The sequence below is a fragment of the Bacillus sp. FSL K6-0073 genome (assembly GCF_038006085.1).
In the GTDB taxonomy this organism is placed as follows: Bacteria; Bacillota; Bacilli; order Bacillales; family Bacillaceae_G; genus Bacillus_A; species Bacillus_A cereus.
Genome location: NZ_JBBOUN010000001.1, coordinates 1,088,529 through 1,146,199, shown reverse-complemented (window position 1 = coordinate 1,146,199; position 57,671 = coordinate 1,088,529). Strand labels below are relative to the sequence as shown.

The window sequence follows — 57,671 nt, the reverse complement described above, 5'->3', positions numbered from 1 at the left end:
CTCCTTTTATGTCAAAAGCTAAATCCTTTATTACAGGTGTTATTTGCGGCGGAGCAGTTGCTGGACTAGCTGTTCTTTTCTCAACTCCTTCTTCTGGTAAAGACATGCGCGGCAAGTTAAAAGAAAAAGGAAATGATATTAAAAAGACTTTAGCTGATATTACAGCTGATACGAAATTATTAAAGCGTCAAATTGTTGAAACTGCTTCAGAAGGTAAAGAAGTGTTTCAAGAATTAAAAGATGACATGCAAGACACGCTTTCTAACTGGAAGCAAGATATTTCTCAAAACAAGCGCCATATTGAGAAAGAAATTTTGGACATCCAAAAGTCAATTGAGAAACTACAAGAAGCTGTTCCAGAAAAAGCGTAAACAAATTCCTGCTTAGTTTTTTGCATATAACAAATATTTTTTATATAAATTGACCTTGACACGGCATATCGTATAGATATGCCGTGTTTTTATGCATTTACAATATATGTTATCACTTAACATGTAAGGACAACGTATGTATTCACGACTCATAAAACGCTTCCATAGTTATGCATGATTTGTATAGAATGTCATTTTTCCGAAAAATTTTCACAATTCTCACAAAAAGACTTTATTAATTTTTATTTTACTGGCATAATAGATAGTAATGAAAAAAGAATGTTAAAGTGGGTGAGTAAATGAAAAGTGGAGAAAAAGATTACTCGGTAAAAGAAGCGATGATTTTCAGCCAACGCATTGCTCAATTATCGAAAGCGTTATGGAAATGTGTAGAGAAAGATTGGCAGCAGTGGATTAAACCTTACGATTTAAATATTAATGAACATCATATTTTAACAATCGCTTATCATTTAAAAGGGGCTTCTATTTCTGAGATTGCTAAGTTTGGAGTTATGCACGTATCAACAGCGTTTAACTTCTCGAAAAAGCTGGAAGAACGCGGCTATCTTGTATTCTCGAAAAAGGAAGATGATAAACGAAATACGTACATTGAAATTACAGACAAAGGGGAAGAATTACTACTTCGCTTAATGGAAGAGTATGACCCTGAAAATAATTCAGTGTTTAATGGGGCTCTTGCACTTCGTAATTTTTATGGGAAGTTCCCAGAAAATATCGAACTGATTGCAATCCTGCGTAATATTTACGGACAAGACTTTATCGATATTTTTGAGAAATCATTAGAAGATATTGAAGAGAACTTTACAGAATCCGATCAAAAGTTAGTTAAGAAATAATCTATTTATTTTTTCGCAATCATGCTTAAGAATTCATTCATAAGCGGCTTAAATAAACCTTGTTTTGCTAGCGCTTCCGCAGTTTCGTGTACTTCGAGCTGATGTGGAAGCGCTTTTTCAAATTGATCTAACAGCGCATCGAACAAAAGAAGCCCTTCTGCTTTCTCCACTACATATTGCTCGTTCAGTTTTTCACAAAGATTTAGTATACGTTCAATATCTTTTTTACGAGCTTTTTTCTTTATGATCAAAGAATAAAATGGACACTTCTCTTCATCAATCATTTTAAATAATAGGTCTACATAGTATTCAGCTTGTTCTAATCTTCTAACAACGTCCATTTTCTCCCTCACTTTCTAACACAAAGTCTTCTATTTCTGAATTTTGTAACACGAACAAAATATCGTGTGATACAATATATGTATATGTATTTTAGCCAAAAGGAGGTCTCGCCTCATGACACTTATAACAGTTGTTTTTGTCGCATTCGCACTTCTTGTTATATTTTACACGAATTTCATGACACATACACTGTGTGAACGAAAACAAATAGCTGCGAGCCGCCAGCCCGGTGTCTTTCGGGTTATTAATGTATGTATAACAATTTTATTAATTTCTAGTTATATAGAAATTATATTTCATGGAAAGTGAGGAAGGAAAGCCCCTTCCTCACTTTTTTCCTCTATAAGCAAATTATACCTACAATAACCAATAAAATAAACAGTACAAGTAATAAAATAAGTTGAGAATTCATCCCCATCCCCTCCTCTATTCTGTATATGCGGCATGCGCCCAATATGGCACACTTTCAAAATCTGACACGTGCTGGTTAATTTTTCTTTATCAATATGAAAACGGTTCGAAATATGATATATTAAATTTTGTACATATTGCTTATACTATAGAACAAAACATTCATCAAAACTTTATCCTCAGCCACGGTAAGCCCTGTTAAGCGCGCTTTACCAATATAAAAAAGCAAAAGTATCAGTGAGACTTAATCGGGCTCTTATGAACTAAAATTCATCGGTGTAGGATAAATTAAAAATACATAATAGTAGGAGTGTTTATTGAATGAAGAAAGCTATGCTTGCCTTAGCCGCAACAAGTGTAATCGCATTATCAGCATGTGGAACATCATCATCAGACAAAATCGTTACATCTAAAGCTGGTGACATTACAAAAGAAGAATTCTACGAACAAATGAAAAATTCACAAACTGGTAAACAAACACTAAATAACATGGTTATGGAAAAAGTACTTATTAAAAACTACAAAGTAGACGACAAAGAAGTAGATAAAAAGTACGATGAGATGAAAAAGCAACTCGGTGATCAATTCGATACATTATTAAAACAACAAGGTCTTAAAGAAGAAACAGTCAAAAATGGCGTTCGCGCTTCATTAGCTCAAGAAAAAGCTATCGAGAAAACAATCACTGATAAAGAACTAAAAGAAAACTACAAGCCTGAAATTAAAGCAAGCCACATTCTTGTAAAAGATGAAGCTACTGCGAAAAAGGTAAAAGAAGAACTTGGACAAGGTAAATCTTTCGAAGAGTTAGCGAAACAATACTCTGAAGATACTGGTTCAAAAGAAAAAGGCGGAGACCTTGGCTACTTTACTGCTGGTAAAATGGTTAAAGAATTTGAAGATGCTGCTTATAAACTGAAAAAAGATGAAGTAAGCGAGCCTGTGAAATCACAATTCGGTTACCACATCATTAAAGTAACAGACATTAAAGAACCAGAAAAATCATTCGAACAATCTAAAGCTGACATCAAAAAAGAAATCGTTCAAAAGAAAATGCAAGATGGCCAATTTATGAACGATCTTATGATGAAAGAAATCAAAAAAGCTGACGTAAAAGTTGACGATAAAGATTTAAAAGATCTTTTCGAAGAGAAGAAAACTGACGCTAAAAAAGACGAAAAGAAATAATGCAGTAAAAAGCTTGGGCTTAGGCCCGAGCTTTTTTTATCCCCTCTTCTCCCGGTAGTTATATCTAGATTCGGTAAATGAAATTATATCGGCGATTTTCAAAATATATCAGCGCAACTCCAATTATATCAGCGATTTTCGAAATATATCGACTTACCGACAAAAAACGACAACAAGCGTGACTCCCTCTTCAAACACAAAAAAACCTTGATCCACGCCACGTAGAACCAAGGTTTATCTTATTATCATTGATTAAATTCAAAAACTATGTTAAATTAGTACAGAAACACGTTTTACAAAATACAAAGAACGTATTTATCCGTATCTTAATTGTACACCAAAACACATCTTCAGTCAACCTCTATTTTTCACTTTTAAAGGAGTGCTTACCGTATGAACAAAAACCTTGATTTAGAGCAAAAACGATTAGATACCGTAATTGAAACAATTACGGAGCAAATTGATAAACTGGAAAACGAAACTGGTAGACGCCGGGCAGAAGTAATCAATATTCGTAAACACTTTTGGGATGACGTGAAAGTTAATACTGATACTTTCGATGATTATCTTGAAACAGTTATCAACTTGAGACAACAAGCTCAGTCACTAGCTGTCACACAAATTACCCATAAGCACACCTTTAATCGACTTGCCGCATTAAGACGTATGCATAAAGCACCTTATTTCGGACGAATTGATTTCAAAGAAGAAGGAGAATCTGCCGCGGATCAAATTTATATCGGCGTCGCTACACTTACTGATGCAAGCGGAGAAAACTTCCTTATATATGACTGGCGCGCACCTATTTCGAGTGTGTACTATGATTATCCACCAGGACCTGCTGAATACAGTACACCAGGCGGCGTAATCCACGGTAATGTGGAGAAAAAATTACAATACATTATTCAAAATGGCGAGATTGATTCTATGTTCGATACGAGCCTTACAATTGGTGATGAAATCTTGCAACAAGCGCTCGGAAAAGGTACGAACAAACATATGCAGAGCATCGTTGCTACGATTCAGCGCGAGCAAAATGAAATTATCCGCCACGATGAAGGCCGACTCCTTATCGTTCAAGGAGCTGCTGGTAGCGGTAAAACATCAGCTGCTCTGCAGCGAATCGCCTACTTACTATATAAATATCGCGAATGGCTAAAAGCAGATCAAATTATTCTCTTCTCTCCTAACTCTATGTTCAATAGCTACGTTTCTAACGTACTACCTGAACTTGGTGAAGAAAATATGCAGCAAGTTACATTCCAAGAATATTTGAATCATAGACTAAGTAAGTCATTTGAAGTTGAAGATCCTTATGAGCAATTAGAATATATGTTAACTGAAACGAATAGCCCTACCTATAAAACGAGAAATGCGAGCATCCGATTTAAAGCATCCACTCAATTTTTCGAGATGATTAGAGCGTACAGACAATCTCTTGAATCTTCAGGCATGCTATTTAGAGGAATGAAATTTAGAGGAAAACTGATTGTTTCTGCGAAAGAAATTACAGAACAATTTTACAATACCGACTCCTCCCTCCGCTTCCATAGTCGAATTGAGAAGTTAACGGATTGGCTAAATAAGCAAATAGATGCACTTGAAAAAGCAGAACTGAAAAAGCCTTGGGTAGAAGAAGAAATTGAATTACTTAGTAAAGATGAATACCAAAAAGCTTATAAATATTTACAGAAAAAAGGCGAGTTTGACGACAACTCCTTTAATGATTTTGAAAAAGAAACGAGAGTACTTGGACGTATGATTGTCCGTAAAAAATTGAAGCCACTGCGTAAAGGCGTTCAAACATTACGCTTTATCAATTTCACAGGCATATATAAACAACTTTTCACAGATGCATCATGGGTTACTGAGAAAAAACCGAAAGAGTGGGATGACATTTGCTCCTTAACAGTAAACATGCTTGATGAAGGAAAACTATATTACGAGGATGCGACTCCATTCTTACTTTTAAAAGAATTAATTGAAGGCTTCCAAACGAACAGATCGATTAAACACGTACTCGTAGACGAAGCGCAAGATTATTCGCCGTTTCAGTTCGAGTTTTTAAAACGTCTCTTCCCTGCCGCGAGAATGACAGTACTCGGCGACTTTAACCAAGCGATATTTGCTCATGCGAGTGAAACGGTTAATTTCGATACACTTACAAATTTATACGGTCCAGACGAAACAAACGGCATTAACTTAACTCGTAGCTATCGCTCAACAAAACCGATCATTGAATTTACACGTGCTCTCGTACCGGAAGGCAAGAACATTCACGCCTTTGAACGTGACGGCGAGAAACCTACAGTGACGAAAGTATCCAGTGACAGCGAACTGCACGAACATATTACTGCAAAAGTTGCTGAACTACAAAAAGAGCAGCACAATACGATCGCAATTATATGTAAATCTGCAGCTGAAAGCGCCGCTGCCTATGAGGCACTTAGTCCTATCGAGAATATTAAACTTGTGAAAAGTAACTCAGCCGAGTATGAGCAAGGCATTGTCGTGATCCCTGCTTACTTAGCAAAAGGTATCGAATTTGATGCTGTTATTATTTACGATGCTTCTAAAGATGTGTACAGCGACGAGAGCGTTCGTAGATTGTTCTACACTGCTTGTACGCGCGCAATGCATGAACTGCAACTTTATAGCGTTGGCGAAGTTAGTCCTTTTATACTTGGGGCTGATTCGGAGAGTTTTGAGCTTATAATGAAAACACCTTAATGATGGAAGTGACCCCCGAAAACGGGACACATATTAAAACACCTCCCGAATTCGCATACTAAGTATGCAAATTCAATGGAGGTGTTCTTTTTATCATTTAGACTTGTAAAATGCTTCGTATTTCTTCTAAACGTAAATTTGTAAACTTTGCAATATCTTCGATTGGCATTCCATTTTTATGCATTCCACGAATTAATTGAATCTTACCTTCTTCAATTCCCTCTTTCTTTCCTTCATTACGAGCATGAGCGAACTTTGCGGCTTCATCCATCAAAGCTTTCTCTCTTGCCTCATATGCTTGTCGGAAAGAAGAATCTTGACTCATACGCTCCCATTTATTCATCGCTTTTTGTAAAATCGGATCTTGGTTCATCGCAATGTCCTCCAATGTTTGGGTTAGTTGTTCATCCTCGTTTGCCGGAAGTAATAATAACCAACGAACAAACAAATCTTCCCAAGGATTTACTTGTTCATTCCGCCACTGTTGCATAAGTTTCGAAATCTCTACGATGTGAACTTCGATATCACTACTCAATATTTTATGTTGTTGTCGATTCCATAAAACTCCTGTTGTATGGAATGCCTCGTATTCAGGAAACATAACGAAATTTAACAAATTGATTGTAATTGTTTTATGAAGAGAGCTGTATGGCATTCCCTTTTGAAGTTGAGCTGTGTATAGCCTTCCCCAATAATATAAACTGCATTTAATCATATCATGATTATTATTGAGTTGTATTTCTACATTGACTTTTGTTCCTGTGTCTAATGTAGCTGAAATATCTAAGATAGATAACTTATCTTCTTCATGTTCCCTGTGTAAATGTGGATCTGCAAATTGTAACGAAACAATGGGTGATTCTAAAGAATCCTGTAACATCGCATTTAAAAAAGCAATTAAAATATCTTCATTTCCACTTGTGCCAAATAATTGTTTAAAAGCAAAATCAATGCGTAAATTCACTAATTGTTGGCTGGACATGAAATTTTCTCTCCCCATCTCATAAGAGGCTTTTCTTTTATTGTACATAAAATAGTGATACGCATGCAAACACGCACTTACTTAAATTTCATAAAACGCCCTGTATTTGCAGGTTATCACATCACTTCTCACGATGCAGACATTCTTACGATTGACGTACTTCTATCCTCACCTTCATTAGATCCTGACACTTCCAAAAAAGATGCGGAAGAATACTCCTATTTACAACAACTAACTGAATCGATATCTCGTTCTGAATTATGTATTTCTGTTAAAGAGAGTGCACTTATTTAAACACAAAAAGAGGGTTATTTATGATAACCCTCTTCTACTATCTATTTACGTTTGTACTTGATCATAATAATGCATTCTTTTATATACAACTTATATAAGTATCAAGGTGTTTTTCTAATTCTGAATGAAATGCCCTTACGTCTATATACACTCAGCACAATCCCCATTATAAGCGCATGAAATACAGTCGGCGTTAATCCGTAACTAATAAAAGGTAAGGATATAGCAGCAAGCGGCAATAATCCTAGTATCATTCCAACATTATAAATGAACTGGAATACAAAAAGAGTCAATCCACCAACGAGTAGCAATTTACCGTACCGATCATTTATTTTATAAGAGATGACTATTAATCTTGCTACAAAAAGAGAAAGAACGAAGACAAGAATTAATGCAAGCCAATACCCATAATAGTAAGTCAAACTTGCAAATACAAAATCAGTATCCGGAGCAGGGATGAATTTCATATCTCCATATGTACCAAACCAACCTGCTGATGACATTACCTCTTTTAATCGTATATACATAAATCCTGCGCCACCTGCATCACTCTCAGGATTTAAATACCCTAAAAGTCTATCTAAGTGGTATCCTGAAGACCATGATACGGATACCTTAATAATAAATAAACAAATAGGTACAACCGTAATAATCAACGACGTTTTCTTTCCTAGCTTACTCCACCAAAGCATAACGAATACCATCGTAATATAGATGAAAATTGACGAAAGGGTGGATACAATTAAAAATAAATACAAAGAAAATAAATATAAAACCACAAGATGTATAACTTTTAACCTATTATTATTGAAAAAAGAAGCCCAAGCTAGAAAAAAGAAAGGAACTGCCATTAAACAGTCAACTGCAATTGGACCAATTTTTATTAACGGTTCTCCAATCATTGAAGCGTTTGGAAAACAGTATAGAATTAACAAGACAACTACTCCGATTGTGTAAAACAACCATCCCATTCTCTCTAATTTCCGATAATCAAGTAACATCATCCCAATCGCTGTTATAACACCCAGAATAACAAATATCACCTTATTCATTATTACATCATTCGTATATCCAAAAACTAAAACTGGTAAAAACCCTAACCCCATCGCAGCCACCAATAAAATAAGTAAGAACCAATCAACCTTTGGCTTATGAAGTTTATTAAATTCCCGCCCTAATTTACTCGGACTTCCCATTTGTTCCACAGCTTTATTTTCAGCAATTTCCTCACTTAAACCTTTTTCTATCCATGTGTTCTTTGCCTGTTTTAAATGAAAATCTAGTTCGGTTGCTACAAAGCTCTTTGCTTCTTTTGATTTAATATGATTCGTAACTTCGCTTACAAAACGCTCCCCTTTTTTGTTCAATTCCGCCTCACTCCTGTACTAATCCTTTTAATATAAATCGTGCCTTCGTAGCATTCTTCTCTGCCTTTCGCAGCATCTTGTTTCCTTTATCATTTAATTGATAATATTTAGCTCCCGCATGATCCCAGCTAGATTGGATAAAGCGATTCTGTTCTAGACGATGCAATAAAGTGTATAGAGATCCTTCATCACCTTCGAATTTTTGAATTCCTCTCCCCCGCAGTAACTGCATCAATTCATAACCTGTTTTTTCATTCATAAGAAGTTGCAACACTGCTAAAAGGATGTCTTCTTCCTTTTCGGACGATTGATTGATTTTTTCGTGCACCCGCTTTTGGTGCCGATCAGAAAAACTCAAATGTTTAAACGTTGTGTTCTCCATTGATTTTCGCAAGCCTTTTAATCGACCTTCCATTCGATTATTCCTCCAATCCTTCCTTCAAAAGCTCCTTCGCTTTTTTCAGTCTCGTTTTTATCGTGTTTTCCTTTACTTCTATTACTGTAGCAATCTCTTTAATTGATAATTCCTCATAATAAAATAGATAAATGACTTCTCGATATTTTATCGGTAAATTCATTACCGCAGAAGCCAACCTACTATCCTCAGCATTTTGAATAACTGTTTGTTCGACACTTTCTTTTTGACTCTCCATATACGTAAAGTCATCCTCTGTAACGATAACTTTTTTGTTATACCAACTTTTTATATAGTCCTTACATTGATTGATTGCAATTCTCCATAACCATGTTTTCACATTCGAATTCCCTTTATATGTATGAAGAGATTTATAGCATTTCACGAATATATCTTGCGTTACATCCTCCGCAACCTCTTTATTATTCACATACGAATACACAAGCTGCAGGACTTCTTGTCCATACTTGTTCATTATTTCGTCGATAAGGTCCTCCTTATCTTCTATTTCAAACGCTTCTATCGTTAATTCATCCACATCATTTCCTCCTTCCCATATATTAGACGACGCACTGTATGGAAAAGTTTTATAAATGTATAAAAAAATACGATCGGCAATCACATTTTTTATAAAGCACTTCCTCAGTAAATTACATATAATAAACCGAATAGTCGTTACAATGCATTCACCTAAAGAGCGTCTTTCTCCCAAGGCGCTCTTTAAGTTTACAATAAGGATTTTGTCTTAGTTTTATATCATCAAGATTCCCCTCATCGCTAAATTAAAAAGAGAACCGATTTAATCGAGTCCCCCTTCTTTCTAACGCTCACTTAAAGAATCTAATATATCATGGCCATACAAAGATGAATCGATAATATCAAAACTAATACATTCTTCATACAAGTGTAGTATTTAAACTTCTATACATAACGCAATTGCATGAAAACCTTAACTTGTAGGAAATTCATAAACAGGTTATACATGATAAACTACAATTTACACAACCACCATTTAAAACTAGGAATTTTCATCCATATATCTTGTTCCCTATTTTAAAACATAATACAATGAATACGTAACTTAATAAGCTATAACTAGTAGGTGTGGCAATCATCTCTTCCATTTTGAAAAAAGGGGGAGGTGATAATATAATCGCGATGTTTGTAATTAAATTAGTGTATGGTATCCTAACCGGAGCTGACGTTTTTCCTTTGTCACGCTCAGGGCCAATTGGTGTTCTCCCGTTTCCAGCATCTTTTGCAACAGTTGCCGCTAAAGCATAAGTTTTTGACCAAACATTGTTATTCTTTTTATCACTTGATTTCATTCTTGAAACTGCAGTTGCTTTAGAAATTGGTCCGCCAATATATAAATCACCTTTTGTTAAAACAGCAGCATAGTGATCATATTTTTTCTTTCGTAATTCTGCTGCAACTTTCCCCACTACCGTATATGTAGCACCTGCAATAATTACAGCAGCACCAATCGCGATTAAATGCGAAACAAGCCCTTGACCAATTACACCTGCCAGCGGTAATAAGAACACTACAGAAGCATGCGCTTCCATAGAATCTACTTCAAAAGATTCGTTTGTTTTTATATCGGTAAATGTCGCTTTAAACACTTCGTCAGTAGCCTCTTCAACGTCAACTCTATATTCTTTTTCAACTTCATTTCCGTTTGCATCTTTTTCCATTGATTTCACTGTAAATGTGTTATCTGTTTTATCCCAAGCCGCTGAAACTGTTGCATCACCTTCTACCGTTTCAACTTCTGTTTGTACTTCTACTTTCTCACTATTATTCTCAAGTACTTCAATATTCTCGTCTTGAACCCAACCTTCAGCTAAAACTTTACCATTTGGAATGATTCCAATGCTTAAAACAAAGATTAACATTAATGATACTATCTTTTTAATCATAATTCTCCACCCTACTATAATTTTATAAAACCATTGCCAATTTGATTACTGCCACCAATGTCCACTGTATTTTTTTCTAAAATTTTATACACTTCTTGAGGGAACTTTACTTTGCTAGATGGCAGTTTAAATGTTTCCTTATTCGCAAGAATTAAAGATACAATTCCTGTTACGTGAGCCGTTGCTAGAGATGTTCCATTTTCAATCGAATAACCATTAGAAGTTGTAGTGGTTATTACGTTCACACCTGGGGCTGCAAAATCAATTTTCCCATTCCTTGCAGCAAAACTTGCAGCTTTATAAGCGTGATTTACTGCTGTTACTGAAATAACATCTTTATAATTAGCTGGATATTCAACTTTTCCGCCATAATTATTACCTGCAGCTGCAATAACAATTATCCCTTTTTGAATCGCCTTCTCAATCACCCTTTCAAGTTCAGGATGGTTAGAAGACATACCAAAGCTAATGTTTAACACATCAACATTTTTTTCAACGGACCAATTAATACCTTGAACTAAATTATCAATCTTCCCTTTTCCATCATCATTAAGAACTTTAACATCATAGAGTTCCACTAGCGATGCTGCAACGCCAGTGATTCCAATTTTGTTATTATTTGCTGCGATAATACCTGCCACATTCGTTCCATGGCCTAAAACATCAATTACTGGATGTTGCGGCTCAATTACGTTGTATTCTTTAATTACAAGATTTTTTAAATCATCATGTTGTTTTTCTATTCCACTGTCTAATATCGCAACCTTAATCTTACTTTTAGATTCGAATTCCCAATATTCCGAATTTAAATTCAAAAGTGCCCATGATCTTCCTTGCTCCTTTTTGCTTTTTTCTAGTAAAGCAAGGTTGTCTGATTGATTTATTTTAACCAAACTCGTAGGTTGAAAGAAAAAGAAATAGACAGCGCAAATTGCAAAAACAAAAACTAAAAAAATCAAAGAATACAAAATTTTCTTCTTAATCACTATCCCCTCCTAACATCAAATAAATTCTAATATACATATATAACCAAAATAATACTGTTTTTACTATTTTTTCTTGTTATACTGATACTGAGTTTAGATAAACATTTCATTTAGTAACCTATTCACCAAATGAATTTAATTGAAATAAATGTAAAATAATAAAATTATTACCGGAAAATCCATCTCTTGGTTCATCAGCAAGGGATAGTCACAAGCGAAATATCCCCCAATATATTCTCGTAAAGTAGAAAACTGAAACAGATTAAATTTCTTTAGGGATGGCTTCGCCATCTCTTTTCTGTTTCAGCTTCAAAGATTGGTTCAATGACTAATTTTGTTGCTATTTGTACAACTCTATCTTTGATCGTAGGAATTCCAAGTAGTCTTTGTTTTCCATCCCCCTTTGGAATATAGGTTCTTCTCACAGCTTGTGGATGATATGGCTTACTTTTGAGTTCCTTGTACAACTCATTTAGAAAGTTACGTTCTCCATATTGGTGAACAATTCCCTCAATTCTTTGTCCATCCACTCCTTCCCTTCCTCTATTCCGTTTTACTCTTCGCCATGCTTCAGCTAGTATATCGGGGCGATAAATCTTATCATACAACGCATGAAATCTTCGGCTTGAATTTTCTTTGGCACAAAGATATAAAGTCTTCCAAAGTTCTTGAGCTTTTACATCAGTGTAGTTAGCAAGTTTTCCAGTATTCACTCACTCGTACCTCCTTCCAACTTATGAACAAAGTAGAGGTCCTTCCCTACATAACGTTGTGTTGTGGTTATGATATTCAGTACTATGATCTCCTCCGACTCCCTCTTTACAGTCCACCATTTCGCATATGCTTATAGGCTTTCTCTCTCCTTTCTGAAAGAAAGGGCAAAGGAAGGTCTCCCTAGTTCCAGACACTACTTTCTCAACATACCATCCTCCGTACCCCGAAGGATTCTTCGATGCTGTATTTCCAAGTTCTTCACGTCTTCCATGGTTTTCTCCTATATTCACCAGGCTCAACTTCCCTTTGTCCTATTGCTAGGTTTCTTTTAACGAGGCGGCAAGGTTCACTTTATGTTACGGTTTGTTGATTCGCTCGCACTTCTAAATAGAAGTCACTTTGTCACAGAGCTTCAACCTTAGGATTTCTCCACCAGTTGCCTGTTAGCTACTAGACGACTTGGCTCTTACCTAGGCTGGACTTTCACCAGCAAGCAGTGCCCAGCTTAGCTGGGCACGCAAAATAAAAAGACTCTCTCCATTAATGATAAGAGTCTTTTTAACACCAAATACTCATAATTTATCCCCTACAATAAAGAAAGAATTGTGTATTTTTATACCTACACAATTCTTTCTTCCAAAAACATATCTATTTTACGCTAACGCAGCTGCCTGTTCTTGTTGATCTACAGGAATAACAGCGTCTGTTAGTGCTTTTTCTAGTTCTGCTGTATATTTCATTTGTTCTTCTTTGCTCCAGCCTAGTTTCGCAGCCATGTAGTTGATTACTGCTTCTTTCCACTCGTATACCCAGTGGATGTTGAAGAATACAGCGCCTCTGCGGCGTACGAAGAAGTCAACTGGTTTTGCTGTCATTTCGTAATCCATTGCATATACAAGCGGGATTAGAACGTCAAGCGGCATGTTGTATTCTTTCGCTTCGTCTTTATGTTTTTTCGCTAAGTCAAATAGTACGTCAACGTTAGAACCATAGAATTTCGCGAATTCTTCTGCTTGTGCTGTTGTTAAACCATATTTCGTACCTTCGCCAGCTTTTTTCGCAACGAATGCTGGGAATCCGTGTGAACCATCTACATGTCCACCAGAGATTGGCATATGTTTCGTGTCGCTCTTCGGATATGCGCTATGACCTTCTTTTTGTAGTAAGTTCGTTACGTAGTCTACTACCATTTCAGCCATTTTGCGGTATCCTGTTAATTTACCACCTGCGATTGTAATTAAACCAGATTCAGAAGTCCAAATTTCGTCTTTACGAGAAATTTCAGATGCACTCTTACCTTCTTCATAAATTAACGGACGTACACCAGCCCAGCTTGATTCAATGTCTTTCTCTGTAATTTTCACGCTTGGGAACATGTAGTTAATCGCATTAATGATGTATGTGCGATCTTCTGTTGTCATTTGTGGTACAGCTGCGTCTTTATCATAGAACGTATCTGTTGTACCTACGTATGTTTTTCCGCCGCGAGGAATCGCGAACACCATACGTTTATCTGGTGTATCGAAGTAAATCGCTTGACCTAATGGGAAACGTTTTTGGTCAATTACTAAGTGAACACCTTTTGATAACTGAAGTACTTTTCCTTTTTTCGAATTATCTTTTTCACGAAGTGTATCTACCCAAGGGCCAGCTGCGTTTACAATTTTCTTACCGTAAACTTCGTATACTTCTCCGTCTAGTAAATCGATTACACGTACACCGCATACTTTTCCATCTTTATATAAGAAACTGTCTACTTTTGCATAGTTAACAGCTTTTGCGCCGTGCTCAATTGCTTCTTTCATTACTTCAATTGTAAGACGCGCATCATCTGTACGATATTCTACGTAGTAACCGCCGCCTTTTAATCCTTCTTTTTTTACAAGAGGCTCTTTGTTTAATGTTTCTTCACGGTTAAACATCTTTCTGCGCTCGCTTCGTTTTACACCTGCTAAGAAGTCGTATACACGAAGACCAATTGATGTACTAAATGATCCGAATGTACCGCCTGTATGGAACGGAAGTAACATCCACTCTGGTGTTGTTACATGGGGACCGTTCTCATATACGATCGCACGCTCTTTACCCACCTCTGCTACCATTTTCACTTCAAGTTGTTTTAAATAACGTAGACCACCGTGTACAAGCTTCGTTGAACGACTTGATGTACCTGCTGCAAAGTCCTGCATTTCAAACACAATTGTTGATAACCCGCGTGTTGCTCCATCTAATGCAATACCAGAACCAGTAATACCTCCACCAATTACGATCACATCTAACTCTTGTTTATTTACTCCGTTTAATACGTCTTTACGTTGTTTACTTGAAAATTTCATGGTAATTCCTCCCTTTGATAACGAAAAAAGAGACCACAAACTCCGCTATAGATTTCGCCTCTATAGCGCGTTGTGGTCTCTCCAAATCTCCTACCGAATTATTAACTTGTCACCATTATAACACTGTTTATGATTATTTGAAAGCTTTTGTTGCTTCAATTGCTTTTTTCCATCCAGCATATAGCTCTTCGCTTGTTTTCGCTTCCATCGTTGGTTCAAAGCGTTTGTCCATATGCCACTGTTCTTTAATTTCATCTTGGTTTTTCCAATATCCAACCGCAAGACCAGCTAAGTATGCTGCACCTAGAGCCGTTGTTTCGTTGATCACTGGACGCTCTACAGGAACATCTAAAATATCACTTTGGAACTTCATTAAGAAGTTATTTTTAACTGCTCCGCCATCAACGCGTAATGTTTTCAGTTCAATACCTGAATCTGCTTCCATTGCGCATAATACATCTTTCGTTTGGTAAGCTAAAGATTCTAGCGTTGCACGAATGAAGTGCTCTTTCGTCGTACCGCGTGTTACACCAAACATAGCGCCGCGTACTTCACTATCCCAATAAGGTGTTCCTAGTCCAACGAATGCTGGTACAACGTATACACCATCAGTTGATTCAACGCGACTCGCATACACTTCACTCTCACTTGCATCTTTAAACATACGCATTCCGTCACGTAACCACTGAATTGCAGAACCTGCTACGAAAATACTTCCTTCTAATGCGTAGTTTACTTTACCATCTATTCCCCATGCAATTGTTGTTAATAGACCGTGCTCAGAAGCTACTGCTTTTTCACCTGTGTTCATTAACATGAAGCAACCAGTTCCGTAAGTATTTTTCGCCATACCTTCACCGAAACAAGCTTGTCCAAATAATGCTGCTTGTTGGTCACCAGCTACACCTGCAATCGGTACATTTTGACCGAAGAAGTGGTAATCAATTGTTTCTCCATATATTTCAGATGATGGACGTACTTCTGGAAGCATACTCTTTGGTACTGTTAACATGTCTAGAAGCTCATCATCCCACTGTAAGTCGTGAATGTTAAACATTAACGTACGTGATGCGTTTGAGTAATCTGTTACGTGTGCTTTACCACCAGATAGTTTCCATACAAGCCATGAATCAATTGTTCCGAATAATAGATCCCCGTTTTCTGCTTTCTCTCTTGCACCTTCAACGTTATCTAAAATCCACTTTACTTTCGTTCCAGAGAAGTATGCATCAATTAAAAGACCTGTTTTTTCGCGAACCATTTCGCTATAACCTTTTTCTTTTAACTCATCACAAATTTCAGCTGTTTGGCGAGATTGCCATACGATTGCGTTGTAAATTGGTTTACTAGTTGTTTTATCCCATACAACCGTTGTTTCACGTTGGTTCGTAATACCGATACCAGCGATTTGTTCTGGTTTTACATCTGCTTCGCTTAAGCAAGTTGCGATAACTGCTAAAATAGATCCCCAAATTTCTTGCGCATTATGCTCTACCCAGCCCGGCTTTGGAAAATGTTGTGTAAACTCTTTTTGAGCTGAATGAACAATTTCACCTTTTTTATTGAATAAAATTGCACGTGAGCTTGTTGTTCCTTGGTCTAATGAAAGAATATATTTTTTCATATCGGTTTCCCCCTTATGCTACTTTTCTACTATTTGTATTGCTTCCGCTTTTTTTACTTGTCATATAAGAGATTGCTAGTACAATCACAGTTGCGATAATCACATAAATAAGTGCTGAATTTTGTTTTCCTTCAAATACAACTTGATGGAATAAACCTGCAAGTGATCCACCTAAAATTGGACCAACTACTGGAATCCATGCATACTTCCAATTTGAACCGCCTTTTCCTGCAATCGGAAGGAAGAAGTGTGCGATACGCGGACCTAAATCACGTGCTGGGTTAATTGCGTATCCTGTTGTCCCACCTAATGATAAACCAATACTTACAATTAAGAAACCTACGATAAATGGATTTAATCCATCTGCAAATTTATTTGCACCAATTGCTAATATACCAAATACTAAAACGAATGTTCCAATCATTTCACTTAAAAGGTTTGCAAATGTGTTCGGAATTGCTGGACCTGTTGCAAATACACCTAACTTTGTTCCTGGATCTTCTGTTTCTTTCCAGTGTGGTAAGTAATGTAAATATACGATAACTGCCCCGATAATTGCCCCAATCATTTGTGCTGCGATATAACCTGGTACGTCACTCCATGGGAACGCTCCCTTAAATGCTAATCCTATTGTTAAAGCTGGATTCAAATGTGCCCCACTAATTGATCCAACCGCATACGCTGCAACCGCTACTGCTAAGCCCCAGCCCATTGTAATAACAATCCAACCTGAATCTTTCGCAAACGATTTCTTTAAACTTACACCAGCACAAACGCCGCCACCAAGTACGATTAACAACGCAGTCCCTATTAACTCTCCTAAAAATGCTGACATAGTATCCCTCCACAATCAATTTAAACGCTTCCAAATGTGATAGAGGTAAAATGAATGGCCATTCGTTTTTGTCAAAAGAAAAAGACCCACAGCTTGCACGCTTCTATATAAATTTATATAGAAACAATGAAATGTGGATCTCTACTTTTCTCCGTCACGTTTATTAACTTGTCTATAATGTTAACTGTAAATGAAAGCGGTGTCAACGAAAAAATTCACATTTTCGTCACTTTTTTTGGTAATGTTTCCATAGTTCGCGTTTTGATGTCGTAATTGCTGTCGCACCAGCGTTTAAAGCTCTTTCCACATCTTCTACAGTACGAATAAAACCACCCGCTAAAATCGGTACACCAGTACGCTCTTTCACTTCAGCAATAACATCCGTTAATGCTCCAGGAAGTACCTCAATATAATCCGGTTTCGTCTTATCTAAAAGATTGCAGCTCTTCTCCATCGCACTCGAATCGATTAAAAAGATGCGTTGTATTGCCACAACACCTTTTTGCTTCGCCTTCATAATAACGCTCGCCTTTGTTGAAAGTAACCCGTACGGTCTAAACTCCTGACATAAATATTCCGTCGCATGCCCATCACTCTGCAAACCATGAATTAAATCCACATGTAAAAACACCTTTTTACAATATTGCTTCGCAAGCGATATAACACTCTTCAATTGACCGACATGAATATCTAAAATAACAATATATTCATACGAACTATGTAATAGCTTTTCCAAATCTTTAATTTGCCTCACTGCCGGCAAAATCTTCTGTTCATGAAATTCCATTCTCTATATCCCCTTCTTTATGTCATCCTATCCTTTATAGTACACAATTTAAGTGAAAAGAACAGCTAGTGTAGGGGATTTCTTTCAAATCTTTCCTCTATCTATATATTTTCTTCAACTTATCCGATCCCATACCACCTATAATCATGAATGCAAGGGGTAAAAGATTCATTACATATGGCGCATCTGCTACAATTGTAATACTTGCTCCTGCAAACTTATTTAGCATCCATACAACGATTTTTGCAATAAACAAAAATACCCCTATCATAAATAGACTATCAAAAAATACCTTCCATTTTGGATACGCCAATTGCTTACTATCTTCAATTACTTTCTGCGTCAATTCTTCATCCCCCCTTAGCAATTCATCAATTGTAATACCGAACAGATCACTTAAATGAATAATAATTTCAATGCTCGGATAGTTCTTTCCCGTCTCCCATTTCGAAACCGACTGCCTACTTACATGAATTTTTTCAGCCAAATCATGTTGCGACCAATTTCTTTTTTCCCTTTCTTCTTTTAAACGTTCGCTAAAAATCATACTGTGTTTATCACCTCTCTACGTCTAGTATGGACAAATACATAATGAAGAGTAAAGCGAGTTGTCGTTGCGTTAGCTGTGCAACTTGTGCGTTACACCTGAAAATAAAGCTATGTAGTATGTCGATTTCATATATTTTTCTTCTATAATAATTTCCCGAACAATAATACAACGAACAGATACTAGTTAAGACTAGATTAGGCATAAAAAATACGCCATCCCTTCTTATCAGTCTCCAGAAAGAATAACGCAAATTTTCATTTTTACTCATCATTTTTCGGACTATATGAAAACCCCGGATATTTCACAACAGGCCTCTTCTCCTTACGCAGGGAATCCATTACTTGCGGGCCAACATGTATATTACTCTCCACTATTTCTCTAGGAGTCAGTGCCATCCATTGATTTAACGATACATCTTCAAAACGATTACTTCTGAACATCTCTAAAAACCATAATGTTTCGGTACCTGTATTTTGAATATAATGCCCCGTCGCAAACGGTACATATCCGACATCGCCAGCTCTATAATCAAATGTACGAGCGGTACCATTTCCAAGAAACACAGTCATTCTCGCTTCCCCTGTCAAATAATATTGCCATTCATCATTATTCGGGTGCCAATGAAGTTCTCTCATTCCACCAGGCTCAACCTCAACGAGCGCTGCTGCGATTGTTTTGGAAATAGGAAAATTTGTAGAATCTACAATTCGAACGCTACCACCAGGCGTCTTAATCGGCTTTTGTTTTAACAATTCATGTTTAAATGTTAAAGGAACTTCTCCTTTCGGTGATTGAATTTCCTGACTTTCAAGCGAACCTGGCACCTCTCCTTGATAAATATAAACTTGATCTGAAGGGATAGAACGAAAAGCACTCTCAGGTACTCCGAAATTAGCCGACAACACTTCTTTTGGCGTATGCGCAAACCAATCAGAAATAGCTAAAGTAGATAAATCAGAAAAATGCCCATCATCGAAAACGAGTAGAAATTCACAATGTTCCAATCCTTGAATGGAATGCGGAATACCAGGCGGAAAATACCAAAGATCACCTGGTCCAACATCAGCAATAAAATTACGCCCATTTTGATCAACAGCCGTTATGCGCGCCCGTCCTAAAAGCATATACGCCCATTCCGCTTCTTTATGCCAATGTAGTTCTCGTACTCCACCGGCCGTTAAACTCATATTTACTCCCGCAATCGTCGTCGAAACCGGTAGTTCCCGAGCAGTAATCTCCCGAGACCACCCGCCTTGTTTCAAAATCATAGAAGTGTCCGAGAATGAAAACTTCAAGTTAGGAACTAACCCTGCATCCGTTATAGGCGGAACAAGCATATTCGGATTTTGAATATCCCGTATAACATTACGAGGTCCAGAATCAATCGCACCTGCTCCGTCGCTGCGGATTGGTTGTGGCACATTCCCTCCCGCTTCATTAACAGTACGTTTCTTCATGATTACACTCCTTTTTCATCCGATTAGTAAGTAAAAAGCCTCCATCATAGTGTATGAATTGGGCTTTGGATGGTTACAGTTACTATGGTTTAAACCGTGAAAAAACGCGTCTACTATTGTTATTTTTTATCGGAAATTCAATATTCCCCATCAAATCTTCTTGTTCATTTCTCAACTTATACTAGTATGTTTAGCGCTTAGGAAGACCAAAAAAATAAACTAGAACTAACAAAAAACCCTGTAAAATTTATTACAGAGTTTTTCACCAATTATTTATTGTTTTACATATCGAATACGAACATTATCGTCCATTTGATAAATTTGTAATGTGTTTCCATAACTAATTCCTAACTCTTCACTTGCACCAACTGCACCCACAAGTACCCCTTAAAATAATTTATTCTTAGTTGGTTTTACTACCGATACTCTTCGCTGCCTCTTCAAACAGTTTCGAACCTTCTTGTGCTTTACTTAATGATTGATGCATTTTACTTTCGTCTTCTTGGTCCAATGCATCAAAGAGAAGTTGAAAACAATCCGCATATAGTTCCATCGACTGCTTTATCTTCGCCTGTTCTCCCTGTAACTCAGGAGGCGCTTGTAGATTCTTCAGTTTCGTTGCAGTTGCCTTTGCTCCACCTAAACTCAGTTGTACTTCACTTTTCTTTTGTTTATATGATTTTACGTCTGAATCTGCTATTCCTTCAATTAATTTCATTGTATCTTCAATTTGAGTAGCACTATTTATGATATCTGCCTTGTACCTTTCAACATCTGAACCAGTTACCTTACCAGTTGAAGAACTAGAAGAAGTTGAATTATTTGAAGAAGAACTTGGTTGACTACTTGATGAACTACTGTTTGTACCTTCACCTTTCGCTACAGATAAGCTATCCTCTTTCTTGCTATCAGTTGACTTACTCTCTTTTTCAGAAGTCTTATTCTCTTTCTCTACCTTTTGCGTTTCTTCTTTCTTTGGCTCAGCTTTCTTACCATCAGTTTCAATTGTAATACAACCACTCAATAACATAACTGGTAACGCTAAACTTACTAATTTCTTTGCTTTCATGATTACTAATACCCCTTTATTTGTAAAATGTAGTGCAAACAAGTTAATATACTTAACTAATAAATTTCCCCCGAATAATTTATTAAAATCTACTATCCATAGATTTCCTGTATATTCATAATCTTTCCATATATATCATTTTACAAAGAATTACATATTTGGTCAAAGGGATTTATGTAGTCCTTAAAAGAAAATTTTAATCACAAAGAAAAGAAGCTAACAATAAATTGTTAACTTCTCAATCGAAAGTAAAATACTATCTTTCCTTATCTTCTAATATCTAGGTTGTGATTGGATATTTGTAAGATGAACATCATACATATCAATGATTTCAAGAAATCTATCAGCTTCACGGAAAACATGGTCTGCTAATAACGGATGAATGATACTCTTTATTTTACATTGCTCAATTAAATCACGTGCTGTTTTCTTAAAATCCCGAAGAGATGCAACCGACACACGATTTTGATCTAAAAATTGATCTAAAAGAGGGGCTGTTTGGGATTGTGGTTTCATAGATTCTAAGTCAATTGCTTGATACATCAATTCATCAAAATCATTGCTAAAATTCCGCGCTGTATCTACAAGCTTTCTTTCCGATGGATCAAGAAGATGGCCAATAAATTTAGCATGGTCTGCCATAATCCGTAAAAAGAAAACATTTTCTTTAATAATAGCATCAGGAAGCGCATCTAATTTACCTTCATTTAATTGTATTAAACGTTTTCTAAAATAATCAGCTTCCCTACTTGTATGGTCAACTAAAAGTGGAAAGTTATTTTGTCCTGGCAATTTACATGTGAGAATTAATCCTAAAATTTTTCGTTTAAATCCCCAAATATTAGTTGCGGCTTGTTGTACTTCTGCATTAAATCTTTTTATTTGCTCAGGATCTGTTTCATTTGTATAGGAATGCGCTATTTGTTCAATATGTTCAAACAATCGATAAAATTGATTCGCCTCTTCGATTAGTTGAGTATCCTCGCACCTAAATCCTAAACGAAGAAAAAAAGAATGCTCCTTCATGATTCTAGACCAAAAACGAATTTCATTTAATGAACGCTCAACAAACATTACAGATGTAACACCTGTATCCGGATGTAATGAAGTTTCATCCCTATGCATTGTTAATCCCCCCCCAGTAAAATCCCCACTAGTTCCATTCTTATGAGTAAAAAAATATATAAATACCATCAATAAAAGTTTATGATGACTCTCTTATACATGTAAAATTAAACTAATATAACCTTAGCTTGATGAACATATACTGCTCCCGCAGAAGAAAAAAAGCTACCACCGAGATGTAAAATCCTACTAGGTGGTAACCTTTCAAAATTTCTATTAAAGCAATACCGAATCTTTATCACTTTCCTGATTACGTTTCTCACGCTCTTCTTCTAAACGCTTCATATATACTTCGCCTTCTTTTTCAATAAACTCATTATCCATATCTTGCTCTTTTTTCGAAGTATATAAAACCATGTAGCCACTTAGTACAATCCCGACAATCACAAGATACACCCACCATGGTAAAGTTTCCAAATCACTTCATTCCTTTCCTTAGACAAGCCTTATTAGTTTCACTTTATGAGGAAAGAAGTGGATTTATGCTTAAAATTTTTATTGTGGATGCTTCGCGAAAAATGCTTGTACATATTCCATAAACTCAATTGGTTCTTGACGAAACGGTGCGTGGTATCCTTTTTCAATAATATGAAACGTACTATTTGCAAATAGCCCATGATACAGTTCACCATTTTTCCAAGAAACGCTCTTATCGTGTCGTCCCCATATAATTAAAGTCGGCACCTTAATCTTATCGGCTTCCATCGCGATGCGGCGCTCTCTCATTTTCGTAAGCTGATCATAATGCTCTTTATCATCACGACTATTTTTTACTTCATTTTTATTATACTTCGTAATCTCGGTTACAGTTTGTAAGTCCGTCGATAGCGGTGGTACTTCATAACTTTCTTTTTGCTGGAAAGACTCTATCCCTGTAGCATCCGCCAAGATGAGATGCGTCACTGCATCCGGATATAAATACGCTAAATTGAGAGACATCTCTCCGCCCATCGAATGACCAAGTACTGCGAATTGATCATACCCGAGCTTCTTCATTAACTTATAATATAAATTCACTTGCGCAGGAAACGAATACTGAAAATCAACCGGCTTAGAAGAACGCCCAAATCCTAAAATATCAACCGCAATAATCGTATGATCTCGCACTAGTTCCGGATAAATATCACTAAACCCATCAGAAGAACCACCAAACCCATGCAACATGAGTAACGGAGGTTTCCCCTCACCAATTTGCTTAAAATAAATCGTCTGCCCATCAATTTGCGCCATACTCTCTTTCGTATTCAGCTTCATCATAACAGTATCTTTCACTTCTTCAACCTTCGCAATCGGCTTATCAACGAAGTTACATACGATAAGCAAAACAAGCACAATACCGCTAATCAAATAAAACTTAAACCGTTTCAAAGTTCCCGTCTCCTTTCTCAATTTGCTATTTAAAGTTTTTACATTTTTTGGTTGTTTTATGTTTTCTTTTTAATTGTAACTAAAACAGTTACAATTATACTAAAAAAATATAACTCATTTCTATTACTAATGGTTATTCTGTAACTATTATAGTTACAGATTTAAAGTAAGTCAATTCTTTTCTCTACATGACCTGAAAATAGAAAAAGGGACTTCATGTTGAAGTCCCTTTCTTTGTTATTATAGTTGGCTTACTCCGCCGCCGTCGCCTTTATTATCTGCTGGTGCTCCTCCTGTGTCGCCAATGTTAACGTAGTCTGGTCTTGCTGGTGCTCCGCCACCATCACCTCTATTTAAAGCATGTTGTTCAGACTCTGTAAAAGCAGTAAGCCCTAATGAAAGTAGTATTACTAAACCTGCTATCAATACATTAATTTTTTTCATTTATTTTAGCGCTCCTTCTTTTAAAAGTTTTTTTCGAGCTTGGCTACTAATATAAAAGTATTTACTAGCCTTTTCATGTTTTTCTTCTTGATAAAATTTATAAGCTAATATTTCTGCGTATTCCTTAACACAATCTAAAAGGGAGTGTTCTTCAAAATACGAAATACTTTCCACAGTTACTTTCTCTAACTCATTAGCACTCGAATTAATATTTAATTCCTTCAATATCATAAAGCGATGTTGAAATTCTTTATTTTGCAACTCATTACAAATTTTCAGCCCTAGTTCTATTAAGTTATTAGCAATTTCTATTTTGCCCAGTTTATAATTTTCCTCTGCTTCAGTAAAAATCGCTTTAAAATGCTTAGGCATTTTCTTAGTCACTTCACTTAAATGTCTAATTGCCAAATCTGATAAATTCTGACTACTATATAACCACCCTAAGTTACTTCTAACCATTAAAATATGTTTTTCTTCTTTATCATGTTGTTGAAGTAAATGGATTGCGGTATTAAAACTTTCCTCCGCTAACTCAAACTGTTTAAAATCAATACAACATAATCCTATGAAGTTATGACACAACGCCACGTTTCCTTCGTAACCTTTATGTTCACAAAATATTTCTTTCGCCTTTTTGATATAATCTAAAGCTAACATTTGCTGATATACTTGATAGTAAAAATATCCCATCCGATAATTAAACTCCGCATGTTCTATCGGATCTGCAATATATTTCAATAACTTCTCAGCTTGCTCATACTGTTCTTTCGCTTCGTTATAATTTGAAATTAATGTGCAATGAAACCCTTTAAAAAAGTGATAATAATAAGCTAAAAAGCCCTCTGTTGGAATTTCGAAAGATTCCACTTTATCAAAACTATCTTCTCTAACTGAAATCCAATCAACTAATGCATCATATCTAAAATTCAACAACGCATGATAAAGTAATACATCCTGATCCACATCCAACCCACTAATCTTACTTTCAATCTCCTCTTTCATTTCCGTAGCCTTCTCTATATTTTGCTGCAACATTACACGATACCAATCATCTAAAGAATGTTTCATTTGCTCCCTCGTTACTACATCTGCTCCCATACACTCGCATCTCCTTTTCTCCAAAATTACAAAATTAGGGTTTTTATACAATTATCAAAATTGTATATTACCACTCCTTTTCTATGTATTGAAAAATAATTATCAGAAAATTAAATGTTTTAATTAATTATACCAAACTTTTCCTTTTTAATAACTTGAGAAATAATTGTCAGAAAACTTAACAGGACAAATAAAAAGCAAGCAGTTCCAGCACTCCGCTAAAACTACCTGCTCTCCTACTTACTATCTCTATTTTTACTCTTTAATAAATTCCTTCGTACTTCTCACTGTATCAATTGGACGAACTAATTTTTCAATTTCTTCACGTTTTGGCTCTAGGAATGGAGGTAAAGATAATTTTTCGCCAAGTGTTTCGTATGGCTCATCTCCCATAAACCCTGGGCCGTCTGTTGCAAATTCAAATAAGATTTGTGGTGCAACTCTTGCGTATAATGATTCAAAGAAATGACGGTCTACATAACCAGATGAAGGAAGTCCAACGCTACTGATTCTCTCAATCCATTCTTCTAATACAGCGCGATCTTCTACGCGGAATGCAGCATGGTGCACTGTACCAAATCCTTGTTGTGCTTCAGGAAGAACCGTATTATGTTCTACAATAACAGAGGCACCGTTTCCGCCTTCGTTTACTTCAAATAAATAGAATTCTCCTTCTTGCGCAACCTCTTTAAATAATAGAACTTTCTCTAACACTTCTTTAAAGAAACTAAAGTTTGCGATACGAATAAATACAGGTCCTAAGCCAGTAATTGCGTATTCTAATGGAACTGGCCCGTTTTGCCACGGTGTACCTGATTCTATCCCATTATCTAATTCATCAGAGATTAGTTGATAGTGTTGGTCATCAAAATCAACGAAAGAAAGAGTTTTCTTACCGAATTGCTCTTTAATTCCTGTATGTTCTACTTCAAGACGGTCAAAACGTTTCACCCAATACGCTAACGCCGCATCAGTCGGCACTCGGAATGAAGTTTTTGAAATTTCATTTGTACCGTGTACTCCTTTTGGAACACCCGGGAAGTCAAAGAATGTCATATCTGTTCCTGCACTACCTTTATCATCTGCAAAGAATAAATGGTACGTTTGAATATCATCTTGGTTTACTGTTTTTTTAACTAAACGCATTCCTAAAACGTGAGTGAAAAACTCATAGTTTTTTTCTGCACTACTTGTAATCGCTGTAACGTGGTGAATTCCTTTTAATTGGTTCATTTTATATTCCTCCAATGGTTTTAAATTTTATATTTTCTCTTCAATAGGTGCTAAATTTGCTTCAATCTCTGCACGCTGATCTTCTAAGAACGGTGGTAAATCAAGTTTTTCTCCTAAATGTTCTACATCTCCATCAACTGTAAACCCTGGTCCATCTGTCGCAATTTCAAAAAGGATTCCGTTTGATTCACGGAAATATAAGCTTTTAAAGTAGAAACGGTCAATGATTCCTGAAGAATGGAAGCCTCTTTGTTTCACTTGTTCTTCCCAATAGGCAAGCTCTGCATCGTTTTTCACACGAATTGCTAAATGGTGGATGCTACCGCGGCCCGGTTTTTCAGTAGGACCATCTAAATATTTCACAACGATTTCTCCAAAAGCCTCTCCTTTAATGGACTGAAAAATTGCTTCCTCTTCGCTGTGGCTAACCTCTGTATAACCAAACATCTCTGTAAGTGTACTCGCCATTTTATCAAGTCTACGAACTGTCATTTCTACAGAACCCATTCCTTGAATTTGATGCTTTGCAGGAACTTCTGATTTCTCCCAAGTTTCCCAGTGCTCTACTTTTTCTCCGTTTGAAACGAGTAGTACTAAGCGAAGACCTTCAGCATCCTCAAATTGTAAAGCAGGACGATTTGCATATGTTGTCATTTCACTATGTTTCACATCAAATTTCTCAAATCGTTCTTTCCAGTAATGTAAGCTTTCCTCTGAAGGAACGAGTAATCCAATTCGAGTAATCGCATTTGTGCCGCGATATGTTCTTCCTACTAAAGGAATTTCAAAAAATGATAACTCTGTACCCGGACTTCCTGTTTTATCTCCGTAAAATAAGTGATACATGGATGGATCATCTTGGTTTACTGTCATTTTCACACGACGTAAACCAAGTACATTTTTATAAAAGTGATTATTCTCACTTCCGTTTTTTGTAACCATTGAAATGTGATGGTGCCCTTTAATTTCATACATTGATAATTCCTCCATTTCATTTTACTAGTCAAGTGATAACTAAAAAATAATATGCTTCTTAGCTTTTCAATTTATTCTCATTATGTTTTTGTAAATTCATCTTAGTTTTTACTAAATAAGTTACTTCGTTTTTTAATCGAAAGCAACTGAGTGTATGTTTTTCATATGGCTCAATTACTTTCGTTACTATCACTTTACAACTCAAGTGATTAAAAAGCAAGTGATTTATCTCAAATTCGAGATATTTTTTTATTAAATAACATTTTGGACTAAAAACACGAGAAATTCTTGGTTTGAGGACATTATAAAATTCATAAGTTGATGGATGTGAGATATCGCCAGCATTTTTGAAAAAAACACGCTAAGAGTATGCGAGATTTTATACAGTTTTTTCGTTAATCCAATAACAGACAAGAACCCTAAAACCGCACCAGAATAGGAATGTATAAAAAATTGCATAGATTGATAGATCAAAAAAAGAAGGTTCCCTTGTGAGAGTAGGGTTCCTCCTTTTTCCTTGCTACCGATAATAGGACGTTATGTTAACTGATCATGTATAGGATATTCATATAGAAATTGTTTCTATCAATGCTGAATTATACAAAGAAGGAGGCATGATAATGAAAAAAGAACAATTAATATTAATTGCTAGTCTTACTCTTTTATTTCCTGTCCTTGAATTTTTCTTCCAGAAATATGATTACTTCAATTTTTACGCACATATAGGTATTATAGCCATTGCTGTATCAACTGTTGTATTCACACTCCATTATATAAAACGAATTTATTGGAAATTATCGATCGTATGAGGAAATTATGAAAGAATAGAATTTAATTGAATATGTTTTCTATTACCCGTTTCAAGCTTTTCCCCATACCTTTTACTGCCCATACTAGTTTAAGGAACACTTTAAAGATAGCATCCCATACGTGTTCATTAATAAAAAATTCGTATACTTTCTTTAACCACTCTTTCGGGGATTTACTCTTACGTTTAAACCTTTGCCAATGCGTTTCTTCACTAGTTTTCATAACTACCCCTTCTTTCTTAATCGAATATGCTTTCTATTAGAAGTTTTAACACCTCGCTATAATGATGAAAAGAACGAAGTTTATCATATCTGGCAATTTAATCACTCCTAATTTTAAATTAAATTCATTATATAACGATTTCTAAATTTTTAGTTAATTACTAGTGAGAATTAAGCAAAATTTAAACAAAAACACCTATGTTAGGCTTTAGTTACAGGTTTTCCCCCTATAAAATCAACTATTTGCGCCACCAACTATGGGGTACGCGAATTACTTTGATATTATCTTTGAACGAACAAAATAACTCCTTTCGAAAAACAAATGAACTGATATTAATCAACTTCCAATATCGAGAATTATGTAAATAAGCTGCCCATATGGACAGCTTATTGTATTTTTTCTGAAATGCTGGCGGTACTCAATTTAAAAGTTGATATGCCCCCATTCTAGTGGCAAGATATGTTTTATTAGTTCTTCGTTACACCCATGCGTACTTCTTAACTATTTTATTTCATTTTTAATAAAGTGAAACTTTAATCAGTGGGGGTTTTCTTCCCCCCCCACTGATTATCAGCCCTCACCAATCGGACTTTAATGACTTAACATTATGCTTATCTTGGGAGCAAGGTATTTTATCGGTGAGTGTATACAAACCATGTAATGCTTGCTGTTAATAATGCTGACGAAATCAAAGCTGTAAGAACACTATATGTTTGCCACATAAGTATTGTTGACCAATCGAAAGCGCAGCACAGTATACCCAGAGCAATCGTAGCGATCAGGAAAATAACTGTTACGGTTATTCTCTTTTTTGTCATTGGCTGTTGCTCATTCGTTCTCCTTCTGCGTAATCCTAAGAGAAATAGCAAAACGGCCAATAGGCAAAAAATAATTGTGATAGACGACAAAATGATATCCAAAAGCTGTGTGCCGCTTATTTCATATGACTGAGTTAGATTGCCTTCTAATATATCTTTAACTTTTAGTACCATGTTTGTATTGGTATTTGTGCCGTTGCTCAGCAAGGAGACGGCTGTTCGTTCATTTGGCAGTATGACTACTTCGGTTCTGAAATTTGGATTGCCCCCAGTGTGTTCTATAATCGTTTGTTCGGCATTTACGGACCAACCTGCCGCATAATACATACCGTTGACAGCCGAAACAGACATATCACCCCTATGTGATTTTTCGATAACCGTGTGAAATATTTCGGGTATGTCCTGCACGATACCCATCTGTATGCCCAGCCAACGAGCCATATCTTTTGTATTAGAAATGATGTAGCCTGCGGGTTTATTCCCAGCATAATCCGGAGCTTTAAATGGAGTTGTCATAAAAAAGGAAGAACGGTAGCCCTGTGCCAACTGTCCAGTAGCTTGAGCATCTTCTTTATAAACATACGTCTGGTGAAGACCTAGCGGCTGAAATACATGTTCCTTCATAAAGTCTTCATAGCTTTGTCGCGACACAATCTCAATAACCAAACCCAATACGTCATAATTAACGGTTCCATAGTTATACTGTTCACCGGGAGGGAACGCCAATTCAGCATCAACGAGCATTTCCACAGTCTTTTGCAACATATCCGGTGTATTGCCTTGTGGAATATTTTGAAGATGCCTAATATTTGTTAGACCACTGGTATGGTGAAGAAAGTTATTTAGTGTAAGACTTTGCATATCAACAGGTTTCCCTTGATACTTTAATGTAAACCAAGGTAAATATTTTTGGACAGGGTCAGTCCTTGAGAGCAGCCCTTGCTCTTCCAATAGCATAATACCCATACCGGTAAAAGCTTTACTGACCGAGGCTAACTCATAGAGTGTATTTTCACTTGCAGATAACCCCTTTTCACGGTCTGCATACCCTGAAGAAAAGTAGAACACTTCATCATCAGCAATTATTGAGATTGACATTCCCGGCACACCTGATATACGACAGGCATCATCTAGCAACGCTTGTATTGCCGCAGATTGCGAATCTGACAACGCATAACTTTGTGTTGCGAATCCTGAGAATAATATAAATATCGTTAATACAAAAACAATAATCTTTTTCATAAACTCTCCTTTTTGGAAAATTATAAGAGAACAATATAAAGTGAACCTATAATCAGCCCTCACCAATCGGACGTTTACGGGCAGCCCGACCCCCACCTAACTTCTTTGCTCCAGCCAAATTTTGAGGTGGGAGTTTTACTGCCCGTTAATGTTCGATAAATAACCTCCTTTTACAACTACGAAACTAAATTTTAATGTATCTTTCTATTCACCTGTATAATATCAAATAATTGCGAATAGTTACACTTGAACGAACAGATGGATGTAATTTGAAACAACTTTAAAGAGCCTTGCTACGTAGAATGTAGTAAGGCTCTTAGCTTTTTAATAATCAAAATTCAATAACTTTATTATCATTATACAACAGCCCCACTAAGCTTTTAACACTTAATGAGGCCATTTGATTCACATTATTAATTATGAAACGTCGGCTTATAGAACGAACGATTTTAATCTAGTTCCAGATAATAAACGATAAAAAGATTAAAACGTTTAAACAGCAAGCTTCACGTTTCGTTCGCATTTTTTCTTTATTGATAAAAACCGTTATAAAAAGAAAAATTTGTGGGCGAAATGTGGGCAAAAATAATAAATACGACAAAAGAGCACAGCGTGTATATACAGTGCTACCAACACTATATATACCGTCCACCTGATTAGGCCAGGTAAACACTTGCTATACTCTCATGACATATTGTACATCATGTAGGGTTTCTTAAGCAACGTTTGCCAAATTGGTGACGTTGCTTTTTTGTTCCAACAAAGGAGCCGACTAATGAAAACTCGTATTGATGTTATCGCAAGTAAAGAAACTTATTCCAACCTTTCTACATTCAAAAAAGTAGAAGAACTAAATAAAACTGTACGTGCATACAGAGACACTATTCATATGTCTATTAAGCGTACTGACGTACAATCTAAACTAATTGCATTACTTGAAATTTTAAAACGCTACAGCTGCAAATATGTAGGTGTTAGTTTCCTTTGCAAAAATTCAATTGCTGACATGATAGGAATTTCATATAAGACTGTACAACGTTTAATGAAGAAACTCGTGGATCTAGGCATGATTAAACAAGTAGCAATGAAACGTAAAAAAGATATGCTTCAAACTTCTAATGCTATTATCATTCAACCAATTGTGGAAGAATTGTCCGACAAGGTAGCTACTAAAAGTCCTACAAAGTGTCCTACCATTAAAACAAAACCTGTTTCCTTAAAACAAAATATAAAAGATATAAACAAACGTAATAGTAATGAGAATAGCAATACTCCAGAAGAGAATATGGAACAAGCTGACTTTGTTGCTCATTGGGTACCAGAGCGTTTTATTTCTTTAGTTGGCTCTTTTTACAGTGAATCTAAAACAATTCAAGAACTGTGGAAGGTCGTAAGACAGTGTAATAAAATAGTTAACCATACGACAGGTGATAAAGCATTTACTAAAGAACAAGAGTTAACTATTGGCTTAAAAGCTATCAAAGAGTTTGTTATGAAAACTAAATCCGGAGTAAAAATGAAGAAAGGTAAGTTCGCTTATTTCAACGGGATTGTAAACAACTTAATGGACAAGTTCTACTTCGATAAAGAATTTATGGGCATATAAAAAACACCTAGCTAAATTAACTAGGCGTTGCAATTTTCAAAATATCCATGAATTGAATTTTATGTATTGCATTCGGTCCATCACTCACTACAATTCTATTCATTTGTGGTTCAAATTTAACGATTTTCCCTTGAATAATATCTGGTTCTTTATATTTCCGATACACAGTAAATACTAATTCTGTATCATCCTGCTTTGCATATTGAATTAATTCAGCAGCTTCTTGTTGTTCGAATTCATCCATGTATGGTCTAGGTTCCTTTTTTGAAGCACTTTTCTTTTTTTGTGGTTTTGGAATTGCTGTTGACATGTAGTATCACCTCATTAAGCGTATTGATAGTTATTTCTTACTTTATCAATTGATAGTATATTAGCTAATTTCAGCGTTCTAACTTGTTGTTTTTTCATGCAATACACCAATATACGATCTTCATATACCTTTCTAACAATAACAGTTCTTTGAGAGAAATCTCCTGAACCGTTTAAATAAATTAATTCAATTGGTATTTTTTGATTGAACGAGCATTTAAGTAAATGATTCATAAGATGGCCTCCACAAGAACGTTTGTTTGCATAAAAATAATAGAACAATCGTTCTGTTTTGTCAATAAATCTAGATAAATTACATTCCGATTTTCAGATTATAAAAGTAAAATTATTTGATAAATAATACCAATATCTCCAGAGTTTGATATAATAATACAGTTATTAATATCAACTAGGAGGAACAATGTATGAAGAAATTTTTCAAGTTCGGTTGTCTAGGTATCATCGCTATCTTCGCAATCATTATTATCGCTTTAATTATTGACATATCCAACGACGATCCGAAATCAAAGGAAACTGCCAAAGAAACAACTAAAACCACCACTAGTGCTAGTAAACCTAAACAACAGGAAAAACCGAATGCTAATACGAACTCTGATAAAATTACTTATGAAAATGAAATTAAACCTAAAATAGATGCCATGATAAAAGAATATGATGCTATCTGGAATCAAGATTGGAAACCTATTTGGGATGAAGCAAGTAAAGACCCTAAATCAGTAGACAAAAACCTCTTAAAAGAGAAAATGGAGTCAGTTACAAACAAATATGATGAATTATCCAATAAAAATACAGAATTTAAAGCTTATGAAAAACTAAATGATCCTGTTTTGAAAGAGAAAATGGAGAAATTCAGAGTTGAGTTTGGACTAGCAACAAATTATAGAAGTAATGCTGGAAGAGCTGTAACTCAAGGGTTAAATGGGGTAGCTCCATTAAAAGGTAGAATGGAAGAAGCAAAAAAATCTATTCAACTTTCCGACAAGAAAATTATTGATGCTACAGCCAATTTAGTTGAAGCTGAAACAAAATTAGGTATTCAGCGTAACTAATGTTCAAATAATGTAAAAAGGATGAAGCGCAATCATGAAAGAGCATTCTAACTTTATGAAAATAGTTAAATCGATTTTTAACGCATTTCGTTTGTTGAGTAAAATTATAAATCCTATATTAAAGGCATTATCTAAAAGTAAATTTTAAATCTCATAAAATAAAAATCCCCTTTTGCATATGGGTGCAAAAGGGGATTTTTTCAAATTATTCTACAGACAACTACTTATAGATAAATAAGAAACGGTGTATATTTACACTAACATTTATAAATTCAAAAATCAAGATATAAATACCTACCTATAGAATGAGGTGATATTTTCTATTAATAAAACTATTCTTTTGACGACCATATTAACTGCATAAGCATAAAAAAGATGACCCATCGGGCCAACCTTTTTTATTGGGATAATTTTTCTATTTGCGAATAGATATCTAACGCTGCCTTACCAGCTTGAATGGCTTCAGGTAACCATCCGAATATTTTTTGAGCTCTTGTTTTATTCCCAGATGCGACTGACTCTTGTAACTTTTGCGCATGGTCTAATGCATCTTGTTTTTCATCTGGATCTTGAATCTTTTTAATCTCTTCAATTAATTGGTGAAATGAATCATTTTGCTCCCCTTGCATAACTTTAACGTCCTGCCAAACATCATCACCTGTGTTTAAAGTTACAGTATTTTGACCTGTCACATTTCCAAAACGTATACTTCTATCCATATATATGTACACTCCTTGTCCCTGATTTTTAAATGCTTCAATTTCATGCATAAACTTTTGAGCGTGAACTACACTAGTGTTAACATCCGTTCCTGGGAAATAGTCTTTTTTTTTAAAGCCTCTTTCTTAAAATCCTCTGTAAAGTTAAAGACTAAAAGTACTTTTTCCGGCTCATAATAATAGTCTTCTCCACAAAAACATTCGAAAATTTCCTCATCATCAATGGGCTGATCTAATTCAAAAACCGGGCCTTTATGATTTTTAGGGCATAATAGCATTTTTAAAGGAATTAATTCATATCCTCTTTTCCTCATTAGATAATCCACAACTTCTTCATACTTAGAGATTGGTAGATGAACACTCGCTAATACATTTTCAACAGTGAAACCTTCTATCGGAGGATCGTTAGCTGCCCATTTTTGTAAAACATTATTAATATCAATATATGGAATAGCCACAGTATCACCCCTCCTTAAATTTCTTAGTACTACTCATCTCCTGCTGCAGCTTGTGTTATCGAATTTCTTTCTAATTCTATAATTACTGCCCAAATCCCTTCCATGACATGTTTAACAATAAAATCTGGTACTCTACTATTAAAAGTAAAGAAACTATTCCTTATGTCTATACAAACAGATGCTTCATATTCTAAACCACTTACTGGATCAGAATAAGAAAAATAACACGTCTCATCCATTGTATCATCTGTAGGGATATTTAATTTAGTAAAAGCATCCATTACAGCAGTATAGGTATCATCGTGATCCAAATCCACGCCTTTTTGTCCGTACATTTGTATTCCCCCTAATCCTGTTGGAATACTAATATGTCTTGCAGCAACACCCGCTCTTAAAACCTCATATAACTTACTAACAATTTCCTTAGTTAGTTTAGGTGTTTTGTGCCATTTATAAGGCTTGCCAAATCCTATAAGTTCCATTGCGAAATTCATGTACTTCTCTTGCTCACTTGTAGCACACCTTAATTCAATAATAGGATCTTCGTTATTAAAATGAACAATAATTACAGTGAATTTAGGATACACACTTGGTCTTGATCCATATCCATCTGAGCTTGGAATAGTGGTTTTCTTTCCTTCCACTAACTTCAAATAAACCGTGCCTCCATCTCTCCTTACAGCACATAACTGGATATCCAAACTCAATGTTGGTCTCCATTCATTATCTATTTGACTTTCATTAATACGTCTCTCATCTACTAATTTACGTAAAAACTTTTGTGCTGTGTTTGCGATATCAGGAAACAGTTGTTCTATTTTACATAAAGTCAAATATTTCCCAACGTATTGGAAATTCGAAGATAAATGATCTAATTTCTCTTTATGCCCCTGTTGAAGTAAATCCTCAATTACATCTACTCTATCTCTACTACGTGACTTTATACCATTCTGTCTAGCTAATTTGTTAATATATTTATCTGCTACATTTGAATATGGAATGGGAAGCACCTGCCTTTCTTTTCTTGGAGCAGGTTCATAAGTTATTAATCTAAGATATACATCACATTTGAAATATGCTATCATAATTAAATAGGCATATCAACCTGCTTATTCTGCTCTTGCATTCTATTAATTAGGATGCTTTTTCTTTTATACTAACATATTTCCTATCTACTAAGTATTGATTTTTCCAATATAATCAAATTCAATATTCATAAAGAAACAAGAGCCGTCCAAATTACGGCTCTTGTTTTATTCACCAAACTATTCCTTTATTTAACTTTAAAATACTCGTAAAACCATTTCCCTTCAGGTCTATTGTCCATCCAAGCTGTAATCTTATCGAGCTCACCGTTTGGTAACACTTCGGTTTGTAAATATGCGATACCAGTTAACGGATCAGAAATAACTTGTCCTTTAGTTCCAAGCTCGGCCATAGCATTTAATACTTCTGGAACCAATGAAACGCCAAATCCACCAGACTTAACATATTGATAACCACCATTGGTAATAGCTTGTTCTGTTTGTTTATCTCCTATAAACCAATTTAGTGTCTTATCCCCTTGCAATAAATTAATATCCACTTTCCCAATTCCATCAATGTAACCATTATCAGTATATTGCCAGATGTCACAAGGATAGGATGGTTTCTTCTGTGGACTACCATCATTTGTTCCGTATCGTGGTAACCAAATAAAATCAGCTTGTACACTTTGTAAATTATAGTCACCGTACATGTGGTGAGCTACATAAAATCCCACTTTCCACCCTGCAGCTTTACATGTATCGATAAACGCTTGTGACGCTTTAGCTAAATCATTAAGATTACCTTTGCTTTTCATTGACTTTACTGTATCGTCTTCCACATCTAATACAAGGAATTTAGCATTAGGATTTACTCTTGCTAGAAAGTCCTTTGCTTCTACAATTGCATCCGCTACTGATACAAAACATCCATAAGCATATGCAGCATGTGGAATACCATCTCTCTCTAAATTCACTACATGGTCATTATACAAGTGATCTACTAAATTTGAACCATATTGTACACGGCAAATAGCTAATTCAATTTGTCGTGCTGCCACTGGCCAATTCATTTTATTGTTCCATTTTGATAAATCTACAATGTGTCTCATTACTGAACATCTCCTTCAAATAATTTTTGTTTAATTTCTGTTACATCTTTAGAAATAGATCCAAAAGCCTTTGCCTGTTCTTCAATTACTTGTTGGTTTCTATCAATTACTTGTTGATATTTTTCTTCACGCTGCTCATTCTTTTTTTGTGTAGTAAATAGCATCCACACAAATAACGCTGCAAATGCACCTTGTTGAATGACTGAATTGAAAATTGCATCTTCCACTGCTCTCATCTCCTTTTTAGCAATAAAAAAAGACCAGCTTATTGCTGCTCCTGCTCTGTTTGTTTGTTATTTTCATTAGTTGGTGTTGGCGGTTCTTGAGATGGATAATTCCCTGTAAGTGATGTATAACACTCTAAACAAATGTTCTTTTTCGCAAATCCCATATCTAGTGGGTACAAACGCGCTCCGCGTTTACATATTTCACACAGCGTAGCAATTCGGAATTTTACTGTCCCATCCATCTCTCTCCATACTTCAACCCTGCTAACACCGTTTAGAAGACCTGCATTATTTAACATATCAGCAGGTATTTGAACAAAAATCCCTGTATCTGTGCGCTCTGCATCCACCAACCTCCCCATAAAAGGAAAGCTTTCACCTGCTTGAAGTGGCATCATTTGATTCTCATTCATTCTTATTTCTCCTTTCTATCCAAGTGCATTAAATTTCCAACCACTTGGAGTACTCGCATAAAAACCCGCTCCAGCATTACCGTCTGTAAAACGAATATGCCCCCATTGTTGGAATCCACCGCCCCCTAAGTTAACCCCCTGCATTGCTCGTATATTCCTAAAGATTTTAACTTCTTTTTCAGTACTTATATCAAACGTTTGTCCATCTGGTGCTGGAGTTATATTATTATTCACACCACCTACAGCAAGTGCGTTAAACGGCTGAATGCCATCTGCTCTTTCTGCTGCTGCACGATCCCAATTATACATAGATGCATATTTGCCACTGTATAGCGTTACACCACTTACACAAATCGCTGTCCCTTGTCTCATGTCAGCATTTCCAGAACAAACTTTAACAATCAATGCGTGTTGTTGCGGAATATAGTTTGTGGGTACTTTGAAAGTGAAAGAGTATCTTCTGATTTCTCCATAAAATGTAGACGGTTCAGGAAAATCCATTTTTTGTTCATTCCATATATCGTAACTTACATTGTCTCGGAATTTAACGCAGCATACTTGTAAACGCGGTTTCCCTGTTTTACGTACCCCATTTATCATTGCTGTTCTAAAATGAGCAGATAATGTGTATTCATTTCCAGGATGTATCCCATTATTCACGATTGCTTCTGGATAGTTATACATATCTACCCTTGCAGCATTCACCATTTGCTCGTAATCGAATATATGTGTATTCTTTTCTATTACGACATTTCCCCATGACTTCCAAGTAAGACCGTATCCACCTTCAAACCCATAATAATCGTTATGTCCGATGTTTTTCTTTGTAACACTAGAAAAGTCAGGATCTGCTATTAGGTTTCGTCTTGATACCGCAGTTGTTTTTGTGCCCCATTCATCTTGGAATAAGAAGTCTAGCATTTTAACAGTTACACCATCTTTATCAATGGTTATCTTATCACCGTCAATTCTAATAAGATTCGTATCAATGCCTTTTGCTGTTAGCCATTTGACCATTGTATCTGCATTAATATCTAGTTTTGCAGCATTGATTGTAATTTTCCCAGGGGACATATTGATTGCAGTGACAATACCGTCCTTTAAAATCTGCGCTAAAATTCCCTCATCTAACACTTCTAACTTAGATTCCGTTTTCTTTACATAAGCATTATAAGTCTCATTTATAAACGTTTCTTGTTTTCCAGAGATGATTGAAACGCCTTTTTCATTAGCACTAATACTTCTTTCTAGCTCTGTAACTTTCTGATTGTATTTCTCAGTAGCTACTTTATTAGCGATATCTTCTAGCATTTTATCAACATCGGTTTGATCTTTCGGGTGTAACCAAAATTCTGTAGCTATAGTGCCACGTTGTAACATAGGTGCAGCACACCATAAACGCCCATTTCTTGTAACGTAATAGCGCCATCTCACAAACGCTGCATTGGCTGGTGCTTTATCTGTACATACAGCACGAATCCATGTATGATTTACAACCTTGATATTCGTTCTAGCTGTTTTAATACGAGTTTTTTTGTCAGCAGTCCACCATTCAATTTCTATAAATGCACCGCCACTATCAATAGGTGTTTTCCCATCAGTATTGAAATAACCTGATGCAACAAATTCTTCATTAACCTGACACTCAATGAATTGACTTGTAAGTCCCCACCAACGATCTTGAGTCTGGCCAGTAACAGTAATTGCAAATGTATTCATACCTTTGTATTTTAAATTCGTATCAACAGATCCAGTAGCTCCATTACCACTATTCCAAAACCAATATTTCTGTCCTAACTTAAAATCAGCATCACGCAACTCGTTGACAGTACCTAAACCGCCTACATAATCCTCAACGTCTTTCTTTTTCATTGTTAATTTCAATGCTTCAGAATGTTGCTGTATCGTTGTAGTAGCCTGAGTTAATGTTTTTCCTTGCTCAGTTTGTGTTTCCTGTAATTTCTTAACACTTGCAGTTGTTCCTTCAGCATTCTTTTCTACAGTGTTAACACGTTCATTAAAAGAGGTTTGTGTTTTTTCTACCGTTTTAATACTTTCTTTGATTCCATTCACACTTTGCTCAATCTCAGTTGTTTTTTTCGTGAACGTTTCTTTAGAAGTAACTTCATCATTAGCAGGCTGCCACGTAGTTCTTATGTTCCCCTCTTCCAATTTCGCATGATGTGAGTTTAAATTACCATCAATATTGCGTCCAGAGTAATAAAACCTAATTTGAGTTACATCCTTATCTTTTGTTTTGAATGTAACAGTTAGAGGCTCGTCCTTATAATCTACATTAATCTTTAATTGTGAGTCTGCACGTACAGATTTCCATTCTTGCTCTCCATCTGTATAAGTTATTGCCGTTTCCACACCAAACCAAGGATTTGCATTGAGTTTCGTCATTTTCCCAGTAAATAAGAAGGAGATAGTAAACGTTTTGTTTCTGTAATTAATCTTATTGGAAAGAGTCATTTGCTTACTGTCTGACCATGTTCCGGTCATATTCTGTTTGTTTAACCCTGTTTCTGAATCGCTTGCTAGATTAATTGAACCTACAGAAATGTTACTCATGTCGGTTTGTAATTGTTCAATGGTCTGCTTATTTGAAGTCGACGTATTCTTTATTTCATTTGTTGTTTTTGTTAAAACGTTTGTTGTTTGCTTCACATCGGCAATAGTTTGTTTTGTACCTTCAACTGTATCTTCCACTGTATTTAATTTTTCAGTAATTTCACCGTCTTTTTTTGTTAATAACTCAATAGATTTAGTAAAACTCTCGTTAGTTTGTTTCATTTCAGAAACAGTTTTATTAATTTCACCTTGAGAGTTTTGTACATTTTTAATAGTTTGCGAAACTTCTTGGAGACTATTTTTAACTTCCTTGAATTGTCCATTGGTTTCACTTTGCGCTTCTTCCACTTTTTTGTTTAATTCTTCTTTTGTGAGCTGAATATCTTTATCAACCTGTTTCAGTGTTTCTTGCTTTACTGACTCTACATCAGGAATAAGGAGCTCCCAACCTTTACCGTTCCACACTTTTAAAATACCAGGTTTACCGTTACTAATATCTCTCCATAACGTCTTACCTACTATAAGATTATCGATGGGTGGATTTTTAGCTTCAATAATATTTACCGTATTATTTTTTAAGTTTTCCTGGACCTTTTCCGCAAGTTTCTTGGCGGATTCGGATTCTTTTTGAGCATTGTTTGCTGTTACAACAGTTTCTTTAACTAACTCATCAAGCTGATTAAGGATTTCTTGTTTACTACCTAATGAAGCCAGGACTTTATTATAGAGCTTCCGCAATTCTTCATTAGCATCCACAATTTCTCGATAATCTCCGAATACATATTTATCTTGTGAAGGATCAGTAAATGACTCATCACCAGCAATTGCTCTTGCTTCTAAATAAAGCTTTGGTGTAAACCCTGTATCTTTTATTCGGATTGTATCCCCCTCATTAATCAGCTCATGAGCTAGTCCAAATACACGACCTATACTTTGTGCTTGAACTTCATATATATAAGATGTATTGATTCGTTTGGCTAGTTCTGTTTTCATAAGAGTTAAAAGACGTTGTGGTGTTATATCTTCTTCTGTTTCTGGTGTATAAAAACCAAATTTATGTTGACCTCGCTCATTCCATCGCTGAAACGCATCACTGTCTACAAGATAAGGAACTCCATTATTAATACTAGAGATGGTTACAAAGTCTCCACCTTCTTTTTTTACGAACCCTAATAGGGCTGTACAGATGTTTTGGGAATTCTCAATTCGTTTGATACCCATCAAATCTTTACCAAGAGTTACTTCTTTTCCTGTATCACGCCCTCGCTTTTTCACCATATCTACATAACGACCGACAATTTGAGAGCCTACAACTTCTGCACGGTATTGAATTTCTAATTCAAACAAAGAAGCAATGTCTTTTAAAAACTTAAGTGGATCTATAAATTCATCAATTGTCATTGTGTGGAAGCCAGCGTATTCTGTTTTCCCCCTTTTCCACTTCGTACCTACAAGAGCCATATCTATAAACTCATTGACGGTTTTACCGATAATTTTCTGAGGATTGATAATGCTTGCTTTCGCTAGTTGAATCCATTCCCCAGATGCATAAGCAATGACTGATCTATCATCTGAATTTTTTTCAGTTTCAGTAATGACATACGGAACAATACGTCCATCTCTTACCTCTTTTAAAACTAAATTTTGCTGCATGAGTGTAGCTGCATGTTCTGTATTATCAAATACTTTAAACTCTAAAGTATCAATATTATTTTTTATCTCCCAATGTCGCTTATCGTCCCAATAATCTTTTGGTTGTATATTGGAAACAATTTGACTCGTTTTAAAATCAACAACATGTAAGATTCCACTTGGTGTCCTCATCTAAATCGCTCCCTATACGTTACTTTGGCTGTTCCGACAGTTGAAGGCATGATTTCTAGTTTGTTCGAACCCCTATGAATAACAGGATATTCACTAAATATATCTTTTAGATTAATAGCACTTTTACCATTTATCGTTACAAGACTTCTCTCTGTATCAATGACTACTTTATCTCCTACATCGAAAATATAAGGTGGGTTATCTTGTGTATTCATGTTAACCTTCCAAATTTTCAAATCGTCAATAGACATTTCCGAACAAAACATGTTATTAGAGAATTGAGAAATACTGATTTGTACTTGAGTGACTTTATTCATATTGACGTTATTTTCATCGAACCATACAACAAACCTTTCAGCATCGTCAATTTCCGTACCTAATATGAATTTAGAAATATATGCTTCCCACCTGTTCCCAGTTCTAGCAAGCCATAAGCGCCCTCTAAAGTTTGTCCAAGTATCTGGGTGATCTCCATGTTCATTAATGAATACCTGTCCACCTGGTTTTTTACTATTCCCAACAGAAGCGAATCCACTATTCTGCTCGGCTTCCCATTGAACATCGCTCATCGATATACGAGCTACATAATCGCTATTTTCATCAAGAAGACCTATTTCCACACGCCCCATTTGATCCCAATGATGACTATTAATGCGTACATATGCTTGCATGATGAAATCCTGTAAAGGTCCTTGCGGAATATTCTTTTTGGCTATGCAACCATGCCATCCTTTTACTGTAGGTTCACCTAGATATTCAGCCATAAAACGATATCCATCTGATTTAAACTTTCCTCCACCAGTCATATCTTCTGTTTTAGGAACATCTGTCCATCCTATGGTTGTCCCCATTTCGTCCCATAACACACGTTGATTTCTTTCAACTGGAACCTGGTCTGCTTTTAATGGATATCCAATACGAAAATAATTCGTTTCATTCCATACATCAAGAAATGTGGAAGGCTTTGTCACTTCAACCTCTATAATTGGATTAGATTCTACACTTCCTTTGTTTTGCACATTCGCTACTAACCCACGTCCATCCATTTCAAATTCTACCGTTTTAGTAGGCCCTAACTTATATGGCATTGGACAAACAAAATTCAAAGTACCTTTACCTAAAGTAACAAAATCCTCAGGATCAAAATCTTCATCAATAACCGCTAGGTATGTCCTATCAGGTGTTACATCAAAGACTAATTCAACAGGTTTTTCTGTAATTAACCAGGCTGCTATTTCTTCTTTTAATGTTTCTAAGTCTGATCCATCAGGAACAATAATTCCGACCGGAACAGGTAAAACTCGCATTTCAGTTTCTGTCGTTAATAACCTTGCACCTGGATAACCTGGAACACTTAGAAATTTCCGTTTTAACGGCGCCCATGCTGGTCTTTTCCATCCTTTTTCGATTTGAACAAAATCTTTGCGTATGTTGTTAAATGTAAAAGAACTCATACTGTCACCCCATTTCTTTATAAATAAAAGAAACCCAAACCTAAAAGTCTGAGTTTCTTTTTGCTTCTCTTTCTTGATATTCGGTTGTATAGCGATAAGTACCGCGTGCCACGTCTCTTCCTTCTAAATTAACAGGTACTTCAATAACTAAATCTCCACCAAGCATTGGAATGACTCCACCGCCAGATGATCCTGAAGAATAATTAATCATTGGATTCGCAACACTAGTTGCCATAGCTCGTCTACTATTTGACATATTTCCATACACACCACTCATAACACTCTTTAACCCTGATAATTGACTCATTGAACTAGCCATCATCCGGCTCATATCACTCATTAGTTGATTCATAGTTCCAGTGATACCGAGGGACCTTTCTTTTGAAGATAACGGTGTAACTGTGATAGAATTCCCTCTTTTAGTAAACAGTTCGGGTCCTTTTTCTCCAGTAATAAATGAGCCATCTCCTACAGGTTTTCCGCCTTTCGCAAGCATTGGTATATGCGGAATAGTCGGCGCGCTAACTCCTGGTATATTGTTTAGTAATTCTGCTGGTGTATTAAAGCCATCTATAAATTTATTTATGATACGAATAATTCCATTGATAGCTGTACGAATACCACTTTTAATACCATCCCATACGCCTAATACTGCTGATTTCATGCCTTCAAATGCCCCGCTAACCGCATCTGTTACCCAACGAACAGGCGTCATAATGGCTTCTTTCAATCCATTCCAGACAGAAGATGCGGTTGACTTGATACCTTCCCAAATGTTTGAGAGGGTTGATTTAATACCATTCCATACGTTACTACTTGTGCTACTAATCATGTTCCAAACCGTTGAAATGGCTTCTTTGATGCTATTGAATACAGAACTCGCTGTGGAAACAATTGCGTTCCATAAGCTAGATAGATAGCTTTTAATCGTATTCCATACTGCACTTGTTGTGGAACTAATCGTATTCCATGTATTCACAATCCAATCTTTTATTGAGGTGAATATTGGCGTTACAAAAGCTACTAACCCGTTCCAGCATGATTGTAAGAAACTCTTAACAGCATTCCATACAGACATTGTTGCTGAACTGATTGTATCCCACACAGCAATGATCCAGGACTTGATTTGTTCAAAAATCGGCATAACAAACGCTACAAGCCCATTCCAACAGGAAACTAAGAAATTCTTAATTGTTTCCCATACAAGACTTGTAGTAGAACTAATGGTATTCCAACATTCAGAAATGAAATTCTTGATACTTTCAAATATTGGCGTGGCAAAGTATAAAATGGCCGTCCAAATCGCTTGTAAGTATTGTGTAATAAAATTCCATACAGTTTGAATCACTGTTGAAATGCCGTTCCAAATCATAGAGAAGAAATCAGCAATTCCTTGTAAAATAGGAGTTAGAAAGGCAACTAGTCCATTCCAAGTGTTAATGAAAAACTCACTAATCGCTGTCCACACTTCAGAAGTAGTTTGACTGATGCCATTCCAAACTTCCGATAATGTTTCAACTACTCCATCCCATATTCCAGTCAAATACTCCACAATGGAATTCCATATTTCTGTAGTCGTTTCAACAATAGAATTCCATATTTCAGATAAAGACTCAACTATTCCATTCCATACCTCTATTAAGTATTCTTTAATCGAGTTCCAAACTTCCGATGTAGATTCACTAATACTATTCCATGTTTCACTTGCCCATTGTACAATTCCATCCCATATTCCTACTAAGAACTCTCCTATTGCATTCCAAGCATCAATGGTCCATTGTTTGATATCATCCCAATTTTTATAAATTGCAACACCTAGAGCGACAACAAGTGCTACTATTATCGGAATAATAGCAACCAACCCTGTCATCGCCCATCCTATACTTGTTATAACAGCAACTATTGGTGCTAAAGCCATGAATGCTCCTGCAATTACACCAATAGCAACAGCAATCGCTGTTAACGTTGCTGCTAATTCAGGATTATTAGAAATCCATTCAGCGAATTTAGAAACAAGATCTGCTATAACTGCAAGAACAGGCTGAAGAGCAACTTGTAAATCTTGCATTGCTTGTTGAAATTTAACCGCTGGAGATGCATCTATTTTAGAAGTAGCGCCATGTAAATCCTCTACTCCTTTTTTCAAATCAACTTGTTTACCCTCTGCTTTCAAAATGGTGTCGATGATTTTCTTTCCTTGGTCTTCCCAAAGAGTACCGAACATCTTCGTGCCAAGTGCATTTCTGTCTGTTGCATTTTCAACACCTGCTAAAGCCTTAGTTGCTTCAAGCATAGCCTTTTGTCCATTTTCACCACCGCCAGCAATTGCCTGACCCCATTTTTCAAACTGATCCGCCGAGATTTTTGTTTTATCTAAAACCTCTTGCATAGATTTATCTACACCCGCACCAAATTCGGCCATTTTAATACGACCTTCTTTTACACCCGATATGTTCAACAGGATTCGCAACATCCTGCCAGTTCTCTTATGAACTTCTGTACATCACTATACAGACCAGACTATATCATCATCTTATATAAGATGCTCCCCATTTCGGATATCATCAGCTTACACCCTACGCTTTTCAGCTAGTCGTTGCACGTTCCTTTGTTAAAGGCTTCGCTCAGTATTGTCTCTTTTGAGAGTTCCACTGAATTAAAGGAGTTTTCTATGAATGTCGCCACTCATAGGGACAATCATTTATCCAATAGGTTATCGATATTCCAACTTTTAGTATCTACTCCTGCTGACATGATTCCTTGGACTTCTTTAGCCGAAAATCCAGCTTGAATCATCTGATCCCCATATTCTGCGATAATATCTAATTGTTCGGGTGGAAATCCTGTTTTTAATAATGTATTAACTAACCCCAATGCTTCCTCGTTAGTAATACCTAACGTTGCACCAATCTCATTGGTTTCTTGTATAAGTTCATTAAAATCAATTCCAGCATAGGATGCTGCAATAGTCGCTGCCCCTTTAACCACAGCGGCATTTGTTTCATCAGAAGCATCCTTATTTAAGGCCCATTGTCGGCGAACACCTTCTAATGCTTCTTCAGCGTCAATACCATAAGTACTAACGCCCCTAATAGCTTCTTCCACTGATTTTTTCGAAGACTCTGGAACATCAAAAGTGATATCAATCTTAGTTTTCAATTTTGACATATCCATTGCTTTTTCGACTGCACTAGCAATACCGCCACCAGCTGCCATACCACCAATGACATTTTCCAATCCTATTTTTAATCCTTCAAACTTTTTCTCAGTTCTCCCAGCTTCTTGTTGTAAATCTCTCAGTTCATTTCGTACTTGCTGAATTGAATTCCCCGCATCCACAGATCGTAGCGCACGTTGTAACTTTTCAATATCAGCTTCAGTTCCTAAAGCTTCACGACCAATAAGACCAATTGCTTGTTCTAACTGTCGACTTGTAGCCGATCCACTTTTAATTGCATTTACAAGACGATTACCTAATGCCCCTGCAAAATCATCCACGCTTTTGCCTGTAGCGCTAAACAACGTTTCTAATTGTCTTGTTGAACTTGCCACATTTTCTTGTTCAGCTTTCATATTACCAAGCTTATTTTTCAAACCATCAAGTGACCCTTGTGTAAATTCAATTTCACGTCTAAACGCACGATATTGTTCTTCCGATATCTTTCCGTTTTGGAATTGCGCTTGAACCTGCTGCTCCGCTTCTTTTAATTTATCGAGCTTTTGTGTAGTGTTTTCAATTTGTTGTGTAAGCAACTGTTGTTTTTGGGCTAATGCTTCCACATTACCAGGATTAAATTTTAAAAGGCGCTCTACCTCTTTCAGTTCGGTCGCTAAGCTATCACTCTGTTTATTTACATCTTTTAAAGCGTTTTGTAACGGCTGCGTATTCCCACCAATTTCAATCGTAATCCCCTTGATTTTTCCTCCAGCCATTCTTTCACCCCTTTCTTAGAATGAATCAAAGTCTTTTTGGTTTGCTTTTCTGACTTTTTCTTTGTCTGGATTCTCCATTTCAGCGAATTCTGCAATATAATCAAAACAATCTCCAATTGTCATGACTTCCAAATCCCAATGCGTTAATTTCGCTTTATAACAAAGAGCAAGGAACGTATCAGTGGTTAATTCTTCATCACTGAACGTCCCTTGCTCTCCATTACTTTTCTTTATTTTTTTTTTGCGCCCATCGTACTTTGAATCATATCCATAATTTCTGGAATAATCTCTGAGATAGGGAATTCATCAAAACCGTCTAACCATGTAATTGGATCATCAATTTCTGGATTTGCTGTTTTCGCATATAACCAAACTAAATCATATACAACTTCAAAATCTAGCTTACTTAAATCTGCATTTGCTAAATCAATAGTGGCTAGTGAACCCTCTTGAGGATTTGAAGGAGACAAAATCCCTAACTTAAACATATCAGCAAATAAATCACGTCTGAATTGCGCTTTATATCGTTTAACAGTAGCTGCTGTACTTTTTAATCGGACTTGTTTTCCGTCTATTGTAATTGTCTTTTCCATTTACTATTACGCTCCTTTTGGTGCTGCTGGTGTTTTTACATATACTTTTTTGTACCAGTCGTTATAAATTGCTTGTGTTGTTTTAGCAGTCGTTTTCGTTTTAACCATTGGTCTTCCACCAGGTACTAAAACAATTGGGCTAGAAACAAACTTCAGTTCATTTGTATTTGGTTCAGCCGAACTTGTTTTTGTTTTAGATGCAAGTGTTGGACGACTTGCTGAACAGTTATACATAACATGTCGAGTTGCATTCACGTCACCATCAAACTCAAATAATAAAGCGAATGGTTTTCCTTTTGCATCAGCCAATTCATTTAATACACCATCCGTTTCGTCTAATTCTTCACCGAGTGCATCAATAGCAAATTTTTCTGGAATAGTAGCAATACTTAATGTTCCATCGTAACCTTGGTTATTACTTGCCGCGTAATAAAGCATGTCATCTGCATAGAATTCAATTAAATCACCACGTGGCTCAAAAGTTAGTTCGACTCCACCAGGTAATGGAATTGGTGTCCCAAATGTAACTAAGAAATCTTTAATATCAAATGGCACGTAATGTACATTTTTCAAACCGAATGTTACCTTGTTTTCATTCATTTACAACAACCTCGTTTCATATGTTTTTTGAAATAATTTCTCAGATTCAATAAAAATCCCATACGAGTCATAAGGAATTTCATGATCGTCTAGGACCTTTTCCAACTTGGCTTCTGCAACCAAGTCCTTTTTTGTGGTATAAAGTTCGATATTTACATCATTTATCTTGTGATAGACCTTGTTATCAGCCATTAAATTTGCTGAACCATCCACAAGAAAACAGATATAAGGCGGCTCCGGAACTGGATTACCAGGTGTTGCTGTGAAATGCGAATAAGCCACAGGATAACCTGTAGCTTCAAGAATTTTTATAAATTCTCCTAATGTTACTGTCATGATTCAATTGCCCTTTCAATACGTTTTGGCAATTCATCAATTACATACTCTTCAACTGGACGAATATGTACTTTCTCTGGTACTCGTCCACCATCAGCTTTCGCATGACCATTTTCTAAAAGATGCGTCAATTGCCCTTTTGTATTATGGATAACAACAGCTTTATCAACTTTTTTCTTTCGCCAGCCTTTTCGATAACCACCTGTTTTTTTAGGACTATTTTGTCTTAACTTATCTACAGCGATATCAGCTACATCTTCTTGTGCATTTGTTAATTCTTCTTCCACAACATTTGCATATCTTTGTAATTCTCTAGCAAGCTCTCCCGCAAAATCGTTCATATTAAACATGCTCCTTTGCGATAATAGTCAATGTTTGATACATTTCATCATCATTCATTGGCGGTTCGATAATATCAAAGATACGGCCTTTCATATTGATTCGCATTTCTTCTGTAATATCAGAAGTATAAGGAATCACAAAACGATAAACCCGTGTAGCTTGTGAAGCTGAAGCTTCAATGTACTCGGAACCTCTCATGGTTTTTATCATTGACCAGGCTTTCTTTAATTCTTGCCAAGATGTTTCGATTACTTGATTTAATTCATCTTTTATTACTACAGGTTGCTCAATGCTAATTCGATTTCTAAAATCACCTGTATTCAGCGGGTTTTTATACTGAAAAGGACGCATATTAATCACCGTCCAACTTAATTTCTTCTAAAGCTTTTCCAATGCTTAAACTATTAATCTGGCTTAAAAAATTCTTATCAAAATACTCTAAGGCATCGTTATAAACATAACGAGAGCGTTCAAAGACTAATTCCTTGAACACCTCGTCAATATTAAGATCATAATTACCACAAACCCTAGTTAAATCTTTATTGGATGCAAATAGGATGCGTCTTAGGTTTGCATCTTCATCATCACCTAATCGCATCCTATCTTTGAATTGCTGTAATATTTCATTTGAAATTACCTTATCCATTCACATCATTCCTTATTTAGTTGCTGGTGGAGTTGGTGGTGTAAAAGAAATTTTCAAATCATAAACAAGAGCTGCTTTATTATCTTTTGGTTTACCATTAGCAAACTGTTTGATTGTATAAAGCGTAGCATCTTCAATCGCTAATGTTTGATCAAACTTTTTAAGTTTGTATCCACCTGCTATCGCTGCGATATATTGTCCTTTCACAAAGAATAATGCTTTTCCAACTGGAACTTCTTCAGATTCAACAGTTTGAATATTATAAGGTAATGCCATTACCCATTGGCCATTAGCCGTTTGAATTGTGTTACGCGCTTGTACACCAATTGCATCTACAGGATTGACAACCATCACAATTTTATTTAACACTTTACGGGATTTTCCTTTCCCATCAACAGATAAAGCTTTTACTACTTCATAAAGCTCACCAGCAATTACTTCACCATTTTCAGAAGGAGCAAATGTTAGTGTACCGGATGATTTTTTATCAGTAACCGCACCTGTAGTTGCATTTACATCTTTCATTAAACCTACAGGTTGATGTGCTACTGATCCGCCACCATTTACAAAGCCAAACTCTAAACCAACAGAATAACTTTCTACTAATAATGTTCGAACGTAACGCTCTACCCATACTGGTCCTAATTCAAGCATGTCATTTGGAATAGCACTAAATGCAGTTAATTTAAGTTGTCCAATTTGTTCTTCTCTAAAGGCTGCATTTATTTGCCCTCTAATATCACCGAATAATTCTCCCCATGCATACGCTTTTGTTGCGTCAGAATAAATAAACTTCGTTACTGCTCCTAAATCTTGCATTCCAATTGCTTCAAGTAATGGATGTTCAGTTACTAAATCTTCAAATACACGTTCTTGTGTAGTATATGGAAGAATTGAATCATCCTTAAATCCCCCATCTTGTACAACTGTATTAAAGAATTTACGTTCTTCAGACGTTAAAACGTTTTGTCCACGTGACGTCAAAATTTGAGCGTCTTGCGCTTCGATACGTGCTTGTGCTGAAATTTTTTCTGATAAATCCGTTACAAGAGTATCAAACATATCATCAAATGCAGCAGATAAATCCTCCATTTTTGTATCTTCCGCTTTCACCAGATTCATATATGCTTGTTTTTTCGCTTCAAAGTTTTCCATTGTACCTTTAATTTTCATAACCATAATTGTTTCCTCCTAATTTTTGAGAATTAAAAAAACCTTTTCCGTTTTTGATTGCCCTCCACTTGTAAATGTGGTGGTTCTGGATTAGGTTTATTTGATAAATTCATATTTTGTTGTAAGTTATTCGTTACCCTATTAATAATCTGTTCCAACTGTTCATCAGTAATACCACTATCACTTTCTCGATTATCAAATTCTACTTTGTCAGCAAAACCTTCTTGTACTGCTTGTTCAGCAGTAAACCACGTTTCAGCTTCTAATAAATCTGTAATCTCTTCACGACTTTTACCTGTCTTTTGCTGATAAATTGAAACTATCGACTCATCATACGCTTCGAGTGCATTCAATGTTTTTTGAATATCCTGCTTGTTCCCATAAGCTATTGTTGACGCTTCATGAATCATCATTCGTGAGCCTGTGCGCATAACAATCTCGTCAGCAGCCATTGCAATAATCGATGCAGCAGAAGCTGCTAGTGATGTAACTTCCACAATGACTTTTTTATCTAAGTCCTTTAAGTAATTATAAATCTCAACACCTTGATCGGCATCGCCACCACCACTGTTTAGTTTAATTTTAACTGTAGATGCTCTAACTTCTTTCAAAGCGCTTCTTACACTTTCAGCACTAATAGCATCGTACCACCAACTGCTACTACCGATATAACCTGATAACACCATTTCGTGCTCATCATTTTCTGGATTAACTGCATTAGAAAACTGATAAGGAATATGTTGTATTTTATTTTTCATTCTTATCACCTCCTTCAATTGAATTTGCAGATTGATAATTCTTCGTAATTACAAATTCGTCTAGTTCTGGATTATTAGAGCGTTCAGCACCAAACAACTTCCTCACCTCATTTCTAGTGAATGCACCACTTGCTACTAATTTATCAACAGCCTCAGCATGATCTATAATATCTTTCTCTTTCACGCCTGTTACTTCAATTTTTTCTCCTGATAGGAAATTCTTTTTTTCAATTAATTTCGCATTTAATTCATCTTCAATCTTTTTAATCAGAGGACTAATACAAAACTTTATATACGCTTTAATTGATGTTTCGTAATCTCCCATATCGCCACGAACTAATGCCGTAGGAATACCTAAAATATTAGCCACATGATCTATTAAATCTTTTTTTAATTTAGATAGTTCCTCTACAGACCTTCCATTATTTGAACCATCGGCAATTTCCGTATAATTAAAACCCTTTATCTTTGGAACAATTGCAAAAGCATTTTTCCGAAACGCCCCAAACAATTTATCCATAAAGCTTTGTAATTTAGTAAGGTTTTCCCCTTCCAAATTCTGTGCAGATTCCATCTCAGCGGTTGCACGTATTTGATTAGAAAACATATTTGTCTCAATCATACGACTAAAAAGTTGAGTGTAATCTTTAAATATTCCACTCATGAATTTTGTCAATTCTTCATTGTTATAAGTAATGTAGATAACCTCGTCCATTTGAAATGACCTTTGAAACGTGTAATCCTTTACGGTTACATTTTTAAATACATCAGGGTATACTGCATATTCAACACGGTCAAAATGATCAGCAATGAGTAAATCATTTTGATCTGTAAGAATTGCCAACACTTCATTATCAAGAATCAATTTATACACAAAATCTTGCCAAAAGTCAGCGGCACTTTGATCTGTATTCGGTCTAATGTTCAATAAGTAATGCCAATCATTATATTGACGTGTATCCTTTTTCATCATCCGAAATTCAGACAGCGAAACGGTTCGAGCAATAAAATTAATACAAGTTTCTAAAGCTACTTTTTTTAAATACGCTCTTTGATTCGTTTCAATACCAAAGAAATCAAAATCATTTAGCATCGTATTAATCTCTTTATTTTTACCAAGTACATCCGACAACCAACTCATATTTCCCCTCACCCCTTTCTTAAAAGTTTAATGCATTCAGCAAGTCTAGCGCTGCGCCAACATCTGTTTCTCTTACCTCATCTGCTCGATACATAGCATGTACAAACGCCTGGAATCCATCTGTTTTTCTGCGAACTGGTTCTTTCTTTTCATACATTTTATTTCCATCTTTTTTAATAACAACGAGTACATTATTGGTATACCAACGCATTAACGGATTATCACCAAATACAATTTGACGATGTGCGAATGCAACTTCAATTCTAGGAGCAAGCAAACCATGAATAGCTCTCGGATTTCTAATTACTTCAACTTCAAATCCAGCGTCCTCAAAAAGTGTTCTTAATAAATCTGCACGATAATTATCCATTATGATTTTTTTGATATCATAATAGTTTCGCATTTCAACAAACCAAGCAACGATAGTATTTGGATCAATTGTTTCGCCTTCCACAACTGTCAGAAGATCTTGCTCTTCCCATTCTCGAATTGGTGCAAACTTCTTCTTACCAGCTATTTCAGCATCCTGTTTTTTCGAATAACTATAATATTTATCAACGAATTCCTTTCTAGCATACGAATGAGATTTCCATAAATAATCACCCTTACTTCTAAAAAGTAATCCACATGATGCGAAATCACGAATACTTGCATAATCAAGCGCACCAATACATTCATGACCTCGTAAATCTGGCAATTCACGATTAGTTGCTGCAATCTCTTCCCATTTTGCAACTGACCTTTCTAAATCTGTAACAGGTAAATTCATTCGTTTTGTCATGAACTCTTCTCTATTACTTGGGTCATCTTCTAAATCTTCGTATTCTTCTTTTATAGTTTCAAGTAACCCCTCAGCATATTCGCTCAATGGTTTAGATAACATAGGATTAGCAAGTTCCCAATTATCAATATCATCCACTTCAGTTTCATCATTCAATTTACAGATAAAAGGAAAGACAGCATTCGGACGTGCTTCACCGTTCAATACCTTCATTGCCTTTTCTTTTTGCTTATCTAAGAAACCGTCACGAACATATCCATCTGTACCAATGTAAAATTCACGTGGGTTTTTCTTTTTCCCTAAACCACTGATATGAACGCGGACATCTTTATTACTTTCGTATTGATGTATTTCATCAAATACAACCGCACCATCACGCAAACCATCTTTTGTATCACCGTTTGAAGTCCTAAACTTCAGTACACTTTCAGTAGCCTTTGAAACCGTTTGAGTTAACGTTGTTTTAAAGGCTCTTTTCAAGACCTCATTCTTCTTCACACATTTATGAACTTCATCAGGGCTTGTTTTCGCCTGTTCTTCACTATTCGCAACAACTGAAATGTTATACTCTGGAATGCCATGTAATTCACTAATTAAAAAATGAATAATAACAGAAATCAGACCATTTTTACCGCCGCCACGCCCTAACATCCATAGGAATTTACGATAAAATACACGTCCATTTTTCTTATAAAACAAAAAGACGAATGCTATTAAGAATTTTTGAAATGGTTGCATCGGAAAATACCACTTCTCACCGAAGTTAATACAATCCTCAATCATTTCATCATCAAAATACAAATCGTCTCTATTTAAAACGTATTTTTCTAGATATCCAATTAACAGTTCTCTTTCTTTATTGAACTTCACTTTCCCACTTCGATAAAGTTCAATATATTCTTCTACATATTTTTGCTTAATCATGTAAGATCACTTTTGTTATATCCTGTATCAGGGATAGTATTCTTAACAACAAACTTTATATCTCTCCCTAACGCAATTAAAGAACTGTTAATTTTATTCCTCTCACTTATAAGAGGGTGGGCCTTAACGAAAACTTGGGTTCCATTTTTGATTGTTACGGATTCCCCTTCTTTAGTTATCGTTTTATTAATTTTTCGAAATGCTTTAACTAGATCAATATAGCGTTCCACCTTTTCAACTTCAACTAAATCTTTCGTATCAATACTATTCATTAACTGTTCCTTTAACCTTACAATACTAACAGCCATCTACCCACCCCCCCTTACGCGCGTATTTTCGAAAAAAACCTGACAGTTAACCCCCTCCTCCGGTGCCCCTTAGAGCAATTTTTGATGAATTTTTTTAAGGGGGGGATTGTTATTGTGGATTCTTTTTTACCATTTTTCATCATGTTCCCATTTATTGATTTTCTTTTTAAATATTCTGCCGTGTTCTTTATTATGGCACTCCACACAGACTGTTTCGAGATTATCTATTTCTAATGCAAGTTCTGGATGATGTTCAAGTTCTTTTATATGATGGACAACGAGTTGAATCTTCTTACGCTTTGCGCTCTCACTGTATTCATCGGTGTCTGTTTGAACTCGACCATTGCGCTTACACTCTTGGCACTCATAGTTGTCACGCTTCTTTACTTGTTCACGTATCCTCTTCCACTCACCACTGTCATAGAACTTACGCTTCTGGTGTTTGTTTTTATACTCATTCATCTGTCTTTATCCAACGTTCTTTACTACCTTTATCTCTTTCCAATAACTCTTTTATCGGTGTTTGCTCGAGATATTCAATAGAATAAAACATAGGTTTCTGTCCATGGAGCTTATAATATTTAAATCGCTTAACATCAATCCCAGACTTCTTATACGCTTTCTCGTGAGGCTTAAAGTATTTAATGTATGCTTTCTTATCAATAGATATAAGACCAAGCAAAGCAATCTTACCTTTTAAAACGCTATCCAACTCCCCTCACTCCTCCTCTATTAAATGCAACACGTTTGCGCTTACCTTTCCTTAACAACAAACAAGACGCTACCACTGCTATTGATTTAATCATACTTTAAATCCTGATGCTTGATGAATCACTATTAATACGTTGTGCAATTGTATCAGCATGAACTGAAATTTTCGTTTGAGGAAACCCCGAAAACTTATTAGTTAATCTCTCCAACTTCTCCAATGCAGCCACACATTCATTAGCAACCGCGGTAACTTCCTTCATTTGTTTTAATGCTTCGGATGTATCAGCATCTACTTTAATGGTTAATTTATTTTTAGCCATTCCTTTCTTCCTCCTTTGTTTCATTATCTAAATACTCACGAGTTACAGAATCCCAAACCTCACAATAGTCCAAATGACTTTTTTCTTCTTCGTACCAATTGATTGCTTCTTCTCTAGAATCAGTAGTTTTATGAATGTCAGCAAATCCACCACAAGGATAATATTGGTCGAATCCAAAACACCAATATCTATGATTTAAATTAATTTCGTCTACCATTCATTACATCACCTATATAATTTTTAGATAATAAAAAAAGAGAGCCACGACTGACTCCCTTAATTACTATTTAATTCTTTCCATTTTAAAATATCTTTTTTAAAGAATAACCGATCGCGTGACATTTCCTTGATAGGTTTAATTCTCCCATTAGTAACTAAATAAGCAATGTTTTGGCGAGTACAGCCAAGTATTTCAATCGCCTCTGATGTATTTACAATTTCCTCAGCGATAAATTTTGATAATTCTTCGTCATCCTTAAACTTGTACATGTTATCTCTCCTTTCCAATTCTCGTAACTACAATATAACCGATAATTACGATTGCCCAAATAACCAGAACAACAGCATAGATATAATCAAAGGTTCGCATATCGCTAAAATTAGTTGTCACCAAGAATTGTCCAGCAAAGAGTAAACATAACACATTAAGTACAATTAGTTTTTTTGACATGGTATTTCGAAAGATGATATATTTTATTTAGGAAGCCTAGCCTTTTGACTAGGCTTCCTATGTGACTAGCGTCTAATTCGTTTTGGTAATCGTCTTGGAAGGACTCGCTTACCTTTACGTCTAGGACGCTTTTTTGTTTTCTTTTCGAATCTCTTTTTCACTTGGCTTGTGATTGCCTTGACTGTTCTGTATGTAGTAAACAGTGCGGTGAAAGTTTTCAAGTAGTCAACCCACTTGCTAGACTCAAGAAGAAAACTTATTAAGTTGTTTATCATCTTTCATTTCCCCCTCCTTTCTATACTCTTATTATACCACATTACTTTACTTAAGACAAGTATAAATTGTATTATCTTTATAAATAAACATATTTATTTTCACATGAAAACTTCCTAATGAAAAGGTAACTATACACCATTTGTCATTACGTCAAAATCTTTACTCTTCTTTGAACTGACACTATAGATAGGCACATATCAGCTCAAAGAAGAGCAAAAGCTCTCCTAGACCGTTTAGACTATTCTTATTACGTATTATGAAATCAAGAGAATTTGTATTTGCATAAGATTCGTAACGTCTTACACAAATGAAGTATTTTCTTATGGTTTGCTATTGAACTGCTGAGATGAAAAACAACACTCATTCAATCATTACCATAGAAACTGGTTTCGGCTTTCATATATAGGTGGCATTATGATGACAAATTTAATCGTTTTAAAAAGAAAGTCTCTTCAATTCATACAGAAGAGACTTCCATTTACTTGTTGTGCAATTTTTTTATCTGCTCTACGCAAATTCTGTTGAACTGTAGACCTTGTAACACCTCTTGTTTTAGCGATTTCTTCCTGCGTAAACATCCCCGCCTTATACATTACAAATATTTCCTTTTCTGTTTTAGTCAAGGTAGACAGAGCATCATCTAACTGTATCTTTTCCCAGGTTGTAATTGCATTCTCTTTTTTCTCTTTATCCCATTCATACTCTGTTTCCTTACTTCTTAAATATCTTTGTATTAACAATGGATTTACTTTTATTTCTCTTTGATAAGAAGCTCTCCTTTCGATCCCTCGTTTTA

61 protein-coding genes and 2 pseudogenes (1 of these 63 only partly in view) are annotated in these 57,671 nt (G+C 35.7%); 9 read left to right on the top strand and 54 right to left on the bottom strand.

What is annotated here, in order from left to right; translation table 11 throughout:
- Window positions 1-8 precede the first annotated feature (8 nt).
- Window positions 9-371: a YtxH domain-containing protein gene (locus MHB52_RS06065; protein WP_000030302.1), complete on the top strand. Its 363-nt coding sequence runs from the start codon at window positions 9-11 to the stop codon at window positions 369-371.
- A gap of 299 nt (window positions 372-670) precedes the next feature.
- Window positions 671-1,228, top strand: coding sequence for an HTH-type transcriptional regulator Hpr (locus MHB52_RS06060; RefSeq protein WP_000834924.1), 558 nt, complete (start codon window positions 671-673; stop codon window positions 1,226-1,228).
- A 5-nt stretch (window positions 1,229-1,233) separates the two neighbouring features.
- On the opposite strand, the gene MHB52_RS06055 is transcribed toward MHB52_RS06060, so the two are convergent.
- Entirely contained in the window at window positions 1,234-1,569 is a 336-nt protein-coding gene (locus MHB52_RS06055) for a DUF1878 family protein (protein ID WP_000383655.1), read from the bottom strand.
- Between the two features lie 115 nt (window positions 1,570-1,684).
- On the opposite strand from MHB52_RS06055, the gene MHB52_RS06050 reads away from it, so the two are divergent.
- From MHB52_RS06050 to helD, 3 genes are all read left to right on the top strand, one after another.
- Complete coding sequence (locus MHB52_RS06050) at window positions 1,685-1,879, top strand: hypothetical protein (protein WP_000172690.1); 195 nt, start codon at window positions 1,685-1,687, stop codon at window positions 1,877-1,879.
- Window positions 1,880-2,302: 423 nt separating this feature from the next.
- Window positions 2,303-3,169, top strand: coding sequence for a peptidylprolyl isomerase PrsA (prsA, locus tag MHB52_RS06040; RefSeq protein WP_000710067.1), 867 nt, complete (start codon window positions 2,303-2,305; stop codon window positions 3,167-3,169).
- Between the two features lie 393 nt (window positions 3,170-3,562).
- Complete coding sequence (gene helD, locus MHB52_RS06035; RefSeq protein WP_061663875.1) at window positions 3,563-5,899, top strand: RNA polymerase recycling motor HelD; 2,337 nt, start codon at window positions 3,563-3,565, stop codon at window positions 5,897-5,899.
- 97 nt (window positions 5,900-5,996) lie between these two features.
- Here the strand turns inward: helD and MHB52_RS06030 are convergent, their stop codons facing one another.
- Window positions 5,997-6,881, bottom strand: coding sequence for an Rpn family recombination-promoting nuclease/putative transposase (locus tag MHB52_RS06030; RefSeq protein ID WP_061663876.1), 885 nt, complete (start codon window positions 6,879-6,881; stop codon window positions 5,997-5,999).
- A gap of 90 nt (window positions 6,882-6,971) precedes the next feature.
- Here MHB52_RS06030 and MHB52_RS06025 point away from each other — a divergent pair.
- Window positions 6,972-7,175: pseudogene (locus tag MHB52_RS06025) on the top strand (hypothetical protein); the annotation flags it as partial.
- Between the two features lie 101 nt (window positions 7,176-7,276).
- On the opposite strand, the gene MHB52_RS06020 reads toward MHB52_RS06025, so the two are convergent.
- The 20 genes and pseudogenes from MHB52_RS06020 to MHB52_RS05925 form a co-directional block, all read right to left on the bottom strand.
- On the bottom strand, window positions 7,277-8,542 hold the full coding sequence (locus MHB52_RS06020) for an FtsW/RodA/SpoVE family cell cycle protein (protein ID WP_061663877.1): 1,266 nt from the start codon (window positions 8,540-8,542) through the stop codon (window positions 7,277-7,279).
- Between the two features lie 7 nt (window positions 8,543-8,549).
- Window positions 8,550-8,957, bottom strand: a complete 408-nt coding sequence (locus MHB52_RS06015) for a PadR family transcriptional regulator (RefSeq protein WP_000399088.1) — start codon at window positions 8,955-8,957, stop codon at window positions 8,550-8,552.
- A gap of 4 nt (window positions 8,958-8,961) precedes the next feature.
- Window positions 8,962-9,495, bottom strand: a complete 534-nt coding sequence (locus tag MHB52_RS06010; protein WP_000344007.1) for a sigma-70 family RNA polymerase sigma factor — start codon at window positions 9,493-9,495, stop codon at window positions 8,962-8,964.
- A gap of 658 nt (window positions 9,496-10,153) precedes the next feature.
- Window positions 10,154-10,879: pseudogene (locus MHB52_RS06005) on the bottom strand (SAR2788 family putative toxin); the annotation flags it as partial.
- A gap of 14 nt (window positions 10,880-10,893) precedes the next feature.
- The gene (locus tag MHB52_RS06000; RefSeq protein WP_061663878.1) at window positions 10,894-11,865 is read right to left on the bottom strand and encodes a S8 family peptidase; all 972 of its coding nucleotides are present in this window, start codon (window positions 11,863-11,865) and stop codon (window positions 10,894-10,896) included.
- Between the two features lie 272 nt (window positions 11,866-12,137).
- Window positions 12,138-12,578, bottom strand: a complete 441-nt coding sequence (locus MHB52_RS05995) for a hypothetical protein (RefSeq protein WP_016117367.1) — start codon at window positions 12,576-12,578, stop codon at window positions 12,138-12,140.
- 654 nt (window positions 12,579-13,232) lie between these two features.
- Complete coding sequence (glpD, locus tag MHB52_RS05990) at window positions 13,233-14,915, bottom strand: aerobic glycerol-3-phosphate dehydrogenase (RefSeq protein ID WP_000672831.1); 1,683 nt, start codon at window positions 14,913-14,915, stop codon at window positions 13,233-13,235.
- Between the two features lie 133 nt (window positions 14,916-15,048).
- Window positions 15,049-16,539 (bottom strand): glycerol kinase GlpK, encoded by a 1,491-nt coding sequence (gene glpK / locus MHB52_RS05985; protein ID WP_000760006.1) that lies wholly within the window; start codon window positions 16,537-16,539, stop codon window positions 15,049-15,051.
- A 13-nt stretch (window positions 16,540-16,552) separates the two neighbouring features.
- On the bottom strand, window positions 16,553-17,374 hold the full coding sequence (gene glpF, locus MHB52_RS05980; protein ID WP_001272195.1) for a glycerol uptake facilitator protein GlpF: 822 nt from the start codon (window positions 17,372-17,374) through the stop codon (window positions 16,553-16,555).
- A 226-nt stretch (window positions 17,375-17,600) separates the two neighbouring features.
- Window positions 17,601-18,161, bottom strand: coding sequence for a glycerol uptake operon antiterminator GlpP (glpP, locus tag MHB52_RS05975; RefSeq protein WP_000394285.1), 561 nt, complete (start codon window positions 18,159-18,161; stop codon window positions 17,601-17,603).
- 97 nt (window positions 18,162-18,258) lie between these two features.
- Window positions 18,259-18,708, bottom strand: a complete 450-nt coding sequence (locus MHB52_RS05970; protein WP_061663879.1) for a helix-turn-helix domain-containing protein — start codon at window positions 18,706-18,708, stop codon at window positions 18,259-18,261.
- A 263-nt stretch (window positions 18,709-18,971) separates the two neighbouring features.
- Window positions 18,972-20,168 (bottom strand): oxalate decarboxylase family bicupin, encoded by a 1,197-nt coding sequence (locus MHB52_RS05965; protein ID WP_061663880.1) that lies wholly within the window; start codon window positions 20,166-20,168, stop codon window positions 18,972-18,974.
- Window positions 20,169-20,571: 403 nt separating this feature from the next.
- Entirely contained in the window at window positions 20,572-21,237 is a 666-nt protein-coding gene (locus MHB52_RS05960) for a DUF7018 domain-containing (lipo)protein (RefSeq protein WP_000644835.1), read from the bottom strand.
- Between the two features lie 273 nt (window positions 21,238-21,510).
- Window positions 21,511-22,362 (bottom strand): DUF2935 domain-containing protein, encoded by an 852-nt coding sequence (locus tag MHB52_RS05955; RefSeq protein ID WP_000554479.1) that lies wholly within the window; start codon window positions 22,360-22,362, stop codon window positions 21,511-21,513.
- 216 nt (window positions 22,363-22,578) lie between these two features.
- Window positions 22,579-22,779 (bottom strand): sporulation YhaL family protein, encoded by a 201-nt coding sequence (locus tag MHB52_RS05950; protein ID WP_000449225.1) that lies wholly within the window; start codon window positions 22,777-22,779, stop codon window positions 22,579-22,581.
- A 78-nt stretch (window positions 22,780-22,857) separates the two neighbouring features.
- Window positions 22,858-23,730: an alpha/beta fold hydrolase gene (locus MHB52_RS05945; RefSeq protein ID WP_000819468.1), complete on the bottom strand. Its 873-nt coding sequence runs from the start codon at window positions 23,728-23,730 to the stop codon at window positions 22,858-22,860.
- 240 nt (window positions 23,731-23,970) lie between these two features.
- Window positions 23,971-24,174: a hypothetical protein gene (locus tag MHB52_RS05940; RefSeq protein WP_000723609.1), complete on the bottom strand. Its 204-nt coding sequence runs from the start codon at window positions 24,172-24,174 to the stop codon at window positions 23,971-23,973.
- Window positions 24,175-25,272, bottom strand: a complete 1,098-nt coding sequence (locus MHB52_RS05935; protein ID WP_000500590.1) for a response regulator aspartate phosphatase — start codon at window positions 25,270-25,272, stop codon at window positions 24,175-24,177.
- A 255-nt stretch (window positions 25,273-25,527) separates the two neighbouring features.
- Window positions 25,528-26,505 carry a ring-cleaving dioxygenase gene (locus MHB52_RS05930; protein ID WP_061663881.1) on the bottom strand — a complete coding sequence of 326 codons (978 nt, stop codon included), beginning with the start codon at window positions 26,503-26,505 and terminating at the stop codon, window positions 25,528-25,530.
- Window positions 26,506-26,532: 27 nt separating this feature from the next.
- Window positions 26,533-27,480 carry a ring-cleaving dioxygenase gene (locus MHB52_RS05925; RefSeq protein ID WP_016117366.1) on the bottom strand — a complete coding sequence of 316 codons (948 nt, stop codon included), beginning with the start codon at window positions 27,478-27,480 and terminating at the stop codon, window positions 26,533-26,535.
- 620 nt (window positions 27,481-28,100) lie between these two features.
- On the opposite strand from MHB52_RS05925, the gene MHB52_RS05920 reads away from it, so the two are divergent.
- Window positions 28,101-28,289 (top strand): hypothetical protein, encoded by a 189-nt coding sequence (locus MHB52_RS05920; RefSeq protein ID WP_016117365.1) that lies wholly within the window; start codon window positions 28,101-28,103, stop codon window positions 28,287-28,289.
- Between the two features lie 22 nt (window positions 28,290-28,311).
- On the opposite strand, the gene MHB52_RS05915 is transcribed toward MHB52_RS05920, so the two are convergent.
- On the bottom strand, window positions 28,312-28,512 hold the full coding sequence (locus MHB52_RS05915; RefSeq protein ID WP_000858032.1) for a hypothetical protein: 201 nt from the start codon (window positions 28,510-28,512) through the stop codon (window positions 28,312-28,314).
- 632 nt (window positions 28,513-29,144) lie between these two features.
- The gene (locus MHB52_RS05910) at window positions 29,145-30,572 is read right to left on the bottom strand and encodes a serine hydrolase domain-containing protein (protein WP_061663882.1); all 1,428 of its coding nucleotides are present in this window, start codon (window positions 30,570-30,572) and stop codon (window positions 29,145-29,147) included.
- A gap of 775 nt (window positions 30,573-31,347) precedes the next feature.
- Here MHB52_RS05910 and MHB52_RS05905 point away from each other — a divergent pair.
- Complete coding sequence (locus tag MHB52_RS05905; RefSeq protein WP_061663883.1) at window positions 31,348-32,178, top strand: helix-turn-helix domain-containing protein; 831 nt, start codon at window positions 31,348-31,350, stop codon at window positions 32,176-32,178.
- 16 nt (window positions 32,179-32,194) lie between these two features.
- On the opposite strand, the gene MHB52_RS05900 is transcribed toward MHB52_RS05905, so the two are convergent.
- Both MHB52_RS05900 and MHB52_RS05895 read right to left on the bottom strand, forming a co-directional pair.
- The gene (locus tag MHB52_RS05900; protein ID WP_061663884.1) at window positions 32,195-32,488 is read right to left on the bottom strand and encodes a YolD-like family protein; all 294 of its coding nucleotides are present in this window, start codon (window positions 32,486-32,488) and stop codon (window positions 32,195-32,197) included.
- A gap of 14 nt (window positions 32,489-32,502) precedes the next feature.
- Complete coding sequence (locus MHB52_RS05895; protein ID WP_061663885.1) at window positions 32,503-32,721, bottom strand: hypothetical protein; 219 nt, start codon at window positions 32,719-32,721, stop codon at window positions 32,503-32,505.
- A 191-nt stretch (window positions 32,722-32,912) separates the two neighbouring features.
- Here MHB52_RS05895 and MHB52_RS05890 point away from each other — a divergent pair, with 191 nt between their 5' ends.
- Entirely contained in the window at window positions 32,913-33,557 is a 645-nt protein-coding gene (locus MHB52_RS05890) for a hypothetical protein (protein ID WP_061663886.1), read from the top strand.
- Between the two features lie 398 nt (window positions 33,558-33,955).
- Here MHB52_RS05890 and MHB52_RS05885 read toward each other — a convergent pair whose 3' ends face one another.
- The 28 genes from MHB52_RS05885 to MHB52_RS05750 all read right to left on the bottom strand — a co-directional run.
- A complete protein-coding gene (locus tag MHB52_RS05885) occupies window positions 33,956-34,276 on the bottom strand; it encodes a hypothetical protein (protein ID WP_061663887.1) in 321 nt (106 codons plus the stop codon).
- A gap of 68 nt (window positions 34,277-34,344) precedes the next feature.
- The gene (locus MHB52_RS05880) at window positions 34,345-34,734 is read right to left on the bottom strand and encodes a hypothetical protein (protein WP_061663888.1); all 390 of its coding nucleotides are present in this window, start codon (window positions 34,732-34,734) and stop codon (window positions 34,345-34,347) included.
- A gap of 29 nt (window positions 34,735-34,763) precedes the next feature.
- Complete coding sequence (locus MHB52_RS05875) at window positions 34,764-35,744, bottom strand: hypothetical protein (RefSeq protein ID WP_154698670.1); 981 nt, start codon at window positions 35,742-35,744, stop codon at window positions 34,764-34,766.
- 263 nt (window positions 35,745-36,007) lie between these two features.
- Window positions 36,008-36,871 carry a GH25 family lysozyme gene (locus MHB52_RS05870; protein ID WP_061663890.1) on the bottom strand — a complete coding sequence of 288 codons (864 nt, stop codon included), beginning with the start codon at window positions 36,869-36,871 and terminating at the stop codon, window positions 36,008-36,010.
- The gene (locus tag MHB52_RS05865; RefSeq protein ID WP_080451631.1) at window positions 36,871-37,107 is read right to left on the bottom strand and encodes a BhlA/UviB family holin-like peptide; all 237 of its coding nucleotides are present in this window, start codon (window positions 37,105-37,107) and stop codon (window positions 36,871-36,873) included. The genes MHB52_RS05870 and MHB52_RS05865 overlap by 1 nt, the downstream gene beginning before the upstream one ends.
- 29 nt (window positions 37,108-37,136) lie before the next feature.
- Window positions 37,137-37,511 carry a hypothetical protein gene (locus MHB52_RS05860; protein WP_061663891.1) on the bottom strand — a complete coding sequence of 125 codons (375 nt, stop codon included), beginning with the start codon at window positions 37,509-37,511 and terminating at the stop codon, window positions 37,137-37,139.
- Window positions 37,512-37,526: 15 nt separating this feature from the next.
- Entirely contained in the window at window positions 37,527-41,909 is a 4,383-nt protein-coding gene (locus MHB52_RS05855; protein ID WP_340767515.1) for a phage tail spike protein, read from the bottom strand.
- The gene (locus MHB52_RS05850) at window positions 41,906-43,363 is read right to left on the bottom strand and encodes a distal tail protein Dit (protein WP_061663610.1); all 1,458 of its coding nucleotides are present in this window, start codon (window positions 43,361-43,363) and stop codon (window positions 41,906-41,908) included. The genes MHB52_RS05855 and MHB52_RS05850 overlap by 4 nt, the downstream gene beginning before the upstream one ends.
- A 40-nt stretch (window positions 43,364-43,403) precedes the next feature.
- Window positions 43,404-45,785, bottom strand: a complete 2,382-nt coding sequence (locus tag MHB52_RS05845) for a phage tail protein (protein WP_061663660.1) — start codon at window positions 45,783-45,785, stop codon at window positions 43,404-43,406.
- 275 nt (window positions 45,786-46,060) lie between these two features.
- Window positions 46,061-47,296, bottom strand: coding sequence for a hypothetical protein (locus MHB52_RS05840; RefSeq protein ID WP_000897022.1), 1,236 nt, complete (start codon window positions 47,294-47,296; stop codon window positions 46,061-46,063).
- 230 nt (window positions 47,297-47,526) lie between these two features.
- Window positions 47,527-47,889: a hypothetical protein gene (locus MHB52_RS05835; protein ID WP_000415931.1), complete on the bottom strand. Its 363-nt coding sequence runs from the start codon at window positions 47,887-47,889 to the stop codon at window positions 47,527-47,529.
- 6 nt (window positions 47,890-47,895) lie between these two features.
- A complete protein-coding gene (locus tag MHB52_RS05830) occupies window positions 47,896-48,489 on the bottom strand; it encodes a major tail protein (RefSeq protein ID WP_001004918.1) in 594 nt (197 codons plus the stop codon).
- Window positions 48,490-48,825 (bottom strand): hypothetical protein, encoded by a 336-nt coding sequence (locus MHB52_RS05825; RefSeq protein WP_000219079.1) that lies wholly within the window; start codon window positions 48,823-48,825, stop codon window positions 48,490-48,492.
- Window positions 48,822-49,166: an HK97 gp10 family phage protein gene (locus MHB52_RS05820; protein WP_000997538.1), complete on the bottom strand. Its 345-nt coding sequence runs from the start codon at window positions 49,164-49,166 to the stop codon at window positions 48,822-48,824. Before MHB52_RS05820 ends, MHB52_RS05825 begins: the two co-directional genes overlap by 4 nt.
- A 1-nt stretch (window position 49,167) precedes the next feature.
- Window positions 49,168-49,518, bottom strand: coding sequence for a phage head closure protein (locus MHB52_RS05815; RefSeq protein WP_061663611.1), 351 nt, complete (start codon window positions 49,516-49,518; stop codon window positions 49,168-49,170).
- A gap of 1 nt (window position 49,519) precedes the next feature.
- Window positions 49,520-49,813: a hypothetical protein gene (locus MHB52_RS05810; RefSeq protein WP_016109427.1), complete on the bottom strand. Its 294-nt coding sequence runs from the start codon at window positions 49,811-49,813 to the stop codon at window positions 49,520-49,522.
- Between the two features lie 12 nt (window positions 49,814-49,825).
- The gene (locus MHB52_RS05805; RefSeq protein ID WP_431519943.1) at window positions 49,826-50,986 is read right to left on the bottom strand and encodes a phage major capsid protein; all 1,161 of its coding nucleotides are present in this window, start codon (window positions 50,984-50,986) and stop codon (window positions 49,826-49,828) included.
- 32 nt (window positions 50,987-51,018) lie between these two features.
- On the bottom strand, window positions 51,019-51,744 hold the full coding sequence (locus tag MHB52_RS05800) for a head maturation protease, ClpP-related (RefSeq protein WP_000791073.1): 726 nt from the start codon (window positions 51,742-51,744) through the stop codon (window positions 51,019-51,021).
- Window positions 51,734-52,885, bottom strand: coding sequence for a phage portal protein (locus tag MHB52_RS05795; protein WP_061663613.1), 1,152 nt, complete (start codon window positions 52,883-52,885; stop codon window positions 51,734-51,736). The genes MHB52_RS05800 and MHB52_RS05795 overlap by 11 nt, the downstream gene beginning before the upstream one ends.
- Window positions 52,886-52,904: 19 nt before the next feature.
- Window positions 52,905-54,590, bottom strand: coding sequence for a terminase large subunit domain-containing protein (locus MHB52_RS05790; RefSeq protein ID WP_000595321.1), 1,686 nt, complete (start codon window positions 54,588-54,590; stop codon window positions 52,905-52,907).
- Complete coding sequence (locus tag MHB52_RS05785) at window positions 54,587-54,898, bottom strand: P27 family phage terminase small subunit (RefSeq protein WP_061663614.1); 312 nt, start codon at window positions 54,896-54,898, stop codon at window positions 54,587-54,589. The genes MHB52_RS05790 and MHB52_RS05785 overlap by 4 nt, the downstream gene beginning before the upstream one ends.
- A 126-nt stretch (window positions 54,899-55,024) precedes the next feature.
- Window positions 55,025-55,360 carry an HNH endonuclease gene (locus MHB52_RS05780; RefSeq protein ID WP_061663615.1) on the bottom strand — a complete coding sequence of 112 codons (336 nt, stop codon included), beginning with the start codon at window positions 55,358-55,360 and terminating at the stop codon, window positions 55,025-55,027.
- Entirely contained in the window at window positions 55,353-55,610 is a 258-nt protein-coding gene (locus tag MHB52_RS05775; RefSeq protein ID WP_061663616.1) for a hypothetical protein, read from the bottom strand. The genes MHB52_RS05780 and MHB52_RS05775 overlap by 8 nt, the downstream gene beginning before the upstream one ends.
- Window positions 55,611-55,707: 97 nt before the next feature.
- Entirely contained in the window at window positions 55,708-55,929 is a 222-nt protein-coding gene (locus MHB52_RS05770; RefSeq protein ID WP_061663617.1) for a hypothetical protein, read from the bottom strand.
- Window positions 55,922-56,146, bottom strand: coding sequence for a hypothetical protein (locus tag MHB52_RS05765; protein ID WP_061663618.1), 225 nt, complete (start codon window positions 56,144-56,146; stop codon window positions 55,922-55,924). The genes MHB52_RS05770 and MHB52_RS05765 overlap by 8 nt, the downstream gene beginning before the upstream one ends.
- A gap of 59 nt (window positions 56,147-56,205) precedes the next feature.
- Window positions 56,206-56,418 (bottom strand): helix-turn-helix domain-containing protein, encoded by a 213-nt coding sequence (locus tag MHB52_RS05760; protein WP_061663619.1) that lies wholly within the window; start codon window positions 56,416-56,418, stop codon window positions 56,206-56,208.
- A 246-nt stretch (window positions 56,419-56,664) separates the two neighbouring features.
- Window positions 56,665-56,874 (bottom strand): hypothetical protein, encoded by a 210-nt coding sequence (locus tag MHB52_RS05755; RefSeq protein WP_061663620.1) that lies wholly within the window; start codon window positions 56,872-56,874, stop codon window positions 56,665-56,667.
- 453 nt (window positions 56,875-57,327) lie between these two features.
- Window positions 57,328-57,671, bottom strand: partial view of a sigma-70 family RNA polymerase sigma factor gene (locus tag MHB52_RS05750; RefSeq protein ID WP_061663621.1) — the 3' portion only. Its footprint extends 166 nt past the window's final position; only the last 344 of its 510 coding nucleotides appear in the window; the start codon falls outside the window, past its right edge; its stop codon occupies window positions 57,328-57,330.

Coding starts and splice junctions, on each gene's coding strand:
- MHB52_RS06065 (WP_000030302.1), top strand. CDS start 9: ATGTCAAAAGCTAAATCCTTTATTACAGGTGTTATTTGCGGCGGAGCA.
- MHB52_RS06060 (WP_000834924.1), top strand. CDS start 671: ATGAAAAGTGGAGAAAAAGATTACTCGGTAAAAGAAGCGATGATTTTC.
- MHB52_RS06055 (WP_000383655.1), bottom strand. CDS start 1,569: ATGGACGTTGTTAGAAGATTAGAACAAGCTGAATACTATGTAGACCTA.
- MHB52_RS06050 (WP_000172690.1), top strand. CDS start 1,685: ATGACACTTATAACAGTTGTTTTTGTCGCATTCGCACTTCTTGTTATA.
- prsA (WP_000710067.1), top strand. CDS start 2,303: ATGAAGAAAGCTATGCTTGCCTTAGCCGCAACAAGTGTAATCGCATTA.
- helD (WP_061663875.1), top strand. CDS start 3,563: ATGAACAAAAACCTTGATTTAGAGCAAAAACGATTAGATACCGTAATT.
- MHB52_RS06030 (WP_061663876.1), bottom strand. CDS start 6,881: ATGTCCAGCCAACAATTAGTGAATTTACGCATTGATTTTGCTTTTAAA.
- MHB52_RS06015 (WP_000399088.1), bottom strand. CDS start 8,957: ATGGAAGGTCGATTAAAAGGCTTGCGAAAATCAATGGAGAACACAACG.
- glpD (WP_000672831.1), bottom strand. CDS start 14,915: ATGAAATTTTCAAGTAAACAACGTAAAGACGTATTAAACGGAGTAAAT.
- glpK (WP_000760006.1), bottom strand. CDS start 16,539: ATGAAAAAATATATTCTTTCATTAGACCAAGGAACAACAAGCTCACGT.
- glpF (WP_001272195.1), bottom strand. CDS start 17,374: ATGTCAGCATTTTTAGGAGAGTTAATAGGGACTGCGTTGTTAATCGTA.
- glpP (WP_000394285.1), bottom strand. CDS start 18,161: ATGGAATTTCATGAACAGAAGATTTTGCCGGCAGTGAGGCAAATTAAA.
- MHB52_RS05970 (WP_061663879.1), bottom strand. CDS start 18,708: ATGATTTTTAGCGAACGTTTAAAAGAAGAAAGGGAAAAAAGAAATTGG.
- MHB52_RS05965 (WP_061663880.1), bottom strand. CDS start 20,168: ATGAAGAAACGTACTGTTAATGAAGCGGGAGGGAATGTGCCACAACCA.
- MHB52_RS05960 (WP_000644835.1), bottom strand. CDS start 21,237: ATGAAAGCAAAGAAATTAGTAAGTTTAGCGTTACCAGTTATGTTATTG.
- MHB52_RS05955 (WP_000554479.1), bottom strand. CDS start 22,362: ATGCATAGGGATGAAACTTCATTACATCCGGATACAGGTGTTACATCT.
- MHB52_RS05940 (WP_000723609.1), bottom strand. CDS start 24,174: ATGAAAAAAATTAATGTATTGATAGCAGGTTTAGTAATACTACTTTCA.
- MHB52_RS05935 (WP_000500590.1), bottom strand. CDS start 25,272: ATGGGAGCAGATGTAGTAACGAGGGAGCAAATGAAACATTCTTTAGAT.
- MHB52_RS05930 (WP_061663881.1), bottom strand. CDS start 26,505: ATGAACCAATTAAAAGGAATTCACCACGTTACAGCGATTACAAGTAGT.
- MHB52_RS05925 (WP_016117366.1), bottom strand. CDS start 27,480: ATGTATGAAATTAAAGGGCACCATCACATTTCAATGGTTACAAAAAAC.
- MHB52_RS05920 (WP_016117365.1), top strand. CDS start 28,101: ATGAAAAAAGAACAATTAATATTAATTGCTAGTCTTACTCTTTTATTT.
- MHB52_RS05915 (WP_000858032.1), bottom strand. CDS start 28,512: ATGAAAACTAGTGAAGAAACGCATTGGCAAAGGTTTAAACGTAAGAGT.
- MHB52_RS05910 (WP_061663882.1), bottom strand. CDS start 30,572: ATGAAAAAGATTATTGTTTTTGTATTAACGATATTTATATTATTCTCA.
- MHB52_RS05905 (WP_061663883.1), top strand. CDS start 31,348: ATGAAAACTCGTATTGATGTTATCGCAAGTAAAGAAACTTATTCCAAC.
- MHB52_RS05900 (WP_061663884.1), bottom strand. CDS start 32,488: ATGTCAACAGCAATTCCAAAACCACAAAAAAAGAAAAGTGCTTCAAAA.
- MHB52_RS05895 (WP_061663885.1), bottom strand. CDS start 32,721: ATGAATCATTTACTTAAATGCTCGTTCAATCAAAAAATACCAATTGAA.
- MHB52_RS05890 (WP_061663886.1), top strand. CDS start 32,913: ATGAAGAAATTTTTCAAGTTCGGTTGTCTAGGTATCATCGCTATCTTC.
- MHB52_RS05885 (WP_061663887.1), bottom strand. CDS start 34,276: ATGGATAGAAGTATACGTTTTGGAAATGTGACAGGTCAAAATACTGTA.
- MHB52_RS05870 (WP_061663890.1), bottom strand. CDS start 36,871: ATGAGACACATTGTAGATTTATCAAAATGGAACAATAAAATGAATTGG.
- MHB52_RS05865 (WP_080451631.1), bottom strand. CDS start 37,107: ATGAGAGCAGTGGAAGATGCAATTTTCAATTCAGTCATTCAACAAGGT.
- MHB52_RS05860 (WP_061663891.1), bottom strand. CDS start 37,511: ATGAATGAGAATCAAATGATGCCACTTCAAGCAGGTGAAAGCTTTCCT.
- MHB52_RS05855 (WP_340767515.1), bottom strand. CDS start 41,909: ATGAGGACACCAAGTGGAATCTTACATGTTGTTGATTTTAAAACGAGT.
- MHB52_RS05850 (WP_061663610.1), bottom strand. CDS start 43,363: ATGAGTTCTTTTACATTTAACAACATACGCAAAGATTTTGTTCAAATC.
- MHB52_RS05845 (WP_061663660.1), bottom strand. CDS start 45,785: ATGGCCGAATTTGGTGCGGGTGTAGATAAATCTATGCAAGAGGTTTTA.
- MHB52_RS05840 (WP_000897022.1), bottom strand. CDS start 47,296: ATGGCTGGAGGAAAAATCAAGGGGATTACGATTGAAATTGGTGGGAAT.
- MHB52_RS05835 (WP_000415931.1), bottom strand. CDS start 47,889: ATGGAAAAGACAATTACAATAGACGGAAAACAAGTCCGATTAAAAAGT.
- MHB52_RS05830 (WP_001004918.1), bottom strand. CDS start 48,489: ATGAATGAAAACAAGGTAACATTCGGTTTGAAAAATGTACATTACGTG.
- MHB52_RS05825 (WP_000219079.1), bottom strand. CDS start 48,825: ATGACAGTAACATTAGGAGAATTTATAAAAATTCTTGAAGCTACAGGT.
- MHB52_RS05820 (WP_000997538.1), bottom strand. CDS start 49,166: ATGAACGATTTTGCGGGAGAGCTTGCTAGAGAATTACAAAGATATGCA.
- MHB52_RS05815 (WP_061663611.1), bottom strand. CDS start 49,518: ATGCGTCCTTTTCAGTATAAAAACCCGCTGAATACAGGTGATTTTAGA.
- MHB52_RS05810 (WP_016109427.1), bottom strand. CDS start 49,813: ATGGATAAGGTAATTTCAAATGAAATATTACAGCAATTCAAAGATAGG.
- MHB52_RS05805 (WP_431519943.1), bottom strand. CDS start 50,986: ATGAAAATTAAAGGTACAATGGAAAACTTTGAAGCGAAAAAACAAGCA.
- MHB52_RS05800 (WP_000791073.1), bottom strand. CDS start 51,744: ATGAAAAATAAAATACAACATATTCCTTATCAGTTTTCTAATGCAGTT.
- MHB52_RS05795 (WP_061663613.1), bottom strand. CDS start 52,885: ATGAGTTGGTTGTCGGATGTACTTGGTAAAAATAAAGAGATTAATACG.
- MHB52_RS05790 (WP_000595321.1), bottom strand. CDS start 54,590: ATGATTAAGCAAAAATATGTAGAAGAATATATTGAACTTTATCGAAGT.
- MHB52_RS05785 (WP_061663614.1), bottom strand. CDS start 54,898: ATGGCTGTTAGTATTGTAAGGTTAAAGGAACAGTTAATGAATAGTATT.
- MHB52_RS05780 (WP_061663615.1), bottom strand. CDS start 55,360: ATGAATGAGTATAAAAACAAACACCAGAAGCGTAAGTTCTATGACAGT.
- MHB52_RS05770 (WP_061663617.1), bottom strand. CDS start 55,929: ATGGCTAAAAATAAATTAACCATTAAAGTAGATGCTGATACATCCGAA.
- MHB52_RS05765 (WP_061663618.1), bottom strand. CDS start 56,146: ATGGTAGACGAAATTAATTTAAATCATAGATATTGGTGTTTTGGATTC.
- MHB52_RS05760 (WP_061663619.1), bottom strand. CDS start 56,418: ATGTACAAGTTTAAGGATGACGAAGAATTATCAAAATTTATCGCTGAG.
- MHB52_RS05755 (WP_061663620.1), bottom strand. CDS start 56,874: ATGATAAACAACTTAATAAGTTTTCTTCTTGAGTCTAGCAAGTGGGTT.